Source organism: Pseudomonas soli, assembly GCF_900110655.1.
GTDB classification, from domain to species: Bacteria; Pseudomonadota; Gammaproteobacteria; order Pseudomonadales; family Pseudomonadaceae; genus Aquipseudomonas; species Aquipseudomonas soli.
In genome coordinates this window covers 143893-201332 of record NZ_FOEQ01000008.1, presented here as the reverse complement: position 1 = coordinate 201332, position 57440 = coordinate 143893, and the positions used below count along the sequence as shown (strand labels likewise).

Annotated in this window: 50 protein-coding genes (1 of these 50 running past the window's edge); 22 read left to right on the top strand and 28 right to left on the bottom strand. The window is 64.3% G+C overall.

What is annotated here, in order from left to right; translation table 11 throughout:
- The 13 genes from astE to acs all read right to left on the bottom strand — a co-directional run.
- Positions 1-555: the 5' portion of a succinylglutamate desuccinylase gene (astE, locus tag BMY03_RS18420; RefSeq protein WP_094011870.1), read on the bottom strand. 453 nt of this gene lie to the left of the window's left edge; only the first 555 of its 1008 coding nucleotides appear in the window; its start codon is at positions 553-555; its stop codon lies off the left edge, out of view.
- A gap of 10 nt (positions 556-565) precedes the next feature.
- A complete protein-coding gene (locus BMY03_RS18415) occupies positions 566-856 on the bottom strand; it encodes a hypothetical protein (RefSeq protein WP_011534960.1) in 291 nt (96 codons plus the stop codon).
- Between the two features lie 14 nt (positions 857-870).
- Positions 871-2220, bottom strand: coding sequence for an N-succinylarginine dihydrolase (gene astB / locus BMY03_RS18410; RefSeq protein WP_094011869.1), 1350 nt, complete (start codon positions 2218-2220; stop codon positions 871-873).
- Between the two features lie 23 nt (positions 2221-2243).
- The gene (astD, locus tag BMY03_RS18405; RefSeq protein ID WP_094011868.1) at positions 2244-3707 is read right to left on the bottom strand and encodes a succinylglutamate-semialdehyde dehydrogenase; all 1464 of its coding nucleotides are present in this window, start codon (positions 3705-3707) and stop codon (positions 2244-2246) included.
- Positions 3708-4736: an arginine N-succinyltransferase gene (gene astA, locus BMY03_RS18400; protein WP_094011867.1), complete on the bottom strand. Its 1029-nt coding sequence runs from the start codon at positions 4734-4736 to the stop codon at positions 3708-3710. It abuts the gene before it with no gap.
- A gap of 55 nt (positions 4737-4791) precedes the next feature.
- Positions 4792-5811 (bottom strand): arginine/ornithine succinyltransferase subunit alpha, encoded by a 1020-nt coding sequence (gene aruF, locus BMY03_RS18395; RefSeq protein ID WP_038706573.1) that lies wholly within the window; start codon positions 5809-5811, stop codon positions 4792-4794.
- A 140-nt stretch (positions 5812-5951) separates the two neighbouring features.
- Positions 5952-7172: an aspartate aminotransferase family protein gene (locus BMY03_RS18390; RefSeq protein WP_038706574.1), complete on the bottom strand. Its 1221-nt coding sequence runs from the start codon at positions 7170-7172 to the stop codon at positions 5952-5954.
- A 328-nt stretch (positions 7173-7500) separates the two neighbouring features.
- The gene (gene argR, locus BMY03_RS18380) at positions 7501-8481 is read right to left on the bottom strand and encodes a transcriptional regulator ArgR (RefSeq protein ID WP_094011866.1); all 981 of its coding nucleotides are present in this window, start codon (positions 8479-8481) and stop codon (positions 7501-7503) included.
- A 102-nt stretch (positions 8482-8583) separates the two neighbouring features.
- The gene (locus BMY03_RS18375) at positions 8584-9348 is read right to left on the bottom strand and encodes an ABC transporter ATP-binding protein (protein WP_023630946.1); all 765 of its coding nucleotides are present in this window, start codon (positions 9346-9348) and stop codon (positions 8584-8586) included.
- A 22-nt stretch (positions 9349-9370) separates the two neighbouring features.
- Positions 9371-10069 (bottom strand): ABC transporter permease, encoded by a 699-nt coding sequence (locus BMY03_RS18370; protein WP_094011865.1) that lies wholly within the window; start codon positions 10067-10069, stop codon positions 9371-9373.
- Positions 10066-10755: an ABC transporter permease gene (locus tag BMY03_RS18365; protein ID WP_023630944.1), complete on the bottom strand. Its 690-nt coding sequence runs from the start codon at positions 10753-10755 to the stop codon at positions 10066-10068. Before BMY03_RS18365 ends, BMY03_RS18370 begins: the two co-directional genes overlap by 4 nt.
- Before the next feature lie 90 nt (positions 10756-10845).
- Positions 10846-11631 (bottom strand): ABC transporter substrate-binding protein, encoded by a 786-nt coding sequence (locus tag BMY03_RS18360; RefSeq protein WP_023630943.1) that lies wholly within the window; start codon positions 11629-11631, stop codon positions 10846-10848.
- Positions 11632-12179: 548 nt separating this feature from the next.
- A complete protein-coding gene (acs, locus tag BMY03_RS18355) occupies positions 12180-14141 on the bottom strand; it encodes an acetate--CoA ligase (protein WP_038706576.1) in 1962 nt (653 codons plus the stop codon).
- Positions 14142-14548: 407 nt separating this feature from the next.
- Here acs and BMY03_RS18350 point away from each other — a divergent pair, with 407 nt between their 5' ends.
- On the top strand, positions 14549-14803 hold the full coding sequence (locus BMY03_RS18350) for a DUF2790 domain-containing protein (protein WP_023630669.1): 255 nt from the start codon (positions 14549-14551) through the stop codon (positions 14801-14803).
- Positions 14804-14897: 94 nt separating this feature from the next.
- On the opposite strand, the gene BMY03_RS18345 is transcribed toward BMY03_RS18350, so the two are convergent.
- Positions 14898-16457 (bottom strand): sigma-54-dependent transcriptional regulator, encoded by a 1560-nt coding sequence (locus BMY03_RS18345; RefSeq protein ID WP_094011864.1) that lies wholly within the window; start codon positions 16455-16457, stop codon positions 14898-14900.
- Between the two features lie 255 nt (positions 16458-16712).
- On the opposite strand from BMY03_RS18345, the gene phhA reads away from it, so the two are divergent.
- The 6 genes from phhA (at position 16713) to BMY03_RS18320 (ending at position 25198) form a co-directional block, all read left to right on the top strand.
- Positions 16713-17501, top strand: a complete 789-nt coding sequence (gene phhA / locus BMY03_RS18340) for a phenylalanine 4-monooxygenase (protein WP_094011863.1) — start codon at positions 16713-16715, stop codon at positions 17499-17501.
- A 38-nt stretch (positions 17502-17539) separates the two neighbouring features.
- On the top strand, positions 17540-17896 hold the full coding sequence (locus BMY03_RS18335) for a 4a-hydroxytetrahydrobiopterin dehydratase (protein WP_023628481.1): 357 nt from the start codon (positions 17540-17542) through the stop codon (positions 17894-17896).
- Entirely contained in the window at positions 17893-19089 is a 1197-nt protein-coding gene (locus BMY03_RS18330; protein ID WP_177182928.1) for an amino acid aminotransferase, read from the top strand. The genes BMY03_RS18335 and BMY03_RS18330 overlap by 4 nt, the downstream gene beginning before the upstream one ends.
- A gap of 223 nt (positions 19090-19312) precedes the next feature.
- On the top strand, positions 19313-19441 hold the full coding sequence (locus BMY03_RS26775; RefSeq protein ID WP_023628479.1) for a hypothetical protein: 129 nt from the start codon (positions 19313-19315) through the stop codon (positions 19439-19441).
- 160 nt (positions 19442-19601) lie between these two features.
- Positions 19602-23870 (top strand): deaminase domain-containing protein, encoded by a 4269-nt coding sequence (locus BMY03_RS18325; RefSeq protein WP_094011861.1) that lies wholly within the window; start codon positions 19602-19604, stop codon positions 23868-23870.
- 125 nt (positions 23871-23995) lie between these two features.
- A complete protein-coding gene (locus tag BMY03_RS18320) occupies positions 23996-25198 on the top strand; it encodes an MFS transporter (protein WP_038706578.1) in 1203 nt (400 codons plus the stop codon).
- Between the two features lie 134 nt (positions 25199-25332).
- Here BMY03_RS18320 and ydiJ read toward each other — a convergent pair whose 3' ends face one another.
- Positions 25333-28350: a D-2-hydroxyglutarate dehydrogenase YdiJ gene (gene ydiJ, locus BMY03_RS18315; protein ID WP_094011860.1), complete on the bottom strand. Its 3018-nt coding sequence runs from the start codon at positions 28348-28350 to the stop codon at positions 25333-25335.
- Positions 28351-28501: 151 nt separating this feature from the next.
- Between ydiJ and BMY03_RS18310 the strand changes: the two genes are divergently transcribed.
- Complete coding sequence (locus tag BMY03_RS18310; protein WP_038706580.1) at positions 28502-29383, top strand: LysR substrate-binding domain-containing protein; 882 nt, start codon at positions 28502-28504, stop codon at positions 29381-29383.
- Positions 29384-29455: 72 nt separating this feature from the next.
- On the opposite strand, the gene BMY03_RS18305 is transcribed toward BMY03_RS18310, so the two are convergent.
- From BMY03_RS18305 to BMY03_RS18280, 6 genes are all read right to left on the bottom strand, one after another.
- Positions 29456-30874, bottom strand: a complete 1419-nt coding sequence (locus tag BMY03_RS18305) for an amino acid permease (protein ID WP_023632492.1) — start codon at positions 30872-30874, stop codon at positions 29456-29458.
- Positions 30875-31596: 722 nt separating this feature from the next.
- Positions 31597-32661 carry a 23S rRNA pseudouridine(2605) synthase RluB gene (rluB, locus tag BMY03_RS18300; protein WP_038706581.1) on the bottom strand — a complete coding sequence of 355 codons (1065 nt, stop codon included), beginning with the start codon at positions 32659-32661 and terminating at the stop codon, positions 31597-31599.
- A gap of 145 nt (positions 32662-32806) precedes the next feature.
- On the bottom strand, positions 32807-33568 hold the full coding sequence (scpB, locus tag BMY03_RS18295; RefSeq protein ID WP_094011859.1) for an SMC-Scp complex subunit ScpB: 762 nt from the start codon (positions 33566-33568) through the stop codon (positions 32807-32809).
- Between the two features lie 14 nt (positions 33569-33582).
- Complete coding sequence (locus BMY03_RS18290) at positions 33583-34281, bottom strand: segregation and condensation protein A (protein ID WP_167335934.1); 699 nt, start codon at positions 34279-34281, stop codon at positions 33583-33585.
- 125 nt (positions 34282-34406) lie between these two features.
- Positions 34407-35036 carry an L-threonylcarbamoyladenylate synthase gene (locus BMY03_RS18285; RefSeq protein ID WP_094011886.1) on the bottom strand — a complete coding sequence of 210 codons (630 nt, stop codon included), beginning with the start codon at positions 35034-35036 and terminating at the stop codon, positions 34407-34409.
- 13 nt (positions 35037-35049) lie between these two features.
- Positions 35050-35910, bottom strand: coding sequence for a PHP domain-containing protein (locus tag BMY03_RS18280; protein WP_038706583.1), 861 nt, complete (start codon positions 35908-35910; stop codon positions 35050-35052).
- Between the two features lie 67 nt (positions 35911-35977).
- Here BMY03_RS18280 and BMY03_RS18275 point away from each other — a divergent pair, with 67 nt between their 5' ends.
- From BMY03_RS18275 to BMY03_RS18250, 6 genes are all read left to right on the top strand, one after another.
- Entirely contained in the window at positions 35978-36574 is a 597-nt protein-coding gene (locus BMY03_RS18275; RefSeq protein ID WP_094011857.1) for a septation protein A, read from the top strand.
- A gap of 1 nt (position 36575) precedes the next feature.
- Entirely contained in the window at positions 36576-36875 is a 300-nt protein-coding gene (locus tag BMY03_RS18270; protein ID WP_038706584.1) for a YciI family protein, read from the top strand.
- Positions 36876-37013: 138 nt separating this feature from the next.
- Entirely contained in the window at positions 37014-37406 is a 393-nt protein-coding gene (locus BMY03_RS18265; protein WP_023632893.1) for an SH3 domain-containing protein, read from the top strand.
- 7 nt (positions 37407-37413) lie between these two features.
- Positions 37414-38091 (top strand): response regulator transcription factor, encoded by a 678-nt coding sequence (locus BMY03_RS18260; RefSeq protein WP_038706585.1) that lies wholly within the window; start codon positions 37414-37416, stop codon positions 38089-38091.
- Between the two features lie 128 nt (positions 38092-38219).
- On the top strand, positions 38220-38636 hold the full coding sequence (locus tag BMY03_RS18255) for a Spy/CpxP family protein refolding chaperone (RefSeq protein WP_094011856.1): 417 nt from the start codon (positions 38220-38222) through the stop codon (positions 38634-38636).
- Positions 38637-38648: 12 nt separating this feature from the next.
- Positions 38649-40037, top strand: coding sequence for a sensor histidine kinase (locus tag BMY03_RS18250; protein WP_094011855.1), 1389 nt, complete (start codon positions 38649-38651; stop codon positions 40035-40037).
- Positions 40038-40073: 36 nt separating this feature from the next.
- On the opposite strand, the gene BMY03_RS18245 is transcribed toward BMY03_RS18250, so the two are convergent.
- Entirely contained in the window at positions 40074-40631 is a 558-nt protein-coding gene (locus BMY03_RS18245) for a nitroreductase family protein (protein ID WP_094011854.1), read from the bottom strand.
- A 189-nt stretch (positions 40632-40820) separates the two neighbouring features.
- Here BMY03_RS18245 and BMY03_RS18240 point away from each other — a divergent pair, with 189 nt between their 5' ends.
- Positions 40821-42275: a TrkH family potassium uptake protein gene (locus BMY03_RS18240; RefSeq protein ID WP_038706587.1), complete on the top strand. Its 1455-nt coding sequence runs from the start codon at positions 40821-40823 to the stop codon at positions 42273-42275.
- Here BMY03_RS18240 and BMY03_RS18235 read toward each other — a convergent pair.
- Positions 42232-43278, bottom strand: a complete 1047-nt coding sequence (locus BMY03_RS18235; RefSeq protein ID WP_094011853.1) for an AraC family transcriptional regulator — start codon at positions 43276-43278, stop codon at positions 42232-42234. The genes BMY03_RS18240 and BMY03_RS18235 overlap by 44 nt on opposite strands.
- A 154-nt stretch (positions 43279-43432) precedes the next feature.
- Between BMY03_RS18235 and BMY03_RS18230 the strand changes: the two genes are divergently transcribed.
- Together BMY03_RS18230 and BMY03_RS18225 are read left to right on the top strand one after the other, a co-directional pair.
- Positions 43433-43744 (top strand): Mpo1-like protein, encoded by a 312-nt coding sequence (locus tag BMY03_RS18230; RefSeq protein WP_023631733.1) that lies wholly within the window; start codon positions 43433-43435, stop codon positions 43742-43744.
- 101 nt (positions 43745-43845) lie between these two features.
- Positions 43846-44430 carry an HD domain-containing protein gene (locus tag BMY03_RS18225; protein ID WP_094011852.1) on the top strand — a complete coding sequence of 195 codons (585 nt, stop codon included), beginning with the start codon at positions 43846-43848 and terminating at the stop codon, positions 44428-44430.
- Positions 44431-44486: 56 nt separating this feature from the next.
- Here BMY03_RS18225 and BMY03_RS18220 read toward each other — a convergent pair whose 3' ends face one another.
- On the bottom strand, positions 44487-45302 hold the full coding sequence (locus BMY03_RS18220) for a UDP-2,3-diacylglucosamine diphosphatase (protein WP_031315776.1): 816 nt from the start codon (positions 45300-45302) through the stop codon (positions 44487-44489).
- Between the two features lie 124 nt (positions 45303-45426).
- Here BMY03_RS18220 and BMY03_RS18215 point away from each other — a divergent pair, with 124 nt between their 5' ends.
- Both BMY03_RS18215 and BMY03_RS18210 read left to right on the top strand, forming a co-directional pair.
- Entirely contained in the window at positions 45427-46221 is a 795-nt protein-coding gene (locus BMY03_RS18215; RefSeq protein ID WP_094011851.1) for a helix-turn-helix transcriptional regulator, read from the top strand.
- 94 nt (positions 46222-46315) lie between these two features.
- Positions 46316-47203, top strand: coding sequence for a DMT family transporter (locus tag BMY03_RS18210; protein WP_038706590.1), 888 nt, complete (start codon positions 46316-46318; stop codon positions 47201-47203).
- On the opposite strand, the gene BMY03_RS18205 is transcribed toward BMY03_RS18210, so the two are convergent.
- Positions 47204-47485, bottom strand: a complete 282-nt coding sequence (locus BMY03_RS18205) for an Rdx family protein (protein WP_094011850.1) — start codon at positions 47483-47485, stop codon at positions 47204-47206.
- 66 nt (positions 47486-47551) lie between these two features.
- On the opposite strand from BMY03_RS18205, the gene BMY03_RS18200 reads away from it, so the two are divergent.
- Positions 47552-49738, top strand: coding sequence for a patatin-like phospholipase family protein (locus tag BMY03_RS18200; RefSeq protein WP_094011849.1), 2187 nt, complete (start codon positions 47552-47554; stop codon positions 49736-49738).
- An 80-nt stretch (positions 49739-49818) separates the two neighbouring features.
- On the opposite strand, the gene BMY03_RS18195 is transcribed toward BMY03_RS18200, so the two are convergent.
- Positions 49819-50256, bottom strand: a complete 438-nt coding sequence (locus BMY03_RS18195) for a MarR family transcriptional regulator (protein WP_038706592.1) — start codon at positions 50254-50256, stop codon at positions 49819-49821.
- A gap of 138 nt (positions 50257-50394) precedes the next feature.
- Complete coding sequence (gene recQ, locus BMY03_RS18190) at positions 50395-52542, bottom strand: DNA helicase RecQ (RefSeq protein ID WP_094011848.1); 2148 nt, start codon at positions 52540-52542, stop codon at positions 50395-50397.
- Between the two features lie 244 nt (positions 52543-52786).
- On the opposite strand from recQ, the gene BMY03_RS18180 reads away from it, so the two are divergent.
- The gene (locus BMY03_RS18180) at positions 52787-53374 is read left to right on the top strand and encodes a YecA/YgfB family protein (RefSeq protein ID WP_023630694.1); all 588 of its coding nucleotides are present in this window, start codon (positions 52787-52789) and stop codon (positions 53372-53374) included.
- Between the two features lie 8 nt (positions 53375-53382).
- The gene (locus BMY03_RS18175) at positions 53383-53748 is read left to right on the top strand and encodes a YbaN family protein (protein WP_023630695.1); all 366 of its coding nucleotides are present in this window, start codon (positions 53383-53385) and stop codon (positions 53746-53748) included.
- 41 nt (positions 53749-53789) lie between these two features.
- Here BMY03_RS18175 and BMY03_RS18170 read toward each other — a convergent pair.
- Positions 53790-57440: Ig-like domain-containing protein (locus BMY03_RS18170; RefSeq protein ID WP_143067562.1), on the bottom strand; the 3651-nt coding region annotated here is incomplete at its 5' end.

The following is a 57440-nucleotide window of genomic DNA, read 5'->3' as shown; positions in this document are numbered from 1 at the left end:
ACCGGCCGCCGCCAGACGCGCCAGCTCTCGGCGGGAGTGCTGGCGGCCTTCCTTGTAGGGATACAGCGCGAACTGCTCGATCTTCGACCCACGAATGGCGGTATGCAGGTCGTAATGCAGGCGGGTGCGCTCGGGTTTGCTGAAAAATACCCGGGCAAACTGCTCGAGCTCTGCGGCACGCAATGCCTCGAAGCCACTGGACAGTTCATGCCGGCCATTGAACAGCCGGTTGATGTCCTGCTCGATGAAACGCTCACCCTTGCGGATCGCCGCCGGGTTGCCAAACAGGAACAACACCCGCGCACGTGGCTTGATCTTGCCGTTGGCCACGCCGTGCAGCAGCCTTTCGAGCAACTCGATCGGCGCTGTCTCGTTGCCATGGATACCAGCCGACAGCAGCAGGTCGAGCCCGCAATCCTCACCTTCGGGCGGGCGCACTTCCAACGCACCCTCCCCCAGCCAGCGCAAACGCACGCCCCGGGTGGTCACTTGGGTCTTCTCGGCCGGTTCGTGATCGGTCAGGGTCAGCTCAAGCAGTTTGCCAAGGGCGAGCATAGGCGCTTCCTTAGTGGTGGTGGCCGCAGTCCGGGCCGTGGACGTGGTCGTCGTCACCGGCGACATCGGCCGGCTCCATTTCCAGTTGCAGGCTGACCAGGTTGGTGGCCATCGGGCGCAGCAGCAGGTTGGCGTACTCGGTGTCGTCTTCCTCGACATCGACGCCGATCAGCAGCTGGCCGCGACCGTCCTGCTGGATCCACACCTCCTTGCCTTGCCAGACCACCGCAAAACGGGTGCACGAGGTTTCCAGCTGGGTGCCGTCTTCATCTTCCAGGATCAGGCGCAGGGCGTCGGACATTGCAATTTCTCTCTTCAAGGTTGGCGTTGGAACGGATAGACCGAACCCAGCTTGAGGATCTGGGTCAGTTCATCCAGTGCCGTGCGGCATTCCACCAGCAACTGCGGGTCGGCCAGGTCCGCCTCGCCGAGGCGATCGCGGTAGTGCTTGTCGACCCATTGCACCAGGGTGTCGTACAGCGGGGCGGTCATGATAACGCCTTGGTTCACCGCCGCCAGTTCGTTTTCCTTCAACGCCACGCGCAGCCGCAGGCAAGCCGGGCCACCGCCGTTCTGCATGCTCTGCTTGAGGTCGAACACCTTGACCTCCTTCACCGGACCGCCCTGGCTGGTCAGTTGCCCCAGGTACGCCCAGACCCGCTCGTTGTTGCGGCACTCTTCCGGCACCACCAGCAGCATCGAGCCGTCTTCGCGACTGAGCAGCTGGCTGTTGAACAGGTAGGAACGCACCGCGTCCTCCACCGTCACCGCCGCACGCGGCACGCAGATGCCCTGGAAGCGGCCACCCTTGCTGGCCAGTTTAGCCTGCAGCTGGCCAAGCACCGCATCGGTCTCGAGGAAGGCGTCCTCGTGGTAGAACAGCACTTCGCCATTGCCTACCGAGATCACGTCGTTGTGGAACACGCCCTGATCGATCACTGCCGGATTCTGTTGAGCGTAGACCACGCCATCATCGCTCAGCCCATGCAGGCGGGCGACGGCCTGGGAAGCCTCCAGAGTCTGGCGCGCCGGATACTTCTGCGGCGCGGGGTAGCGGCTGTCGAAGGCGCTGCGGCCATAGACGAAGAACTCCACCCCCGCTTCGCCATAGGCACGGCAGAACCGCGTATGGTTGGCCGCGCCTTCGTCACCGAACTGCGCCACGGCCGGCAAGGCCTGGTGATGAGCGAAGTGCTTGTCATCACTGAACATGGCGCCCAGCACCCGACTGGTGGTCGGGTACTCGATGCTACGGTGGTACTTGCAGTTGAGATTGGCGGCGGTGAAATGCACACGACCATCAGCGGTATCGGCGCTGGGGCTGACGGTGGCGGCGTTGGCCACCCACATGCTCGACGCCGAGCAGCTGGCGACCAGCAGCGGCATGGCTTCCTTGGCGGCACGCTGGATCACTTCGGCATCATTGCCGGTGAAACCCAGGCGGCGCAATGCGGCCACATCCGGGCGCTCCTGCGGGGCCAGCACGCCCTGCTTGAAGCCCATTTCCATCAGCGCCTTCATCTTCGCCAGGCCCTGGCGCGCCGCCTCGCGCGGGTTGGAACCCTGCTGGCTGTTGCTCTGCGAGGCCACGTTGCCGTAGGACAGGCCGCCGTAGTTGTGGGTCGGCCCCACCAGGCCATCAAAATTCACTTCAAAGGATTTCATCGGCAAGGCTCCGAGACCTGTTGTTATAGGGTGACGCCCGGCGTCAGGGTCGCCGGCAGTACGAGGTTCGCGGTCTCCAGCGAAGCCACGGGGTAGGCGCAGTAGTCCGCCGCGTAGTAGGCGCTGGCGCGGTGGTTGCCGCTGGCACCGACACCACCGAACGGCGCGCTGCTGGCAGCACCGGTGAGCTGCTTGTTCCAGTTGACGATGCCGGCGCGGCTGCGCAGCCAGAAGTGCTGGTAACGGGCATTGGAGTCCGACAGCAGGCCGGCGGCCAGGCCGTACTGGGTGTTGTTGGCTTCCTCGATTGCCGCATCGAAATCGGCGTATCGGATCACCTGCAGCAATGGGCCGAAGAATTCCTCGTCCGGGCGCCCGGTCACAGCAGTGACGTCGATGATGCCGGGGGTAAGCAAGGCGGCGTCAGCCTGCGGCTGGGTCATCTCCAGCAGCGCCACGGCGCCCTTGCCGAGCAGTTCGGCCTGGGCCGCCAGCAATGCGCGGGCCGCCTGCAGCGAAATCACCGACCCCATGAACGGCGCGGGCTGCTGATCGAAGGCGCCGACACTGATGCTGCGGCTCACCTCGACCAGGCGTTGGATCAGCGCGTCACCCCAGGCGCCCTGCGGTACCAGCAGGCGGCGGGCACAGGTGCAACGCTGGCCGGCGGAGATGAAGGCCGATTGGATGATGGTGTACACCGCGGCATCCAGGTCCTTGACCTCGTCAACCACCAGCGGGTTGTTGCCGCCCATCTCCAGGGCCAGGATCTTGTCCGGGCGGCCGGCGAACTGCTGGTGCAGCAGGTTGCCGGTACGGCTGGAACCGGTGAAGAACAGGCCGTCGATACCTGGGTTGGCGGCCAGCGCCACGCCTGTCTCACGAGCGCCCTGGACCAGGTTGAGCACACCAGCCGGCAACCCGGCCTCGATCCAGCACTGGACCGTCAGCTCGGCAACCTTGGGAGTCAGCTCGCTGGGTTTGAACACCACGCAGTTGCCCGCCAGCAGCGCCGGAACGATATGGCCGTTGGGCAAGTGGCCGGGGAAGTTGTATGGGCCGAATACCGCCACCACGCCATGGGGCTTGTGGCGCAGTACGGCAGTGGCGTCGGCCAGCGGACCGCTCTTCTCGCCGGTACGCTCGCGGTAGCTCTGCACCGAGATGGCAACCTTGTTGACCATGCTGGTCACTTCGGTGGCCGATTCCCACAGCGGCTTGCCGGTTTCTTCGCCAATGCAGCGCGACAACGCCTCGGCATTGGCCTTGAGCTTCTCGGCGAAGGCCTCCAGAACGTTAATACGCGCATCCAGGCTCAGCGATGCCCAGGCGGGGAACGCCTGGCGGGCAGCCTGCACGGCATTCTCGACCTGCGCGGCATCGGCGCCCTGCCCTTGCCAGATCACCGCCTGGGTGACGGGGTTGAGCGACTGCAGGGCTTCGCCCTGGCCAGCCAGCCACTGGCCGGCAATGTAATGCGTATTCATTTACTGGGCCTCCCGACCGGCGGACAGTGGCACGGCACGCACGTTGTCGCCGGCGCCCAGGCGCAGGCGCTTGGCGGTCTGCGGATCGACCACCAGGGTGCCTGCGGCCAGGCGCGCCGGCGCGGCCGTGATGCGGCAGTCTTCGCGCTTGCGGTTGTGGATGATGAAAGGGGTGGCGTCGTCGCCTGGTGTACCAACGGCCAGCACCAGGGTCTGGCTATCACGCACGGCGCGGATCTTCGAGGTCTCGCATTCGATTGCGGGGCCTGCGTCGAAGATGTCGACGTAGCCCTGGTAGTTGAAACCTTCACGCTTGAGCATGGCCAACGCCGGCTCCGTATCGGCATGCACGCGACCAATGACGTTGCGCGCCGCTTCCGAGAGGAAGCAGGTGTACAGCGGAAACTTGGGCATCAGCTCGGCGATGAACGACTTGTTGCCCACGCCGGTGAGGTAGTCGGCCTGGCTGAACTCCATCTTGAAGAAGTGCCGGCCCAGGCTTTCCCAGAATGGCGAACGACCTGCCTCGTCGGACATGCCGCGCATCTCGGCGATGATCTTGTTGCCAAACAGTTGCGGGAACTCGGCGATGAACAGCATTCGCGCCTTGGACAGCAGACGCCCGTTGAGCCCGCTGCGGTAATCGCTGCGCAGGAACAGCGAACACAGCTCGGAGTTGCCGGTCAGGTCGTTGGCCAGGAACAGCGTGGGAATCTCGCGGTAGATGTTCAGCTCCTGGGAAGCGCTGACGGTCAGGCCGACCCGATAGTTGTACCAGGGCTCGCGCAGGCCGACAGCGCCAGCGATGGCGCTGATGCCGACCACCAGGCCCTCGTCGTTCTCCAGCACGAACAAGTAGTCGGTATCGCCGCGCTCGGCTTCGCCGCGGAAAGTCTTTTCCGCCCAGCCAACCCGCTGGCCGAGGCGCTCCTCATTGGCAGGCAGCGTCGTCAGCCCGGTGGTACCGGTGCTGCGGGCCAACTCGATCAGCGCGGGTAAATCGCTGCTGCGTACAGGACGAACGATCATGCTATCTCCTTGTGCGGCGGTCTGTGCCTGCCGCAAAACTCTCTGTTGCGGCGGTTCAGACCGCGACCAGGCGCACACTGGCGCCCTCGCCGACACCCAGGGCCTCGGCAGCTTCGCCGCTGAGGCTGACCGGCTTGCCCGGCACCCAGTCCAGTTCCAGCAGCACCGCGCGGTAGTCCTGCAACTGGCCATTGCACACCAGGTACGGACGGCCGCCCTTGACCGACGCGCCGTCTAGCTTGACCGGCACCACCCGGCTCTGGGCGATGGAGCGGATGCCCGAGGTACGGGCATGCAAGGTAGGTCCGCCGTCGAAGATGTCGATATAGTGCTCGGTCTCGAAGCCTTCGCGCATGAGAATGTCGAAGGTGATCTGCGCCCGCGGATGCACCTGGCCCATGGCTTCCTGGGCGGCGTCCGGCAACAGCGGCACATAGATCGGGTAATGCGGCATCAGTTCAGCCAGGAAAGTGCGGCTCTTCAGGCCGCACAGGCGCTCGGCGTCGGCATAGTTGAGGTCGAAGAAGTTGCGGCCGATAGCGTCCCAGAACGGTGATTCGCCCTGCTCGTCGCTGTAGCCGACGATCTCGGTGACCACCGACTCGGCGAAGCGCTCCGGGTGCGAGGCCATGAACAGCAGGCGGCCACGCGAGTTGAGTTCGGCAAAGGCGCTGGTCACCAGCTCCGGCACCACGTAGAAGCTGGTCAGCAGGCTGTTACCGGTTAGGTCGTGGCACAACGACAGGACGTGGATCTTGTTGTGGATCTTCAGCTCGCGGGAGGCGTGCACGAAGGTCTCGTTGCGGAAGCTGTAGAACGGCTCGGAGTAGCCGGCCGAGGCGACGATGGCCGAGCAACCGACCAGCTCGCCGGTGGCGCTGTCCTCGAGCACGAAGAAGTAGCTCTCCTCGCCGTTGAAGCTGACCTCGGCGGCGAAAGAGGTTTCCGACGCGGCGATCTTGTCGCCCAGGCGGCCAGCATCGTCCGGCAGCGAGGTGACACCAATGGGGCTGTCGGCAGCCATGCGCTGCACTTCGTTCAGATCAGCCATTTGCGCGGGGCGCATCACCAGCATGGTGTCACTCCTTTCGGGAAAGCGCACCGATCAACTCGGCACGAAAAAACGGCGGGCACGCGCCACTACCTGCAAGCAGGTGCCCGCACTGGAATCAGGTATCGCCGGCCTCGCTAGAGGCCGGCGACAGAACCGCAGGATCAGCCCTGGGTCAGTTTGCGCACAGCGCGCTCGAAGCGCTCCAGGCCTTCATCGATATCGCTGTCCTCGACCACCAGGCTCGGGGCGAAGCGCACGACATCGGGGCCTGCCTGCAGAACCATCACACCTTCCTTCTCGGCGGCGTTGAGGATGTCCTTGGCCTTGCCCTTCCAGGCGTCACTGAGCACGCAGCCGATCAGCAGGCCGACACCGCGCACCAGGGTGAACAGGCCGGTATCCTGGCCGATCTTCTCCAGGCGGGTCTTGAAGCGCTCATGTTTGGCCTTGATGCCCGCCAGGGTTTCCGGGGTGTTGACCACATCGAGCACGGCGCAGGCGACGGCACAGGCCAGCGGGTTGCCGCCGTAGGTGGTGCCGTGGGTGCCGACGGCCAGGTGCTTGGCCAGGTCGCTGGTGGTCAGCATCGCGCCAATCGGGAAGCCGCCGCCCAGGCTCTTGGCGCTGGTCAGGATGTCCGGGGTGACGCCGTAGTGCTGGTAGGCATACAGCGAGCCGGTACGGCCGACGCCGGTCTGCACTTCATCGAAGATCAGCAGCGCATTGTGCTCGTCGCACAGCTTGCGCGCGCCTTCCAGGTAGGCCTTGTCGGCCGGCACCACGCCGCTCTCGCCCTGGATCGGTTCGATGACCACGGCGCAGGTCTTGTCGGAGATCTGCGCCTTCAACGCTTCCAGGTCGTTGTACGGCACGTGGCTGATGCCGGTGATCTTCGGCCCGAAGCCGTCGGAGTACTTGGGCTGGCCACCGACGCTGACGGTGAACAGGGTGCGACCGTGGAAGCTGTTAACGGTGGCGATGATCTCGTGCTTCTCGGGGCCGAAACGGTCATGGGCGACACGGCGGGCCAGCTTGAAGGCGGCCTCGTTGGCCTCGGCGCCGGAGTTGCAGAAGAAGGCGCGCTCGGCAAAGGTCGCGTCCACCAGCTTGTGCGCCAGGCGCAGGGCCGGCTCGTTGGTGAACACGTTGGAGACATGCCAGAGGGTATTGGCTTGCTCGGTCAGCGCCTTGACCAGCGCCGGATGGCAGTGGCCGAGTGCGTTGACCGCGATGCCGCCGGCGAAGTCGATCAGCTCGCGCCCGGACTGGTCCCATACTCGGGAGCCCTCGCCTCGCACAGGAATGAAGGCCGCCGGGGAGTAGTTGGGAACCATGACCTGGTCGAAATCGGCACGTTGCACCGGGGCTTGCTCAACGGACATCTGAGTCTCCTGAAGAGGAACGCTGGCCTGGAAGTGGCGAGCGATGAAGGGATTGTAAGGACTGATCGGCGCCTGTCCTTGCTGCCAGGCGACAACTTGTTACAGCGCCAAACCGAGTTTTCACGCGGTTTTCGGCAATGCGACAAACAGTGTCGCAATCGCGCAGTGTAACGGCAGCAGGGGGTGGCGGGGAGATGCTCGGTGAGAATTGGGTGAACGGGTGTTCACATATACAAATCGCATCGCGGGACAAGCCCGCCCCCACCAGCAATACACTGCGCGGGAGCCGGCTTGCCCCACGCTAGCGTCTTCGCTGGCAGGGAGGTCTTCAGCCGCGCTCGGCCGGCGCCGAACTCAGCTCGAACGGGCTGCTGTTACGTCGCTGGTTACGGTCTTCGCGCGGCGTGGCGCCGAAGAAATTGCGGTACGCGCTGGAGAAATGCGGCCCGGAGGAGAACCCGCAGGACAGGCCGATCTGGATGATCGACTTGCTGGTCTGCATCAGCATCTGCCGCGCCTTGTTCAGGCGCAGCTCCAGGTAGTACTGGCTGGGCACGCGATTGAGATACTGCTTGAAGATCCGCTCCAGCTGGCGGCGGGACACGCACACATGCTGGGCGATCTCGTCGGTGGTCAGCGGCTCTTCGATGTTGGCCTCCATCAGCAGCACCGCCTGGGTGAGCTTGGGGTGGCTGGAGCCCAGGCGGTTCTGCAGCGGGATGCGCTGGCGCTCGCCACCTTCGCGAATGCGCTCGACCACCAGCTCTTCCGACACCGCGCCGGCCAGCTCCGCCCCATGGTCCCGGGCCAGCACCGCCAGCAGCAGGTCAGTCACCGCCATGCCGCCGCAGGCAGTCAGGCGATCGCGATCCCAGTCGAACAGATGGCTGGTGGCGATCACCTTGGGGAAGCGCTCGGCAAAATCATCCTGCCAGCGCCAATGCACCGCGGCGCGGTAGCCGTCGAGCAGGCCCAGCGCCGCCAGCGGATAAACCCCGGCCGACAAGCCACCGATCATGCAACCGCTGCGCGCCAACTGCTTGAGCGCGGCGGACAATGCCGAACCGATCGCCGCCGGCGGCTCATCAGCCAGCAGGAACAGCTTGTGATAGCCCTCCAGGCGTCCGACCCACGCTTCGCCCGGCAGGCGCCAGGCGCCCTCCTGCCCAGCCTCGGCTTGCAGGAAGGACATTGTGTAGACCACATCCGGATGCACCCGCTGGGCCACCTGCAACACCTCTTCGGCCAACGCCAGGGTCAGCGGCTTGGTGCTGGGCCAGATGAGAAATCCGATTCGCTGGGTGGTCATAGGGCGTGGTCCGAAACCTGAAAAGGAGGGTCGCGCTTGTGGCGCCGGGGCATGCTGCGTGCGTTGCGCAGCATGCCCCATCATGGTGCAAAAGTGCAGCCTTTACTTCAGGCTGCCGGAAAGGAACTGCTTGAGGCGCTCCGACTGTGGATTAACCAGCACTTCACGCGGGCAGCCCCGCTCTTCCACCAGGCCCTTGTGCAGGAACACCAGCTGGTTGGAAACCTCGCGTGCAAAGCCCATCTCGTGGGTGACCACTACCATGGTGCGGCCTTCCTGGGCCAGAGATTGCATGACCTTGAGCACATCGCCCACCAGCTCCGGATCCAGCGCCGAAGTCGGCTCGTCGAACAGCATCACCTCCGGTTCCATGGCCAGGGCGCGGGCAATGGCCACACGCTGCTGCTCGCCACCGGACATGTGCCCGGGGAACGCGTCCTTGCGGTGGGATACGCCAACCTTGGCCAGGTAGTGCTCGGCCTTCTCCAGCGCTTCCTTCTTGTTCACGCCCAGCACGTGCACCGGCGCCTCGATGACATTTTCCAGCGCAGTCATGTGCGACCACAGGTTGAAGTGCTGGAACACCATCGACAAGCGCGAACGCATGCGCTGCAGCTGTTTCGGGTCGGCAGCCTTGAGCGCGCCATCCTTGCCGGCGACCAGCTTGAGCTCTTCGTTGTTGAGCAGGATCTTGCCCGCGTGCGGCTGCTCCAGCAGGTTGATGCAACGCAGGAAGGTCGATTTGCCCGAACCGCTGGAGCCGATGATGCTGATCACGTCGCCTGCCTTGGCTTCGAGGGAGACGCCCTTGAGCACCTCATGGCTGCCGTAGCGCTTGTGCAGGTCTTGGATTTGGAGTTTGTACATACTGTCGGATCTCACAGAGCGGTCAGTGCTTGCGCGGCGCCAGGTAACCGAGCCAGCGGCGTTCGGCCATCTTGAACAGGCGCACGAGGATGAAGGTCAGGCACAGGTAGAACACGCCCGCCGTGATGTAGGCCTCGAAAGGCAGGTAGTACTGGGCGTTGACCGTGCGCGCGGCACCGGTGATGTCGATCAGGGTGACGATCGACGCCAGGCTGGTGGTCTGCAGCATCATGATCACTTCGTTGCTGTACTGCGGCAGCGCCCGGCGCAGCGCTGAAGGCAGCAGGATGCGGCGGTACATCTTCATGCGCGACATGCCGATGGCCTTGGCCGCCTCGATCTCGCCATGGGGCGTGGCCTTGAGGCTGCCGGCGATGATCTCGGCGGTGTAGGCGCTGGTGTTGACGGCAAAAGCCAGGCAGGCGCAGAAGGTCGCGCTGGACAGCCACGGCCAGAAGATGCTCTCGCGCACCGCCTCGAACTGGGCCAGGCCGTAGTAGATCAGGAACAGCTGCACCAGCATCGGCGTGCCGCGAATGACGTAGGTGTACAGCCAGGCGCTGATGTTCACCAGCGGCTGTTTCGAGACGCGCATCAGGCCCAGCGGGATGGCCGCCAGCAGGCCGAACAGCAGCGACAGCGCCAGCAGCTTGAGGGTGGTCAGCAGACCGCCCAGGTACAGCGGCATGGCTTCCCAGATGACGTTGTAGTCGAAGATCATAGTTCAGCCGCCTTGACGCCCACCGAGTAGCGCTTCTCGAGATACTTCAGCGCCAGCAGCGAGACACTGGTCAGCACCAGGTACAACGCCGCCACCGCGAGGAAGAAGGTGAAGGGTTCGCGGGTGGCGTCCGCCGCCTGCTTGGCCTTGAACATCATGTCCTGCAGGCCGACCACCGAAATCAGCGCAGTCGCCTTGGTCAACACCAGCCAGTTGTTGGTGAAGCCCGGGATCGCCAGGCGGATCATTTGCGGCACCATGATGCGGAAGAACACCTGGACACCGCTCATGCCGTAGGCCGCGCCCGCCTCTGCCTGGCCCTTGGGGATGCCGAGGAAGGCACCGCGGAAGGTTTCCGACAGGTACGCGCCAAAGATGAAGCCCAGCGTGCCGATGCCAGCGACCAGGGGATTGAGGTCAATATAGTCGTCATAGCCGAGCAGCGGCGCCACCCGGTTGAGGATGTCCTGGCCGCCATAGAAAATCAGCAGGATCAGGACCAGGTCAGGGATGCCACGGATCACCGTGGAGTACAGGTCCCCCAGCCAGGCCAACCAGCGCACCGGCGACAAACGCAGCGCCACGCCGATCAGGCCGAGGACGATGGCCAGGGCCATCGACGACAGGGCGAGCTGCAGCGTCAGCCACGCCCCGTCGAGGATGACTGCCCCATAGCCTTTCAACATGATTCGAATTCCTCAGGGCTTGGGAATGAAAAATGGTGCAAACCTCAGAGATTCTGCTGTTTGCACCATTGCACAGGTGAAACTCGATGGTTACTTCGAGTCTGGACCGTAGATGTCGAAGTTGAAGTACTTCTTCTCGATCTCTTTGTATTTGCCGTTGGCGCGGATCGCGTCGATGGCGGCGTTGATGCGCTCGGCGTTGGCGGTGTCGCCCTTGCGCACGGCGATACCGACGCCATCACCGAAGTACTTGGTGTCGGTGAAGGCCGGACCGACGAAGGCAAAGCCCTTGCCAGCATCGGTCTTCAGGAAGCCGTCCTCGAGCAGGGTGGCATCGGCCACGGTGCCGTCCAGGCGGCCGGCGGCGACATCCAGGTAGATTTCGTTCTGGGTACCGTAGGGCACCACGGTGGCGCCTTGCGGGGCCAGGACTTCCTTGGCGAAACGGTCGTGGATCGAACCGCGCTGCACGCCGATCTTCTTGCCCTTGAGCTCAGCCAGGCTGTCGCTGACGGTGGTGCCTTCCTTCATCACCAGGCGCGCCGGGGTCAGGTAGTAGCGCTTGGTGAAGTCGACCGACTTCTTGCGGTCGTCGGTGATCGACATGGACGACAGGATGGCGTCGATCTTGCGCACTTTCAGTGCAGGGATCAGACCGTCGAACTCCTGCTCGACCCAGGTGCACTTGGCTTTCATCTGTTCGCACAGGGCGTTGCCGATGTCGTAGTCGAAGCCGGCGAGGCTGCCATCGGGCTGCTTGAAGGCGAAGGGTGGGTAGGCGGCCTCGATACCGATCTTCAACGGCTTCTCATCGGCCTGCGATACCAGGGAAAACACGGAAAGCGCCAAGGCGCCAAGCAGTGCGAGCTTCTTCATCAGGTAACTCCATCGGTACGGGGCAATACAAGGCAGTTGTAACAGCTGCCCGATATGCGAATGGGTACAGCGCGAGCCGCGCAGGTTTCGACCAAGGTCGCAGACCACGAGCGAGTGAGTGGCATTCTAGCGACAGCCCGGTGGTCGATATTTCTTCAAAGCGACAACTAATTACAGAAGCGCCAGGAACCGCGGCGGGCGATATTGACAGCTCCCGCGAGATATGCAAGAGCAAAAGAGAAATAACCTATACCCAAAGCAATAAGCGGGCCCATTATTGGCAAAGCCTTGTATTCCGGCAAGCGCAGCGTGCGAGCCTGCACGAAACGCTCGCAGAATGCACCCATTTGGCATACAGATGTTTCCACAAGCCCCGCATTTGGGCGCAATCGGTGACAGCGACGGTTACCGATGACTCTCGGAGTAACAGTTTGTATCAGTAAAGCAAAAACCCCGCCGGATATGGGCGGGGGTTTTTGTGACAGCCTCATCGCGAGGCAAGCCCGCTCCCACGACCGTCAGGAGCCGACTTGCCGCGATGGTTCGACTCAGGCCGAAGCCAGGCTCATCGCCTTGTGGGTATCGATCAGGTGCTGCACCACCCCTGGATCGGCCAGGGTGGAGATATCGCCCAGCGCATCGTACTCGCCAGTGGCAATCTTGCGCAGGATGCGGCGCATGATCTTGCCCGAGCGGGTCTTCGGCAGCCCCGGCGCCCACTGGATGACGTCCGGCGAAGCGATCGGGCCGATCTCCTTGCGCACCCAATTCTTCAACTCGAGGCGCAATTGCTCGTTCGATTCCTCGCCGGCGTTCAGGGTGACGTAGACATAGATACCCTGCCCCTTGATGTCGTGCGGCACGCCCACCACCGCCGCCTCGGCGACCTTCGGATGCGCCACCATCGCGCTCTCGATCTCGGCGGTGCCCATGCGGTGGCCAGAAACGTTGAGCACGTCATCCACGCGGCCGGTGATCCAGTAGTAGCCATCTTCGTCGCGACGGGCGCCGTCACCGGTGAAGTACATGCCACGGAAGGTCTTGAAATAGGTGTCGACGAAGCGGTCGTGGTCGCCGTACAGCGAACGCGACTGGCCCGGCCAGGAATCGAGGATCACCAGGTTGCCCTCGGCGGCGCCGTCGATCAGGTTGCCCAGGTTGTCCACCAGTGCCGGCACCACGCCGAAGAACGGACGGGTCGCCGAACCCGGCTTGAGCCCCGTGGCGCCCGGCAAGGGGCTGATGAGGATGCCGCCGGTCTCGGTTTGCCACCAGGTATCGACGATCGGGCAACGTTCCTTGCCGACTGTCTTGTAGTACCAGTTCCAGGCTTCAGGGTTGATCGGCTCGCCCACCGAACCCAGCAGGCGCAGGCTGGAGCCATCGGCGCCGGCGACCGCCGCCTCGCCCTCGGCCATCATGGCGCGGATGGCGGTCGGCGCGGTGTAGAGGATGTTGACCTTGTGCTTGTCGACGATCTTCGACACGCGGGTGATGTCCGGGTAGTTCGGCACACCTTCGAACAGCAGCGTGGTCGCACCATTGGCCAGCGGGCCATAGACGATGTAGCTGTGGCCGGTGACCCAACCCACGTCAGCGGTGCACCAGTACACTTCGCCCGGGCGATAGTCGAACACGCGCTCGTGGGTCAGCGCGGCATACACCAGGTAGCCACCGGTGGTGTGCAGCACGCCCTTGGGCTTGCCGGTGGAGCCGGAGGTATAGAGGATGAACAACGCCTCCTCGGCACCCATTTCTTTCGGCGCACAGTGGCTGGAGGCGACCTTCATCAGGTCTTCGTACCAGATATCGCGGTGCTGGTGCCAGGCGATGTCGCCACCAGTGCGCTTGCACACGATGATCTTTTGCACGCTGCTGGTTTCAGGGTTGGTCAAGGCCAGGTCGACATTGGCCTTGAGCGGGGTACGGCGGCCACCACGCAGGCCTTCGTCGGCGGTGATCACCACCTTGGACTTGCAGTCGATGATGCGGCCGGCCAGCGCCTCGGGCGAGAAGCCGCCGAACACCACCGAGTGGATCGCCCCGATGCGCGCGCAGGCCAGCATGGCGACCACGGCCTCGGGGATCATCGGCATATAGATGGTGACCACGTCACCCCGGTGCACGTCCTGGCCACGCAGGGCGTTGGCGAACTTGCAGACCTGCTCGTGGAGCTCACGGTAGGTGATGTTGCGATGCTCGGAAGGGTCGTCGCCTTCCCAGATGATCGCCAGCTGGTCGCCGCGCTCTTCGAGGTGGCGGTCCAGGCAGTTGTAGGAGACGTTCAGAGTGCCGTCGGCAAACCATTTGATATCGACATGGTGGTCGTCGAACGAGGTCTGCTTGACCTTGGTGAAGGGCTTGATCCAGTCCAGACGCTGGGCCTGCTCGCGCCAGAAGCCGTCCGGGTTGATCACCGATTGCTGGTACATGGCCTTGTAGGTGGCCTCGTCGGTCAGGGTACTGGCCGCAACCTCGGGACGAACGGGATACAGTGGAGCCGCACTCATCTGTGTTACCTCGGTGTAATAGTTGTTTTTGTATGGAAGCGTTTGTAACTGTACCAGAGCGACAAAGACCATTCGACGTTGGTAGTAACGCGACGAACCGTCAGCCCACGAATTTACAGCAACCGCTCTAGCGCATGGCATCCAGCCATCGCCGGCGGCAAAAGGCAGCGCTTTGCCAGTGATTGTTACAGATTCTGTCAAAAGACTTTATCAAAACCCGCTCTGTTTCAGCCCGGACCACCCTCCTAGAATTCACCTCGCCAGCAACGGCAACGCGATTAACTTGGAAACAGCCCCCACGAAGGCAACGTTAATCCGCACCTTATCCTGATAGTTGAAACTTAGTTGCACTCGCGGCGCCACAAGCGCCGCGCGCCCCCTCACGACCTTAGACAGGTAAATTGAAAATGAAAGCTTTACTGGTATTGGTACTTGGCGGTTTTTGCGGCGCGGCACTGGCCGGCGAAGCAAAAGATGTCGAGCAGATTCCGGTTGAACAGTACAGTTATTCGCAGCACCTGGATATCGCCCGCGTCATCTCCATGAGCGAAGTGCCGAACGTCTGCGAAGTGGTGCCTGCGCGCATGACCTATGAGGACTCCCAGGGCCAGAAGCACATTCTCGAATACCGCGTGATGGGCAACGGTTGCTCCAACGGCTGAGACCATAGGCTTATCGCGAGGCAAGCCCCTCCCACCACTGCATTCGTGTGTGGGCTTGCCCCGCGATCAATTCAAGCCTCGATAAACTTCCAGATTATTCCGCCGACTTGTTCAGCGAATAATCTCGCAACTTGTTGGCAATGGTCGTATGGGAAACGCCTAATCTTTTCCCCAGCGCCCGACTACTTGGAAATTCACTCATCAAACTTTCCAATACCGCCCTTTCAAACCGCCCGACAATTTGCGAAAGATCGCCATCCAGGGAAAACTCGCCCAACGGTTGACGCGCGCCATAATCCGGCAAGCGGATATGTTCGCTCTTCACCACCCCGCCTTCGCACAGTGACACTGCCTGGAACAACACGTTTTCCAACTGGCGCACATTGCCCGGCCAATGATACTGGCCGAGTTTTTCCATCGCCGGCGGCGCCAGGCGCGGCAGCGGGCAGCCGATCTGCCGACTGGCCTGGTCGAGGAAATGCTGCACCAGCCCTTCCAGGCCATCCATGCATTCGCGCAGCGGCGGGATGTGCAGCGACAGCACGTTGAGGCGGTGGTAGAGGTCCTGGCGGAACTCGCCACGGGCGCACAGTTCGGACAGGTCGACCTGGGTCGCGCAGATCACCCGCACATCCAGGTACACCTCTTCGTCGCTGCCGACCCGACGGAAACAGCCATCTTGCAGGAAGCGCAGCAACTTGACCTGCAAGCGCGGGCTCATCTCCCCCACCCCGTCGAGGAACAGCGTGCCGCCGGCCGTCAGCTCCAGCAGCCCCAGCTTGCCCTCGGCCCGCGCGCCCTCGAACGCCCCCGGCCCATAGCCGAACAGCTCGGTCTCGGCCATCGACTCGGGCAGGCCGGCGCAGTTGAGCGCCATCAACGGCGCCTGGCCACGCGGGCTGGCCAGGTGACAGGCCCGCGCCAGCAGCTCCTTGCCGGTGCCGGTCTCGCCCTCGATCAGCAGCGGTGCGTCCAACGGCGCCATGCGCCGCGCCTCGCGCACCACGGCGGCCATTACCCGTGAGCTCTGGAAGATGCTGTCGAACCCACGCAACTCCTGCTTGCGCACGTTGTAGATGCGCTCACCGATACGGTCCGCGCGGTGCAAGGTGATTACCGCGCCGGCCAGGGCTTCACTGTCGTCATGCTCGGACTGCAGCGGTGCGATATCGGCCAGGAACACATCGCCCTTGACCTTGATCCGCAGGCCGTTGATCCGCGATTTGTTGGCCCGTATCAGCTCCGGCAGGTCGAAGTCCTCGACATATCGCGACAGCGGAATGCCCGGCACTTCGTCCACCCGTACGCCGAGCAGCTGCGCCGCGCCACGGTTGGCGGCGACGATGCTGCCGCCCATGTCGATCGACAGCACCGGGAAGTCCAACGCCCCCAGCAGCGCATTGAGCTCCATGTGCCGGCGCTCGCTGGGCATCAGGCCGACGCGCTTGACCCCGAACACCCCGGCGATCGACTCGAACTTGGGCCGCAGGGCCTGGAACTGCAGGTTGATCAGGTTCGGGCAGTGCAGGTAGATGGCATTGCCATGGTCTCCCCCCACTTCGCCGCGCAACACGTTGATCCCGTACTCCACCAGCAGGTTGAGGATGTCCCGCAAAATGCCGATGCGGTTCTGGCAATGCACTTTGATGCGCATGAAGGCTCTCTAAGGGGCCGAGTTTTTGCTCGCGCCACGGAAAAGTCGTAAAGATAAGCTGACAAAAATAGCCGTCTGCCCAGCTCGATGTCCGTGATTTTCCGGGATGACGCTAATTTTGTAAAATTATCGTTACGCACAGAAGATAAACGGCGGCGCAGGACGGGCGCGCACCCCGGTGCAAAACCTCGTTTGTAGGGATATTCCTAAGGTATGTCCTGTACATAACAAGAACGCCCTCACCAGGAGAGCCACATGAAACAGACGCAGTACGTGGCACGCGAGCCCGATGCGCATGGCTTTATCGACTACCCGCAGCAAGAGCATGCGGTGTGGAACACCCTGATCACCCGTCAGTTGAAAGTGATCGAAGGCCGGGCATGCCAGGAGTACCTCGACGGCATCGACCAGCTCAAGCTGCCCCATGACCGCATCCCGCAGCTGGGCGAAGTCAACAAGGTGCTTGGCGCCACCACCGGCTGGCAGGTCGCCCGCGTCCCTGCGCTGATCCCCTTCCAGACCTTCTTCGAACTGCTGGCCAGCAAGCGCTTCCCGGTCGCCACCTTCATCCGCACCCCGGAAGAGCTGGACTACCTGCAGGAGCCGGACATCTTCCACGAGATCTTCGGCCACTGCCCGCTGCTGACTAACCCGTTCTTCGCCGAATTCACCCACACCTATGGCAAGCTCGGCCTGGCGGCGACCAAGGAACAGCGTGTCTACCTGGCGCGCCTGTACTGGATGACCATCGAGTTCGGCCTGATGGAGACCGCGCAAGGCCGCAAGATCTACGGCGGCGGCATCCTCTCCTCGCCGAAAGAGACGGTCTACAGCCTGTCCAGCGAACCAGAGCACCAGGCCTTCGACCCGATCGAAGCCATGCGCACGCCCTACCGCATCGATATCCTGCAGCCCTTGTACTTCGTCCTGCCGAACATGAAGCGTCTGTTCGACCTGGCCCACGAAGACATCATGACCATGGTCCACCAGGCCATGCAGCTGGGCCTGCACGCACCGAAGTTTCCACCCAAGGTCGCTGCCTGAGCGCCCCTGTCGATAACAACTCAAACCGGAAAACACCCATGAATGCCTTGAACCAAGCCCACTGCGAAGCCTGCCGCGCCGATGCGCCGAAAGTCACCGACGAGGAGCTGGCGGAACTGATCCGACTGATCCCGGACTGGAACATCGAAACCCGCGACGGCCACATGGAGCTCGAGCGCGTGTTCCTGTTCAAGAACTTCAAGCACGCCCTGGCCTTCACCAACGCCATCGGCGAGATCGCCGAAGCCGAAGGCCACCACCCTGGCCTGCTGACCGAGTGGGGCAAGGTCACCGTGACCTGGTGGAGCCACTCGATCAAAGGCCTGCACCGCAACGACTTCATCATGTGCGCGCGCACCGACGAGGTCGCCAAAACTGCTGAAGGGCGCAAGTGATGCACTTCGCCGCCATCGCTCGGGTCCCTGGCGACCCGATCCTGGGGCTGATGGAAGCCTACGCCCGCGACGGCAACCCGGCCAAGTTCGACCTGGGTGTCGGCGTGTTCAAGGACGCTCAGGGGCTGACGCCGATTCCGGCGGCGGTAAAGCAGGCTGAGCAACGCCTGGTCGAGCGGCAAGCCACCAAGAGCTATGTTGGCGGTCATGGCGATGCAGCTTTTGGACGCCTGGTCAGCGAGCTGGTGCTGGGCAGCGATTCCACGCTGCTCAAAAGCCAGCGCGCCGGCGCCACCCAGACCCCTGGCGGCACAGGTGCCCTGCGCCTGGCGGCGGAGTTTATCGCCCACTGCCTGCCGGGCCGCGGTATCTGGCTGAGCGACCCGACCTGGCCGATCCACGAGACGATCTTCGCCGGTGCCGGGCTCAAGGTGTCGCACTACCCCTACGTGGGCGCGGACAACCGCCTGAACGTCGACGCCATGCTCGCCGCACTGGAGCAAGCACCGGAAGGCGACGTGGTATTGCTGCACGCCTGCTGCCACAACCCCACCGGCTTCGATCTGGGCCGGGACGACTGGCGCGCGGTGCTCGACATCGTCAAGCGGCGCAACTTGCTGCCATTGATCGACTTTGCCTACCAGGGCTTCGGTGACGGCCTGGAGGAGGACGCCTGGGCAGTGCGCCTGTTCGCCGCCGAACTGCCGGAACTGCTGATCACCAGCTCCTGCTCGAAGAACTTCGGCCTGTACCGTGAGCGCACCGGCGCCCTGCTGGTGTGCAGCCACGACGCCGATAAACTGCAGGATGTGCGCAGCCAGCTGGCGTTCATTGCGCGCAACCTGTGGTCGACGCCGCCAGACCATGGCGCGGCGGTGGTCGCCGAGATTCTCGGTGACCCGGCACTCAAGGCGTTGTGGATCGAGGAAGTGAACGCCATGCGCCAGCGCATCGCCGAGCTTCGCGTCGGCCTGGTGAAAGCGCTGGAGCCCCATGGCCTGGCCGGGCGCTTCGCGCATATCGCCGCGCAACGCGGGATGTTCTCCTACACCGGGCTGAATCCCGAACAGGTGCGTCTGCTGCGCGAGCGACACAGCGTATACATGGTCGGTACCGGCCGGGCGAACATCGCCGGAGCGGACGCCAAGCGCCTGGAACAGCTGGCAGCGGCCGTCGCCGACGTCTGTCGCTGAACCTGGCCGATGGCCCGCGAGCAGCCCGCGATAACACTGTCGCGGGCTGCTCGCTCTCGCGCCCTTCCTGCTTCCCGATGTTCGATAGCCGCCCGCGAAAATCGACCAGCGCCCATGAAAAATCGCAAACTGTCATCCAGACTGCTGTATCCTGCCCCAGCTTTTCGAAGCCTCATATGCGCCAAGCGCTGCCTTTTCACTCACACTTGCGAGGAACGACGAGATGCATGAAATCCCGAATCTTCCCTTCCCAAGCCTGAACCCTGAAGAGCAATCCGTTGCTGTCCACGCTGAACCGACGCCCGGCGTCGAGCAGGACGGTGACGATCAATCCAGCGCCGACCAGGAATAGCCGCGCACCCCTGCGACAGTGTGAAAACGGCTGACCTGCGGGATATCCCCGTCATCACGTTTTCACACCGCCAGCTCCCCACCAGTGTGTGGTGCCCTGGCACCGCCCTGGCCGTACCCGGTTTCGACAGACTGACGCCTTTCACACAGCGGAGGCCGCCATGTCACGTCGCTCGACCCTCGATTCTGCCGAAAGGGCTAGGATTCGCGCACTTACCCCGGCACAGGTCGTTGTCATCAGTGAGCTTTCCGGCGCACAAGACGTCGCCACCTCACTGAGCGACCATTTTGATCGAGCATTCGATCTTGGCGCACTTTACCCGTCAACGCTGCTTGACCTGGAGCTTGAAGGCGCCCTGGATGCAGCTCTGGCCAAGGACAGCGCTAAACAGCACCTTAATCATTTTCTAGGGCGTGAAACGTCCCTGCAGGTGAACCTGGACGATTGCGCGCTGTTTTATGCAAGCTTGGCCAGACAGCTCATCAAAGACGCCGACACCCACAAGTTTCCCGAACTGCTTCCACGAGCGCATCTGGACGCCTCTTATGCAGTCTGCAGCTTTGGCCAAGCACTTTGGCACCATTACCCGAGTCTCAGACGGACGGACGCCTATCTCATAGCAACGCTGCTGCTTCGCGGCCAACTGACCGCAGCATCCAACCGCGGCTGGCACGCCCCCCTGGAAACCAGCAAGTACCTTGATCTCCCGCTCCTCGCCGGCCACCTGTTCGCACATGCTCCCGGCAGCAGCCTGTTCGAAAAGCTGCTCAACCAAGCGCAGGCGTCGTTCTACTACCAAGGATTGCGATACAGGCATCCCACCACTCGCGAGCGCGAGGCGGGCGGGCTGGCGAACCCTTCTGGGCGCATCGCAATGGACGGTTCGGCCCTGAATGCACCGCCTGGACAGGTCGTCGAAGCGCTGCTTGGCGCCAGAGCTTTCGAACGCCTGGGCCAGCGCCTGGCGACGGCAGCCCAAGGGGACTACACCCCGACAACCGCTGCACTGCATCGCGCCCTCGCTGAGCAGGCGCTGATCGATGCACTCTATCCAGCGGAGCAGCGCCGACCAGGCCACATTCTGGATTTCGAGCTGTTCAATGCCCATAACAAGTACGAACACTTCAGCGAGATTCGGCTCGACCTGGTCAACAGTCTCTACATGCATCTCGGCGGTGTACCCGCCATGGCGGAAATCGCCGCCGAACTGCTGATACGCCGTTTCGCGCCAGAATTGCTGATCGACGATGACTCCCCTGACTATCTGTATGAGCCCGACTTGCGCTGGGCCAACCTGCGCCAAGGCGCCTACCTGTTGCAGGCCCGGCGCAAACCGGTGACCTTCGACGCTGCGGAGGGCGCCACCAACCTGCCTGAGAAGGACACCGCGGTGTTCGAACGGGTTCTGGCCCAAACCCTCGCTGAGTGGGCGCAGTTGCAGGGTATCCTCACCGAGTCGCCGCCATGGTCGCAATCACACTGGCAACAGGCTTATGACCACTACCTCATTGCGTGGGATCGAGAAAGCTTGCGGGACCTGCCTGATCGTTTCGATCTTGCCAGCTGGCAACTACGCCAGGCGGGGATCGCGCCTGACAGCAGAAATGCGGACAAACAGTTGCACCTCAACGCTTATCTGGACCACGGCGCTGGCTACCAGCACAGCAAACTGCCTGACGCCACGGCACTCTACGACCATGAATTCAAGGCGTGGCAACGACGCGCCCAGGCAGTCTACGAAGACATGATGCACCGCTTGCTGCGCCATCTTCCGCAAACGGCTCAGCGCCAATTGCGTGACGGCAGGTGGCAGTGCCATGCGGTCACTTGGCCGACCTACATAGGTCCTGTCAAAGGCGGCATTCCCAGGCAGGAACACTCGCCGGCCTCTGACTGGAAGCCAGAAATCGGCACCCAAGGGATAGTCGTCTATCTTCCCGGGGAGGCGGCAGATACCCTTTATGAACTGTTTCCGGAAACATTGAAATGGCGCCGCCACGTCGTTACCGCACAGCGGCGCGCGGTATGGACCGCAACACTTCATTTCGACTACCGGGAGTACAACGAAGTCGATCTCCCCTGGCACACCAGCTCCATTGCAGAAACTGTCGCGCTGGCCAGTGCACCGAACGAAGACCGGTTGCAGGCACTGGCCCGCTGTTACGCCACTTCGGTGGCCCTGGGGAACCGCGATGAGCTTTACAGCAGCGGCAAGGGCGCAACGCCTCTCGAACTTTTTCTTGCCGAAAAGCGCAAGGACAGCACGGGGCGCTATCTGTTAAGACTGCTCTCCAACAGTGTGCCAGGACTCAGCTGCGCGGACGTTCGCAGTGGTACCGAAGCCCTGAGCTGCGGCTTGGACGCCCTTGGCGCCCTGGGCTCAACATTTGCCCTCGGTGGGCGCATCATAAGGCCCCTGGCGAGGCTATATGGTATGGCCGGCAAGAGCGCCAGCGCCATGCGCCTTGGAATGCTGCAAGCCGCCAGGTACTGGAAAGACCAGCCGATACCCGCCAAGCTGTATCGCCATGGCGCAGGCTCCGGAAGCTGGAGCGGCGCCCTCGATGAGAGTGCCCGCGCACAGCTCGGCGCAGTACTCCCTCAAGAAAAACTGCTACCCGGCCATAAACCCGATGTCATCACGCTGCTGCTCGGCGAAGGCGAGGATATCACCCGGGCCTGGGACAAGACGTCCAACCCGGTGGTCTACCCGATCTTTATCCTCCGCGACCCTGATCATGTAGACGCAATCATCAATGGTGTCGCCTACCGCCACCGGATCGGTCAATCCGCAGGCTTGGCCCAGCGTGTACCACAGACGCCATTGCTGTGGTCACAGCCCCCTGTGCGCCTGCCCCCCCCTTACCCCGACGCGCCACCACAGGGGATTGCGATACAGCTGGCGCCTGTTGCCAACCAAGCCGGCACGCCAGCGTACGGCCAGCAGGTCAGCCGGGCATTCGAGACCATTCGCATCGAACCAGTACCGATCACCTACCGGGCGAACGGCGCGAACAGCGATAGCGTTGCCCACGTCATGATCAGGGAGAACCGGCTGGTGCAGTACACCGAGGAAGTGATGCCCAACAGGGGCCGCCACACCCAACGCTTGATTCTCAAACCGTTGAGTGATGAAGACGCCGATTTGATGGGGTTACCCAACATTGCGCACTGTTACAACGAGGGAGTGCCTGGCTACCCCCTGAGCGAGCACTGGTTTGGCCTACCCGCCTCCATGACAGCCGACCAAGTCGCGCTGCTCACCGGCCATTGCCCACCCGTAAGGCTTGGCAGGCTGAGCCGAGTGCTCGCTGATCGGCGTACCTTGCGCGGTGCTCGCGTACACTATCGCGATCGGGACTGGTTGCTGGTCGAAGCCGATACCGGCGTATTCTATGGCACACCTTTCGATTTCGAGGCTTGGCAACGCAGTCAGGTAGCAGCCCTGCTAAATGGCACGCTGAGCCCTACCCGATATCCCGTGCCAGAGCAAAGCACACGCCTGACATTCACCCGGGTCACTAACCTCGACGCCATCACCCAGTATCTTGACGTCAGCGAAACCTATCGAATAGTGGCCTCTCGACCTGACCTGCAACAAGACATCGACAACCTCGCAGGCTTGTTGCGCGACTGGATGCGCCACCAGCGACGCACCGCGCCCCCCACCGGGCCGACCGCCCTGCATAGTGCGCTCGACCAAATGGAGGAATCGCAGTACCCACTCTTCGCACGTAATATTCTGACATCAGCCCATGCCCAGGATGGCCTGGCCGGTTTTTCACTCACCGACGTGATGGGGCTGAACAAATCAATCATCCCCCGCTTCCATAACCTGGCCAGGTTCACCACCGTGGAGCAATTGCATGTAAACGGCATCCTCAATCGGTTGCTGCCGGCCTCAGGCACACGTGCCGAGTACGCCCCGATGACCCTAGCCCAGATGCTCACTGATGACGGCATGGAACAATTGAAGCAACATCTGTCGGGCGCCAACCTGGCCTTCGCCACAGTCACCTTCGGCAACGGCAATCGCCGCGTGTACTTCGCACTTTCCGGCGGCCGGGCCAGAAGGGGAATCATTGTCACCACCCCTGCGCCCGGCCAGCATCCACCTATCGACTACATCGACGCCCGCGCACGCATGCAGGGGGTGGACCCGGACCCACGCTTCACTCATCTCCCGGTATTGCGACGCGCCAACTGGCTGACCATCAGGAACCACCGCCGCCACCTGGACTCCGAGCGCCTGATCGCCTCGACGATCAATCAGGACCTTCTCAACCGGCCCGACGACGTGGCCAGCATCAAGGTCTTCACCCTGATGGATACTTGCCGCTCCTGTGGCGGCTTTGTCCTCCCCCGCCTACGCCTTGACTACCCGAATGCCGAGTTCAGCGTCAGTTGGCTGCTGCCGTACAACAACTGACGCTTGCGAGAGAATCTGGCGGTGGTCAAGGCGGCCATCGCTTCCAACGAAATCCTTCATCTACAAACCTTGGCCTGCGCGGCTATGATGTCCCGGCATTCGCTTTATCGGTTCCGGAACCTCTCATGCCCGAGCATCGGCCTTCATCCCTCGCGACCACGCCCCAGGTGGTCGCCATTGTCCTGTTCACCTTCATCGGCTACCTGAGCATCGGCATTCCGCTGGCCGTGCTGCCCGGCTACGTACACAACGAACTGGGTTTCAGTACCGTGATTGCGGGCCTGGTGATCAGTGTGCAGTACCTGGCCACCCTGCTCAGCCGCCCCACCGCCAGCCGCGTCATCGATAACCTCGGTAGCAAGAAAGCGGTCATGTACGGCCTGTTCGGCTGCGGCCTGAGCGGCGTTTTGATGCTGGCCTGCAGCTTCCTTACCCACCTGCCCTGGATGAGCCTGGCTTGCCTGTTCGTCGGCCGCCTGGTGTTGGGCAGCGCCGAAAGCCTGGTGGGATCGGGTTCAATCGGCTGGGGGATCGGGCGGGTCGGCTCGCAGAACACTGCCAAGGTCATTTCGTGGAATGGCATCGCCAGTTATGGCGCACTGGCCATCGGCGCGCCACTGGGGGTGCTGATGGTCAAGCAACTGGGCCTGTGGAGCATGGGCGCGAGCATCATCCTGCTGGGCGCGCTCGGCTTGCTGCTGGCCTGGCCCAAACGCGCCGCGCCGGTGGTCGCCGGCGTTCGCCTGCCGTTCCTGCGGGTGCTGGGAAAAGTGTTCCCCCATGGAGCTGGCCTGGCCCTGGGCTCGATCGGCTTCGGCACCATCGCCACCTTCATCACGCTGTACTATGCCAGCCGCGATTGGCCAGACGCCGCACTGACCTTGAGCCTGTTCGGCGCCAGCTTCATCTGTGCACGACTGCTGTTTGGCCACCTGATCAACCGTATCGGCGGTTTTCGCGTCGCTGTCGCCTGCCTGTCGGTGGAAACCCTGGGATTGCTGATGCTATGGCTGGCGCCGACGCCCGGATTGGCCCTGGCGGGTGCAGCGTTGAGCGGTTTCGGGTTCTCGCTGGTGTTCCCGGCACTGGGGGTGGAGGCGGTCAACCAGGTATCGGCGGCCAACCGCGGCGCGGCGGTGGGGGCCTACTCGCTGTTCATCGACCTGTCGCTGGGCATCACCGGACCGTTGGTGGGCGCCGTTGCGGCTGGCTTCGGCTTTGCCTCGATGTTCCTGTTTGCGGCTGGGGCGGCGGCGTGCGGGCTGGTGCTGAGCCTGTACCTGTATCGCCAGGCGCGGCGGATGCGCCAAAGTGCACATCAATCCTGATTCGGCTGTAGCTTCACCGGCCTAATCGCCAGCAAGCCGGCTCCCACAGGGTTAGCGCATGTCTCGGGCTTATGCGATCAGAGTGGGAGCCGGCTTGCCGGCGATTGGGCCGCATAGCGGCCCCGACAATATCACTAGCGCTGCGCGAACTGCAGCACTACCTCCAGCGGGTGGCGCAGTTGCTTCTCGGTCATGCGCTTGACCTGGCTGCGGCATGAATACCCAGTCGCCAGGGCCTCCCCCGCCTTGTCCAGCTTGGTCGCCCAAGACTGCTCGAAGATGGTCTTCGAGACCTCCTGGTTACGCGCCTCGTGCCCATAGGTACCAGACATACCGCAGCAGCCGGTGGCCTCGGTGACCAGCTTCAACCCCAGGCGGGCGAATACCTGCTCCCACTGCCTGGTACTGGCCGGCACATTGGTCTTCTCGGTGCAGTGGGCCATCAGGCGGAAGCTGTCGGCCTTGAACGGCGCCTGCTCGGGCAGCACGTTCATCAGCCACTCCTGGGGCAGCAGTACCGACGGGCACTCCACGCCATCGACCTTCTGGTACTCCTGGCGATAGACCAGGGTCATCGCTGGGTCCAACCCCACCAGCGGCACGCCGCAGTCGGCCAAGGCCTTGAGCTGGGTGGCGTTGCGGACCGCCGCCTTGGCGAAGGCACCGAGAAAACCCTGCACATGCAGCGGCTTGCCGTTGGCGCTGTAGGGCGCGAGGAACACCTTGTGCCCCAGGCGATGGGCCAGCTCGATGAACGAGGCCAGCAGTGGCGTCTCGAAATAGCGCGTGAAGGCGTCCTGCACCAGCACGATGCTGCGCTCGCGCTGGGCCGGGGTCAGCTCACGCAGCGCGGGCACGCTGGCAACCTGAACCCGGCAACGGGTCAGGGTGGCCTGGAAGTTGAAACGACTGATCAGCGGGCTGTCGACCATGCCGACCTTGTCCGCCAGCAGCCTGCTCACCCACTTCGAGCCCATCACCGCGTTGTACAGGCCCGGCGCATGAGCCAGGTACGGGATGGTGAACTCCAGCGAGCCGATCAGGTAGTCGCGCAGCGGACGCTGGTAGCGGCCGTGATACAGCTCGAGGAAGCGTGAGCGGAAATCCGGCACGTTGACCTTGATCGGGCACTGCCCCGCGCAGGACTTGCACGCCAGGCAACCGGCCATGGCGTCGTACACCTCGTGGGAGAAGTCGTGCTGCCCCTGCCGTTGCGCACGGCTGTTGCGCAGCCGCGCCGGCAACCCCTTGAGCCAGGAGGCCTTGCGCTGGGCGGCGGCGAGCACATCGATGTTCGCCTCGCCCTGCAGGCGCAGCCACTCACGGATCAGCGAGGCACGGCCCTTGGGCGAGTGCTGGCGTTCGCGGGTGGCCTTCCACGACGGGCACATGGCGTCGTTGGGGTCGTAGTTGTAGCAGGCGCCGTTGCCGTTGCAGTGCACTGCGCTGCCGAAGCTCTGCCACACGCGCTCATCGATGCTGCGGTCCAGGTCGCCGCGCAGGGTCACGCCATCCACCGAGGTCAGGCCTTCGGCGCTGTCCGGTGGGGTGCAGATCTTGCCCGGGTTGAGCTGGTTGTGCGGGTCGAACGCGCCCTTGAGCCGCTGCAGCGCCGGGTACAGCTCGCCGAAGTACTCCGGCACGTACTCCGAGCGCAGGCCCTTGCCGTGCTCGCCCCACAGCAGGCCCCCATAGCTCTTGGTCAGCGCCGCCACGGCATCGGAGATCGGCTTGACCAGCGCGGCCTGGGCCGGGTCTTTCATGTCCAGCGCCGGGCGCACGTGCAGCACACCGGCATCGACATGGCCGAACATGCCGTAGGCCAGGCCATAGCCATCGAGCAATGCACGGAAGTCGGCAATGTAATCGGCCAGTTGCTCCGGCGGAACCGCGGTGTCCTCGACGAACGGCTGCGGGCGCACTTCACCCTCTACGTTGCCCAGCAGCCCTACTGAGCGCTTACGCATCACATAGACGCGGGTCACCGCTTCGGCGCCTTCGGCGAGGGTGTGGCCCAGGCGCTCGACACTCTTGTCCGCCTGCAGGTGCGCGACGAAGGCCTGGACCCTGGCGTTGACCTCGTCCGGTTCGTCACCGCAGAACTCCACCAGGTTGATGCCCAGGGTCGGGCGCTCGGGGTCGGCCGGGAAGTATTCGGCGACGCTGTGCCAGACGATGTCCTTCATCGCCAGCATCAGCACCTTGGAGTCTACGGTCTCGATCGACAGCGGCTTGTGCGCCATCAGCGCATTGGCGTCGCGTAGGGCGTCCATGAAGCTGGTGTAGCGTACGTTGACCAGCACCGCGTACTTGGGGATCGGCAACACATTGAGCTTGGCCTCGACCACATAGCCCAGCGAGCCCTCGGCCCCGCACAGCACGCTGTTGAGGTTGAAGCGGCCCTGATCGTCGCGTAGGTGCGCCAGGTCGTAGCCGGTCAGGCAGCGGTTGAGCTTGGGGAAGGTGCTCTCGATCAACTCGCCCTGGGTTTCCTGGATCTCGCGGGCCATGCGGTACACCTCGCCGACCCGGCCTGGGGCGGCGCAGGCCTGCTCCAGCGCCGCATCGTCGATCGGCAGGCTGTGCAGGCGCTCACCGCCGAGCAGCACGCTGTGCAATTCGAGCACGTGGTCGCGGGTCTTGCCGTAGGTGCAGCTGCCCTGGCCACTGGCGTCGGTGTTGATCATGCCGCCGACGGTGGCGCGGTTGGAGGTGGACAGCTCCGGGGCGAAGAACAGCCCGTGGGGCTTGAGCGCGGCATTCAGCTGGTCCTTGACCACACCCGCCTGCACCCGAACCCAGCGTTGCTCAACGTTGATTTCAAGGATGCTGTTCATATGCCGCGACAGGTCGACGACGATGCCGTCGGTCAGCGACTGGCCGTTGGTGCCGGTACCGCCGCCACGCGGGGTCAGCTTGATGTCACGAAAACGCGGCTCGGCCATCAGCGTGGCGACCCGCGCCACGTCGTCGACGTCCAGCGGGAACACCGCCGCCTGGGGCAGGCGCTGGTAGATCGAGTTGTCGGTGGCCAGCACGGTGCGGGTGCCGTAGTCGGCGCTGATCTGGCCACGGAAGCCGCTGTTCTTCAGGGCGTCGAGGAATTCGGGGTATTGGGCGGCGGGCGCGCGGGGCGGCAGCTGGGCGATCATCGAAGGATGCCTCTTTGATATCGGCTAATTCACGGAAATCTTGTCGCTCCGGCATGAATGGATCATGGGAGGATTTCGAATACGTCAATGTTCCTGTAGTTTCGCGCCAGGGGCAAACGGATATTCCTGCCGCTATCGATGAGCTTTATGAATGAATTACCGCCACCTCACCCCTTCGATGTCGCTCCTTCTGGCTTTCGAGGCCGCCGCGCGGCATGAAAGCTATACCCGCGCCGCCGCCGAGCTGTCGCTGACCCAGAGCGCGGTGAGCCGGCAGGTGCAGGCACTGGAGCAACAGCTGGGGCTCACCCTGTTTCGCCGCGAGGGGCGTCAGGTGCAACTGACCGACGTCGGCCGCCTCTACCAGCGCGAACTCAGCGAAGCCCTCGGGCGCATCCGCAGCGCCACCCTGCAGGCCTTGGCCTATCAGTCGGGCGTCGGAACCCTGCGCCTGGCAACGCTGCCGACCTTCGGCTCGAAATGGCTGCTACCGCGCCTGCATGCCTTCTACGGCGCTCACCCCGGCATGCTGGTACACATTCATTCACGTATCGAAGCCATCAACTTCGACACTAGCGAAATCGACGCGGCCATCGGCGTTGCCAGCCACGACCTGCCCGGACTGATCTGCCATCGCCTGCATGCCGAGGAATTGGTGGTGATCCTGCCGCCCGAAGCCAATGCGGATGGCCAATGGAGCCCGCAAAGGATCAGCGAGGAAGTACTGCTCAACGTCGCCAATAACCCCCATGCCTGGGGCGAGTGGTTTTCCCACCATGCCCTGCCCCACCGGGCGATGCGCCTTGGGCCAAGTTTCGAGCTGACCTCGCATTTGATACAGGCGGTTCGGGCAGGCATAGGCATTGGCCTGGTGCCCAGGATCCTGGTGCAGGAGGAACTGGCCAGCGGCGAACTGTTCAGCCCGGGCACACCGTTTGCCAGCCAGCGTAGCTACTACCTGATCTATCCACCCAGGAACGAGGCATTGCCATCGTTGCGAGCGTTTCGTGGCTGGTTGCTCGAACAGATCTGAGGCCTGCACAGGCAACAAAAAACCCGATGCCGGTTATTCGGCATCGGGTTTTTTGTTGGTGCGCCTCAGCGCTTACTTGGCGATGCTGCCGGCAGCGCCATTGGCCTGGGAGCCACGCTTGCTCTTGAGCTGGTAGGCCACATACATCACTACCAGCCACACCGGCATCGCGTACACCGACACCTGGATGCCCGGAATCTGCAGCATGATGCCCAGGATCAGCACCACGAACGCCAGCACCAGGTAGTTGCCGTACGGGTACCACAGGGCCTTGAACAGCGGCTTCTGGCCGGTGCGGTCAAGGTGTTGGCGGAACTTGAGGTGCGAGTAGCTGATCATCGCCCAGTTGATCACCAGGGTCGCCACCACCAGCGACATCAGCAGCTCCAGGGCATTCTGCGGCATCAGGTAGTTGAGCAGCACCGCGATCAGGGTCACGGCTGCCGAGACCAGGATCGAACGTACCGGCACGCCGCGGCGGTCGACCTTGGCCAGCGCCGCCGGCGCATCACCTTGCTCGGCCATGCCCAGCAGCATGCGGGCGTTGCAGTAGGTGCCGCTGTTGTACACCGACAGCGCCGCGGTCAGGACCACGAAGTTCAGCAGGTGGGCCGCCACGTCGCTGCCCAGCAACGAGAACACCTGGACGAACGGGCTGCTGCCGTAGCTGCCGCCGGAGGCGTCGATGCTCGCCACCAGGTTGTCCCATGGGGTCAGCGACAGCAGCACTACCAGGGCGCCGACATAGAAGATCAGGATGCGGTAGATGACCTGGTTGATCGCCTTGGGGATCACGGTCTTCGGCTTGTCGGCCTCGGCGGCGGTGAAGCCGAGCATCTCCAGGCCACCGAAGGAGAACATGATGAACGCCAGCGCCATCACCAGCCCGCTGACACCGTGCGGGAAGAAACCACCATGGGCCCACAGGTTGGTCACCGAGGCTTCAGGACCGCCGCTGCCGCTGGTCAGCAGGTAGGCACCCAGGCCGATCATGCTGACGATGGCCACCACCTTGATGATGGCGAACCAGAATTCGGCTTCGCCAAAGAACTTCACGTTCATCAGGTTGATCGCGTTGATCAGCAGGAAGAACGCCGCCGCGGTTACCCAGGTCGGGATTTCCGGCCACCAGTAGTGGACGTACTTGCCCACCGCCGACAGTTCCGACATGCCCACCAGGATATACAGCACCCAGCAGTTCCAGCCCGACAGGAAACCGGCGAAACCGCCCCAGTACTTGTGCGCGAAATGGCTGAAGGAGCCGGCCACCGGCTCTTCGACGATCATCTCGCCGAGCTGGCGCATGATCATGAAGGCGATGAAGCCGCAGATCGCATAGCCGAGGATCATCGACGGACCGGCGGACTTCATCACGCCGGCCGAGCCCAGGAACAACCCGGTGCCGATGGCGCCGCCCAAGGCGATCAATTGGATATGGCGGTTCTTCAAGCCACGCTTGAGTTCGCCGGACTGTGAGTTATGTCCACTCATGAACGAAGTCACCTGCTTGTTTTTATCTGTGACGGAATCGGACCCACCGCACTCGTGGCGCAGCGGAATGGGCAAGGTGGTTACCTTGGATACTTGTGACGGGCAGTCGCTCGTGGCCTTGGTGGCCAGGGGCGGATCAACCGGGTGTCAGCAAGCGTGCGCGGTACGCAAGGGAGTCACAGGTAAAACGCGGCGCATTGTATACCCCTGCAAACGCGCAGGCGTCAACGCGTTGCATCGTTTCCTGTGGAAAAAACGCAGCGTTCCTGGGGTGAAGGCCTGAAAAGGCGGAGTGATCGGCGTGCATGGCGCCTCCATTTTGTTGTTTTAAGTGCCTGGCGATCCTGCCTGGCTCTGCACACGGCAATGGCGCTATCTCAGCGCCTGGGCGGGGGTTTGGGAAGGGGGTGGAGAGGGCCGGGGAGGCTCTGGCGCGCAGGCTTTGGAAAGATTTTGTGACGAAGAATGGAAAAGCACAGCTAAGCCGGGCAAAACGCCCAAAAACGTATAACTTTCTTTACAAGGTGGTTTGAAAATTTGCCACTAGTCGGGAAATTTTCTGTCCGTTCAAGTACTTGGGGCCGCCTTGCGCCCCATTGCGGGGCAGGCCCGCTGCCTCGATGCGCACACTATTCGTGGGAGCGGCTTGCCCCGCGATGGGCCATTTACCGCAGGCACAAAAAAGCCAGCCCGAAGGCTGGCTCTCTCGCTACCGGGCCGAATCAGCCGCGCGGCTTGCCGCGACCACGACCTGCCGGCTTGTCGCCTTCAGGACGGGACGGACGCTTGCGCATCTCGCTCGGACGCTCGGCCACCGTGCTGCCGCGGTTGCCCTTGCGCGGCGCTGCGTCTTCACGCGGCGCACGTGCCGGACGCTCGGCTTGGCCTTCGGCGGCAGGACGCAGGGTGCGCACGCGCTCGCCACGCCCCAGCGGACGGGTCGACTTGCGCTGCAGGCGCTCGAGCTTGTCCTTGGCCTTGAGCTTCATTTCCGGCAGTGCCACCGGCTGCAGGCCGACTTCCGCGGCGAGAATGTCGATCTCGCCCTGGCTCATTTCGCGCCAGCGGCCCATCGGCAGGTCGGAGTTGAGGAACACCGGGCCGAAACGCACGCGCTTCAGGCGGCTGACCACCACACCCTGGGATTCCCACAGGCGACGCACCTCACGGTTGCGTCCTTCCATCACCACGCAGTGGTACCAGTGGTTGAAGCCTTCGCCACCTGGCGCCTTCTGGATATCGGTGAACTTGGCCGGGCCATCCTCGAGCACCACGCCGGCCTTGAGCCGGTCGACCATGTCGTCGTCGACTTCGCCGCGCACACGCACTGCGTACTCGCGGTCCATTTCATAAGACGGGTGCATCAGGCGGTTGGCCAGCTCACCGTCGGTGGTGAACAGCAGCAGGCCGGTGGTGTTGATGTCCAGGCGGCCGATGTTGATCCAGCGGCCCTCTTTCGGCCGCGGCAGGCGGTCGAACACGGTCGGGCGGCCTTCCGGGTCGTCACGGGTGCAGATCTCGCCGTCGGGCTTGTTGTACATGATTACGCGGCGGGTCGCCTCGGCGGCTTCGACGCGCTTGATCAGCTTGCCGTCGACGGTGATGGCGTCGTGCAGGTCGACGCGCAGGCCGAGGGTGGCCTCGACGCCGTTGACCTTGATCCGGCCCTGGCCGATCCAGGCCTCGACGTCACGGCGCGAGCCGACGCCGATGCGCGCCAGCACCTTCTGCAGCTTTTCGCCGGACGGCGGGGTAGGTTGTTGGTCTTGCAGGTCTTTGTCACTCATCTGGGCACCTCCCGGTGTAGTAGTGAAAGCGGGCGCGCATCATACGCGGTTCAGCAAGGGAACGCACTGGAGGGTAGAAGGTTTTTGCCGATCGTTCAGCAGATTCCGCCCAAAGGCGCAAGCCAGCTTCCACAGAGTTAGGTTGTCAGGCCTTTGGTTCGTCCTCGGGCTCGGTGGAAGCCTCATCGCGCAAATCATCGAAATCGATCTTGAGCCCTTCTTCCATTGCGTCGAGCTCCACCAGCAGCGAGCGGAAGCTGGTCTCCTCCTTCGGCTCCATTTCCTCGCCCTCCTCGCCCAGGCTGGCATCGGCCAGGGCTTGCAGGTGTGCGGGTACCGGCGCATCGTCCGGATCGACCTCGGGTTCCACCTCCAGCTCGCGCAGCTCGACCAACGCCGGCAGCTCATCGAGGCTCTTGAGGTTGAAATGATCGAGGAATGCCTTGGTGGTGGCGAACATCGCCGGTCGCCCGGGCACCTCGCGGTAGCCGACGATGCGGATCCACTCGCGTTCCATGAGCGTCTTGATGATGTTGCTGTTGACCGCCACACCCCGCACGTCCTCGATCTCGCCACGGGTGATGGGCTGGCGGTAGGCGATCAGCGCCATGGTTTCCAGCAGCGCGCGGGAATAGCGCTGCGGACGCTCCTCCCAGAGGCGGCCGACCCAGGGTGCGTAGTCCTCGCGGATCTGCAGGCGATAGCCGGTCGCTACTTCCTTGAGCTCGAAGGCGCGGCCAGCGCAGGACTTGCCCAGCACTTCCAGGGCCTTCTTGAAAACGGCGGGGGCCGGGCGCTCGGCCTCCTCGAACAGCTCGTACAGGCGCTCGAGGGATTGCGGCTTGCCCGAGGCAAGCAGGAAGGCCTCGATCAGCGACGCCAGTTCACGGGGTTCGTTCAGGTTCATCGATAGTTGTCAGGTCATTCTGCCCGGGCACGGACGTGAATCGGGGCGAAGGGCTCATTCTGCACCAGTTCGATCAAGGATTCCTTCACCAGCTCGAGAATCGCCATGAAGGTCACCACCACGCCGAGCTTGCCTTCCTCGCGGGTGAACAGCTCGACGAAGGGCACGAAGGCACCGCCCTTGAGGCGGTCGAGCACTTCGCTCATGCGTTCGCGGGTCGACAGCACCTCGCGGGTGATCTGGTGGCTCTCGAACAGGTCGTTGCGGCGCATGACCTCGGCCATGGACAGCAGGATCTCTTCCAGCGCCACCTCCGGCAACAACTTGCGCACCTTGGCTTGCGGAGCCTCCAGGCGCGGCACGACGACTTCGCGTCCGACCCTGGGCAACTCATCGATACCTTCGGCGGCGGCCTTGAACCGCTCGTACTCCTGCAGCCGGCGAATCAGTTCGGCGCGCGGGTCGCCCTCCTCCTCCTCGACCTCGCCGGAGCGCGGCAGCAGCATGCGCGACTTGATCTCGGCGAGCATGGCGGCCATCACCAGGTACTCGGCCGCCAGCTCCAGGCGCACGCTCTTCATCAGCTCGACATAGCTCATGTACTGGCGAGTGATCTCGGCCACGGGGATGTCGAGAATGTCCACGTTCTGCTTGCGGATCAGGTACAGCAACAGGTCCAGCGGGCCTTCGAAGGCTTCGAGGAAGACTTCCAGGGCATCCGGCGGGATGTACAGGTCGACCGGCATCTCGGTCAGGGCTTCGCCGTAGACCAGGGCCAGTTGCAGCTGGAACGGCGTCTGCGCCTCTGTGGCCGGCGCCTCGGGGGCTTGTACCTGGCTCACGCGTTGACCAGGAACGGCGTCGGATCCCCGCAGCCTTCACGGATTAGCTCGGGCTCGTCACCGGACAGGTCGATGACGGTCGAGGCCTTCAGGTCGCCGAAGCCGCCGTCGATGATCAGGTCGACGTGGTGCTCCAGGCGCTGGCGGATCTCGTAGGGGTCGGTCATCGGCTCCTCGTCGCCCGGCAGGATGAGGCTGACGCTCATCAGAGGTTCGCCCAGTTCCTCGAGCAGGGCCAGGACGATGGGGTTGGACGGCACGCGCAGGCCAATGGTGCGGCGCTTGTCGTGCATCAGCAGGCGCGGCACCTCGCGGGTGGCGTTGAGGATGAAGGTGTACGGGCCCGGAATGTGGGCCTTGAGCAGGCGGAACGTCGCCGTGTCGATCTTGGCGAAGGTGCCCATCTCGGACAGGTCGCAGCACAGCAGGGTGAAGTTGTGGTGCTTGTCCAGCTGGCGCAGGCGGCGCACGCGCTCGATGGCAGCCTTGTCACCGATCTGGCAGCCCATGGCATAGGCCGAGTCGGTCGGATAAACCACCACCCCACCCTTGCGGATGATCTCGACAGCCTGTTTGATCAGGCGCGGCTGCGGGTTCTCCGCATGAATCTGGAAAAATTGGCTCACGAAGTCGTCCTGTTCATACCGCCATAGGCTGTTCATGTCGGAATCGGCGCCACAGGGGTGGCAGGTCCTCAGGCAATGGCCGGTAGGCACCGATCTCGCCCCAGGTGCCAGGGCCGTGGAAGTCGCTGCCGGCGCTTGCCAGCAGGCCGAACTCACGGGTGAGGATCGACATCGTCCCCACCTGCTCGGGCGGCATCATCCCGTTGACCACTTCCAGTGCCTGCCCTCCAGCCTGAATATAGTCGGCAATCAGCCGTCTGCGCTTGCTGCGGGTCAGTTCGTAGTGCATGGGATGGGCCAGGCTCACCCACGCATTGGACTCACGCAGCGTCGCGACAGTTTCCTCAAGCGTCGGCCAGTGCAGCTTGACGTCGCCCAGCTTGCCGGCGCCCAGCCACTTGCGGAACGCCTCGCCGCGGTCCTTGACGAAGCCGGCGCGGACCATGAACTCGGCGAAGTGCGGGCGCGCCGGGGCGTTGCCGCTGTCGCCCAGTTCTTGCTGCACGGCCCGCGCGCCGTCCAGCGCGCCGGGCATGCCCTTGGCCGCCAGCTTGCGGTCGATTTCCTCGGCGCGCAGCCAACGACCGCGGTGCAGGTTGGCGATGGCATCGAGCAACGGCGGCGCGTCGAGGGGGAAGTCGTAGCCCAGCACATGAATGGTGGCGCCGCCCCAGGTGCACGACAGCTCCACGCCGCTGACCCACTGCATGCCGTTGTCCAGGCACGCCTGGCGCGCCTCCGGCAGGCCTTCGAGGGTGTCATGGTCGGTGAGCGAGAGCGTGCGCACCCCGTGCTCATGGGCCCGGGCGACCAGTGCCGTGGGCGACAGGGCGCCGTCGGAGGCCGTGCTGTGACAGTGCAGATCAACATTCATGGAGGAGCGCTTTCGCAGGAATCGATGTTTGTTATTATGCCGTCACATCCCGCTTCTGGCTGCCACTGTGAAACAATTCATCGATTTCATCCCGCTGCTGCTGTTCTTCATCGTCTACAAGCTTGACCCGCGCCCGGTCGATTTCGCCGGCCACGGCTTCGAGTTCGGCGGGATCTACAGCGCCACCGCCATGCTGATCGTCAGCTCCGTGGTGGTCTATGGCGCGCTGTTCCTGCGCCACGGCAAGCTGGAGAAGGGCCAGTTGCTGACCCTGGTCGCCTGCCTGGTGTTCGGTGGCCTGACCCTGGCCTTCCACAGCGAGACCTTCCTCAAGTGGAAGGCGCCCGTGGTCAACTGGCTGTTCGCCCTGGCGTTCGCCGGCAGCCACTTCATCGGTGACCGGGTACTGATCAAACGCATCATGGGCCATGCCCTGACACTTCCAGAAACAGTGTGGAACCGCCTGAACGTGGCGTGGATCGCCTTCTTCCTGGTGTGCGGCGCCGCCAACCTGTTCGTCGCCTTCACCTTCCAGGACATCTGGGTCGACTTCAAGGTATTCGGCAGCCTGGGCATGACCGTGCTGTTCCTGGTGGCCCAGGGGGTCTACCTGTCGCGCCACCTGCACGATGCCGACCCCTCCACCTCCAAACCCAAGGACTGACATGCTCTACGCCATCATCGCCAGCGACGTCGAAAACTCCCTGGAAAACCGCCTGGCCGCCCGCCCCGCGCATATCGAACGCCTGCAGCAGCTCAAGGCCGAGGGCCGTGTGGTGCTTGCCGGCCCGCACCCGGCCATCGACAGCAACGACCCGGGCGCCGCCGGCTTCAGCGGCAGCCTGATCGTCGCCGAGTTCGACTCCCTGGCCGCCGCCCAGGCCTGGGCCGACGCCGATCCGTACATTGCCGCGGGCGTGTACGCCAAGGTCGTGGTCAAGCCGTTCAAGCAAGTCCTGCCGTAACAGGCTTTACCGGGACGGGCTTCGCAGCGGCAAGCCCGCCCCCACGAAGCCGCTCCCTGCTACACCCCGCGCGGCACTACTCATAAAATCCGACGACTGGCCGACAACCTCCTGAATCGATACGAATCAGGAGTTCCAATGCGTCAAGGTCCGATGTCCCTGCTGCTTTGCCTGTTGCTGCTGTCCCCTTTCGCCACGGCCGAACAGCCGCTGTCGCTGGAAGCCGGGGCGCGGATCACCGACTTGCAGCAGCGCCTGGAAGAAAGCGAGAAACAGCGCACGGCGCTGACCCAGCAACTGCAGAACCAGGACAGCGAGCGTGAAAGCGCCCAGCTCGCCCGCCTGCGCCAGGACAACCAGCGCCTGAAGCTGACGATCAAGGAACTGCAGGCAGGCGCCAGCGCCCCGCGAAGCCCGCTGACCGACCAGCAGCAATGGTTCCTGATCGGCTCGGCCGTTGCACTGTTGTCCGCAGTCTGCGGTATCTTAGCCAGCGGCGGACACAGAAGACGCCGGCAATGGTTGAATTGAGTGAGAAATGAGCGAGCTGTTACTAATTGATGATGACCAGGAACTGTGCGAGCTGCTCGGCAGCTGGCTGACCCAGGAAGGGTTTGCGGTGCGCGCCTGCCACGATGGCCAGAGTGCGCGCCAGGCCTTGGCCACCCACGCCCCGGCGGCGGTGGTGCTGGATGTCATGCTGCCCGATGGCAGCGGCCTGGAACTGCTCAAACAGCTGCGCAGCGAACACACCGACCTGCCGGTGCTGATGCTTTCGGCCCGCGGCGAGCCGCTGGACCGCATCCTTGGCCTGGAGCTGGGCGCCGACGACTACCTGGCCAAGCCCTGCGACCCCCGCGAGCTCACCGCCCGCCTGCGCGCAGTGTTGCGCCGCAGCCACCCCAGCGCGCCCAGCAGCCAGGTGGAGATCGGCGACCTGATCTTCAGCCCGGTACGCGGCGTGGTCAGCATCGACCAGCGCGAGATGACCCTCACGCTGTCGGAAAGCCGCATCCTCGAAGCCTTGCTGCGCCAACCCGGCGAGCCGCTGGACAAGCAGGAACTGGCGCAGATCGGCCTGGGCCGCAAGCTCACGCTTTATGACCGCAGCCTGGACATGCATGTCAGCAACCTGCGCAAGAAGATCGGGCCGCACCCGGATGGCCGCCCGCGCATCGTCGCCCTGCGCAGCCGCGGCTATTACTACAGTCTGTAGTAAAACCGGGGCCGCTGCGCGGCCCTGTCATCTTTACCCAGCCTTTACCCTCGCCTGACCGCCCTTGACCTTGATCTCCCTAGACTGGGCTCATCCGGTAACCACCGGCCCCTGAAAGGAGAGACACCATGCGCAAGACCCTTATCGCCCTGATGTTCGCCGCCGCCCTGCCGACCGTGGCCACGGCCATGCCCGAAGGCGGCCCGCGCCACGACGGCCCGCATCATCGCGGTGACGCGCCTTTCGCCCAGCTGGACCTGAGCCGCGACCAGCGCCAGCAGATCGGCAAGCTGATGGGCGAGCAGATGAAGCAGCGCCGCGACATCAACGAACGCTACATCGCCAAGCTGCCCGCCGCCGAGCAGAAAGCCCTGAAGGACGAGCTCAAGGCCAGCCACGACAAGACCGAAGGCCAGATCCGCGCCTTGCTCAAGCCCGACCAGCAGAAGAAATTCGACGACCTGCGGAAGGAGCGCGCCGCGCGCAAGGCCGAGTGGCAGGAGTTCCAGGCCTGGAAGGCTGAAAAAACCGGCAAGGCCCAGTAAGCTGTCAGCCCGATGCCCGGCCCGCTTCCCAGCGCGCCGGGCTTTCGCCATTTCCTGGAGGTGCTTGTCTTGCGTTCACTGTTCTGGCGCATCCTGGCCAGCTTCTGGCTGGCCATCGCCCTAGTCGCCGGGCTGTCAATCCTGCTCGGGCACATGCTCAACCAGGACACCTGGATCCTCAGTCGCCACCCAGGCCTGAACAACCTGGCCAGCCACTGGGCCCAGCACTACGAACAGGAAGGCCTGGAGTCGTCGCAACGCTTCCTGGAACGGCGCAAGCAGCGCTACAAGATCGACGTGCAGGTGCTCGACGACAGCGGCGATGCCGTGGTCCCCGGCACCTTCCCGCGCCGCGCCGCGGCCTTCGAGGCACGCCAGCACAACGACGAACGTCGCCTGCCGTGGCGCCGCCTGACCGAGGAATACACCAGCCCCGGCAGCGGTGAGACCTACCTGCTGATCTACCGTATCCCCCACCCGGAGCTGGCCGCCTGGCACCGCGAAAGCCTTATCTGGCCGCTCAGCGCCCTGGGCATAGCCTTGGTGGTGCTGACCCTGTTCAGCCTGTTGGTAACCCTGTCGATCACCCGCCCGCTCAGCCGCCTGCGCGGCGCCGTGCACGACCTGGGGCAGACCAGCTACCAGCAGAACAGCCTGGCGCGGCTGGCCGTGCGCCGTGACGAGTTCGGCGTGCTGGCCAACGACTTCAACAAGATGGGCGCACGCCTGCAGAGCCTGATCGGCAGCCAGCGCCAGCTGCTGCGCGATGTGTCCCACGAACTGCGTTCACCCCTGGCCCGGCTGCGCATCGCCCTGGCCCTGGCCGAGCGCGCCGAGCCGGAACAGCGTCAGGCCCTGTGGCCACGCCTGACCCGCGAATGCGATCGTCTGGAAGACTTGATCAGCGAAATCCTCGTGCTTGCCCGGGTCGATGCCGAGCAGGCACATGCCGAGCCGGTGGACCTCAATGCCTTGCTGGGCGGCGTGCGCAAGGATGCCCAGCTGTCAGCGCCGGATCAGGAGGTGCGTCTGGAGATGCAGCCTGGCCTGACCCTGCAAGGCTGGCCGACGCTGGTCGAACGGGCGGTGGACAACCTGCTGCGCAATGCGCTGCGCTTCAATCCGGCCGGGCAGCCGATCGAGCTGCGCGCCAGCCGCGAACAGGACCGTATCGTGCTGAGCGTGCGCGACCATGGGCCGGGGGTGGCGGCCGAGCATCTCGCGCAGCTGGGCGAGCCATTCTTCCGGGCACCGGGGCAAGAGGCGCCGGGACATGGGCTGGGGCTGGCGATTGCACGCAAGGCGGCGGAGCGCCATGGTGGCAGCCTGAAGCTTGCGAACCATCCGCAGGGTGGGTTCGTGGCTACGCTGGAACTGCCCAGCGAAGTTAGCGCTGGCTGACTAATACAGGGGCCGCTGCGCAGCGGCCCCACTCAATCACTCGCCCCAGGCGCTGACGTACTCGGCAGTTTCCAGGATCGGCGCGGTGCGTGGCTCGGCCATTGGCGTGCCGACATACAGGTAACCGATCAGCTCTTCGTTCTCGGCAAGCCCCAGCCCCTTGTGCACATGGGCGTCGAAGGCCATGTCGCCGGTGCGCCATACCGCGCCGATACCTTGGGCATGGGCGGCGATCAGGATGCCATGGGCGGCGCAGCCGGCGGCCAGTCGCTGCTCGATCTTCGGCACTTTGAAGTGATCCTGCAGCCGGACGATCACCACGATCAGCAACGGCGCACGCAGCGGCATCGCCCGGGCCTTGTCGAGCGCCGCCTGGGTGGCTTCACCTTTGGCTTGCACGGCTTCGGCGAACAGCTCGCCGAGCTTTTCCCGGCCCTGCCCTTCGATGGTCAGGAAACGCCAGGGGCGCAGCTGGCCATGGTCAGGCGCACGCAATGCGGCCTGGAACAGCGCCTCGCGCTGGGCGGCATTGGGCGCCGGGTCAGTCAGGCGTGGCACGGAAACACGGTTGAGCAATGCGTCGAGAGCCTCCATGGGCTACCCTCCTGGCAGATTGAAAGTGCGGCCATTCTGCACCATCGAGGGGGATCGTGGGAGCGGGCTTGCCCCGCGATCCGGCCATCGCGGTGCAAACCCGCTCCGTGGAGGCCAGCAATCGGCGTTTACAAGACCCGGCCCACAGGTAGAATGGCGCCCTTTCCGTAGCGAGTCAGAGCAGATCACATGGCGTTGCCGACCTTAAGGATCATTGGTTTCATCATCGGCATCTTCCTGATCACCCTGGCGGTGAGCATGGTGGTGCCCATGGCGACCCTGGTGGTCTTCGAGCGCACCGGCGACATGCCGTCGTTCCTCTGGTCGAGCCTGATCACCTTCCTCGCGGGCCTGGGCCTGGTCATCCCCGGCCGCCCCGAGCACGTGCACCTGCGCCCCCGCGACATGTACCTGCTGACCGTCAGCAGCTGGCTGGTGGTCTGCGTGTTCGCCGCCCTGCCCTTCCTGCTGACCCAGCACATCAGCTACACCGACGCCTTCTTCGAAAGCATGTCCGGCATCACCGCCACCGGCGCCACCGTGCTCAGCGGCCTGGACAGCATGTCGCCGGGCATCCTGATGTGGCGCTCGATGCTGCATTGGCTGGGCGGCATCGGCTTCATCGGCATGGCGGTGGCGATCCTGCCGTTGCTGCGCATCGGTGGCATGCGCCTGTTCCAGACCGAGTCCTCCGACCGCTCGGAGAAGGTCATGCCGCGCTCGCACATGGTCGCCAAGTCGATCGTGGCGGTGTACGTCGGCATCACCGTGTTCGGCAGCCTGGCCTTCTGGTGGGCGGGGATGGGCCTGTTCGATGCGATCAACCACGCCATGTCGGCGATCTCCACCGGCGGGTTCTCCACCTCCGACCAGTCCCTGGCCAAATGGGATATCCCTGCGGTGCACTGGGTCGCGGTGGTGGTGATGATCATGGGCAGCGTGCCATTCACCCTGTACGTGGCGACCCTGCGCGGCCACCGCCGGGCGTTGATCAAGGACCAGCAGGTGCAGGGCCTGCTGGCCATGCTGGTGGCCACCTGGCTGGTCCTCGGCACCTGGTACTGGGCCACCACCGAGCTGCACTGGCTCGATGCCCTGCGCCACGTGGCGCTGAACGTCACCTCGGTGGTCACCACCACCGGCTTCGCCCTGGGCGACTACAGCCTGTGGGGCAACTTCTCGCTGATGCTGTTCTTCTACCTGGGCTTCGTCGGCGGCTGCTCCGGCTCGACGGCCGGCGGCATCAAGATCTTCCGCTTCCAGGTCGCCTACATCCTGCTCAAGGCCAACCTCAACCAGCTGATCCATCCGCGCGCGGTGATCAAGCAGAAATACAACGGCCACCGACTCGACGAAGAGATCGTGCGCTCGATCCTGACCTTCTCGTTCTTCTTCGCCATCACCATCTGCATCATCGCCCTGCTGCTGTCGCTGCTGGGCGTGGACTGGATGACCGCGCTCACCGGTGCCGCCGGGACCGTCTCGGGCGTCGGCCCCGGGCTGGGCGAAGTGATCGGCCCGGCCGGCAACTACGCGACGCTGCCGGATGCCGCCAAATGGATCCTTGCCGGCGGCATGCTGCTGGGCCGCCTGGAGATCATCACGGTGCTGGTGTTGTGCATGCCGGCGTTCTGGCGTCACTGACCGACAGACGCGTGCGGTACTCGCTCGGCGTGCTGTCGAACCAGCGGCGAAACGCCCGGTAGAAATTACTCGGATCAGCAAACCCCAGCAGGTAGGCGGTTTCCAGCAGCGTGGTGCCTGGCTGCGCCAGGTACTGCTCGGCCAGTTCGCGGCGGGTGTCGTCGAGCAGGGTCTGGAAGCTGGTGCCCTCGTCCTGCAGGCGCCGCTGCAAGGTGCGCTGCGAAAGGTGCAGGGCCTGGGCCACGGTTTCGCGCTTGGGCTCGCCCTGGGGCAGTATGCGGCAGAGCACCTGGCGCACGCGGTGGGTCACCCGACTTTCCGAGAAACGCGCCAGGTACTCGCCGGCGAAACGGTCGTGCAGCACCGCCATCGCCTCGTTGGCGGTAGGCAACGGCGCCTCCATGTCGGCGCGTGCGAACACCAGCGCGTCATGGGCCGCGCCAAACTGCAGCGGCGCGTGGAAAGCCACCTTGTATGGCTCGACATTTTTCGGCAGGGCGCCCTGGATCAGTACACGCCGCGGCTGGATCGGCCGCCCGCTGAGCCAGTTGCACAACGCCAGGGCACAGGCCAGCGAGGCTTCGGCGCTGTGCCGGGTCGGCGGCAGGTGATCGCCGTGCACGGTCAGTACCAAGGCATAGCCGTCGGGTTCGAGGCGAAAGCTCAAGTCCGAACTCTCTGCGATGATGCGCTGGTAGCGCACCAGTCGCTCGAAGCCCTCGGCCAGGGTACGACTGGACATCAACGCATAGCCCACCACATGGAACGAAGCGGGGCGTACCACCCTGGCCATGTTCAGGCCGATCGCCTCGTTGCCGGAAAGCTCGACCGCCAGCTGCCACAGCCGGGTCATCGAATCCTGGGTGAATCGCGCGTCGGGGTCGTCCAAGGCGGCGAAGTCGAGCCCGAGCTGCTTGAACATGGCCGGGCAATCGAGCCCTTCCAGCTCGAGTGCCTTGACGATCCCTGATGCCCAGCTGGCTGACGTGGTTCTCTCACTCATGACAGGCTCTTGTGCTGACCGCTCCTGCGGTGAACCGAAAGGATACTCAATTGGCGCCTATTGTCACTGGCCATCGCACCCAGTGACTCTAGACTCGATTCAGGCTCCACGCCGTGTATCCTGTCAGCAAGACCCGCAGATCCGGAAGCCCGCCATGACCCGCACCGCGCAGTTCCGCAGTTTTGCCGAGTTCTACCCCTATTACCTGGGCGAGCACAGCAACCCCACCTGCCGCCGCCTGCATTTCGTCGGCACCAGCCTGGTGATCGCCCTGCTCGCCTACAGCATCGGCAGCGGCAAGTGGCTGTTGCTGCTGGCCGTGCCGCTGGCCGGCTATGGCTTTGCCTGGGCCGGGCATTTCTTCTTCGAGAAGAACCGCCCCGCCACCTTCAGCCACCCCTGGTACAGCCTGGTCGGCGACTTCGCCATGTTCCGCGACATCCTGCTGGGCCGCCTGAGCCTCTGAATCGGCCCGCAAGGCCAGGTTCGCGTCCCGGCCGGCCACTGCCAAAGCCCGGATCCTGGCCAACACTGCGGTATGTTCCCCGACACGAGCGGCACGCGGTGATGAGCAAGCAAGCCAGTTTCAGCCACATGCGCGATGGCACCGCCCAGGACTGGGCGATCATCGCCGACGACTTTCGTGCCTACGCCCAGCAGTTGCCCCAGCGCATCCTCGCCCACCTGCGCCTGCTCGACGGCGACTTCGGCGGCTTCCCCATCGACCGCCTGAGCCATCCCTTGCAGACCGCCAGCCGTGCCCACCGCGACGGCCGCGATGAAGAGTACGTGGTCTGCGCCCTGCTGCATGACATCGGCGACACCCTGGGCAGCTACAACCACCCCGATATCGCCGCGGCGATCCTCAAGCCGTTCGTCAGCGACGAGAACCTGTGGATGATCGAGAAACACGGGATCTTCCAGGGCTACTTCTTCTTCCACCACCTGGGCATGAATCGCAACCTGCGCGAGCAATTCCGCGATCACCCGCATTACCAGCGGACCCTCGAGTTCTGCGCCCGCTACGACGCGGCGGCGTTCGATCCGGACTATGAAAGCCTGTCGCTTGCGTTCTTCGAGCCCATGCTGGAGCGCTTGTTCGCCCAGCCCAGGCAGTCCATCTACAAGGCAGCCCTGCAAGCCACCGCCTGATCTGCCACTACCGATAGCGGGCTTGCCCCGCGATCACAGGCTCAGCCGACGAGACACTAGGCCGGCTCGCCCAGTTCTGCCAAGCGCAGTGCTGCTTCCAGCGCCTGCGCCTCGGCAAACCGGTACAGCTCGATCCGCCCGTCCCAGTGTTCGATCAGCGCGGTGCACGACTCCACCCAGTCGCCGCAGTTGAGGTACTCCACCTCGCCCACCTGGCGGATCTCGGCATGGTGGATATGCCCGCACACCACACCATGGAAGCCACGCCGGGTGCACTCGTGGGCGATGGCGTCCTCGAAGTCGCTGATGAAGTTAACCGCGCCCTTGACCTTGTGCTTGAGGTACGCCGACAACGACCAGTAGCCGTAGCCATAGCGGGCGCGCCAGTGGTTGAGCCAACGGTTGAGCACCAGGGTGAACTCGTAGGCCCGGTCGCCAAGAAAAGCCAGCCAGCGGTGGTAGCGGGTGATCACGTCGAACTGGTCGCCATGGATCACCAGCAGGCGCCGGCCGTCGACTGTGAGGTGTTCGGCCTCGTCCACCAGCTGGATGTTGCCCAGGATGAGTTTCGAGTAGCGCCGCAGGAATTCGTCATGGTTGCCGGTAACGTAGATCACCTCGGTGCCGCGCTTGCTCAGGGTCAGCAGGCGGCGGATGACATTGGTGTGGGCCTGAGGCCAGTAGATGCCGCTGCGCAGTTTCCAGCCATCGATGATATCGCCGACCAGGTAGATACGCTCGGCCTGGTAGCCCTTGAGGAAATGCGCCAGGTGTTCGGCCTGGCAGTCGCGGGTGCCCAGGTGTACATCGGAAATCCACAGGGTGCGGACACGCTGCTTGCGTGACGGGCGAAGAGGTTCGGCGTGGCTCATGGGCAGGCTCCGGCGCTGTTTGCTGGAGACTGGCAGGCGCAGGTGACAGATTGGTGGCAGGTACATGACCATCCTGCCCTCGCCTGCAGGTGTACAATCTTCGCCTGCCCCGTGAGGACTCACCATGACCGCCGGCCCCTTGCTCTCGTTGCGCCACTACCGCCACGACCTGATCGCCCACAGCCACGACCATCCACAGTTGGTGTTCGGCCTCGGCGGGCGCCTGGATTTCGAGGTGGATGGACGCGGCGGCCGGGTCGCTCGCCAGGACCTGATGGTGGTTCCCGCCGGTGCCCACCACACTTGTGGGAGCCGAGAGGGCAGCGATTGCCTGGTACTGGACGTACCGGGCGGACAATGGCTCGGCGATCATCTGGGCGAGCACGCCCACGACAGCCGGCGCCTGCTCGACAGCCCCGGCCCACTGAGCCTGGACAGCCGCCAGCAGCAGTTGGTGGACTGGCTGGCAAGCAGCCCCGTGGACGACCCGCTGATTGCCCGCCAGGGCGCGGTGTTGCTGTTGGCCAGCCTCAATCCACAGGCCTGCGCCCCGGTGCTGTCCAGCAGGCGCTTGCCCTATGCTGCCTTCGACCGCCATATCGAGCAGCACGCCGCCTACCCGCTGCAGGTCGCCGACCTGGCGCGACTGGCCGGACTGTCCAGTGCGCGGCTGCATGCGCGGTTTGCCAGCGAGTGCGGCCTGACGCCGATGGACTACATCCGCCAACGGCGGCTGACGATGGCGCGCCGGCTGTTGCGTGAGACGGTGTTGCCGGTGGGCGAGATTGCCGCGCGCGTGGGGTATGGCTCGCAGAGCGCATTCAGCGCGGCGGTGCTGCGGGCGTTCGGCTGCACGCCGCTGGCGTTGCGGCGCGAGTCTGGCAACAACGGGCGCGAGGTGGGCGACAGATCTGCCTGAGGATCGAACATACACTGCTGCCTGTATCGACCTCATCGCGACTTGTCCCGTGATGGAGCCAGCACGCAACGCTCACTGTACTCAAAGGACCACCATGAACCACCGCACCGCCCTTGGCGCCCTGCATATCGGCGCGCTGTTCTTCGGCCTGACTGGCGTCTTCGGCAAACTGGCCGCCAGTGCCAGCCCCTCGATCATCGTCTTTGGTCGTGCCGCGTTCGCCGTGCTGGCGCTGGGCCTGTTTGCCGGCCTGGCGCGCCAGGCCTGGCAACCGCTGCGCGGCCAGGACTTGCGCCGCCTGTTGCTGGGGGGTGTGCTGCTGGCCGGGCATTGGGTGAGCTTCTTCATCGCGGTCAAGGTCGGCGGCGTGGCCATCGCCACCCTCGGCTTCGCCAGCTTTCCGGCATTCACGGTGATCCTTGAAGGCTTGTTGTTCCGTGAACGCATTCGCCGCAACGAGGCTGTCCTGGTGCTGCTGGTGAGCATCGGCCTGGTGCTGGTCACCCCCGCCTTCGACCTCGCCAGCGAGGCCACCGGCGGGCTGCTCTGGGCGTTGCTCTCGGGCCTGCTGTTCTCGCTGCTGTCGCTGACCAACCGCGCCGGTTCCGGGCGCCTGCCCGCCGTACAGGCGGCGCTGTGGCAGAACCTGGTGGTAAGCCTGTGCCTGCTGCCGTTCGCCGCGCCGGGCCTGGCTGCCGTGGCACCCATGGACTGGCTGTGGATCGCCCTGCTCGGCATCTTCTGCACCGGCGTCGCCCACAGCCTGTTCGTCGCCAGCCTCGCGGTGATCAAGGCGCGTACCGCCGCGGTGGTGTTCGGCATGGAGCCGGTCTACGGCATCGCCGTGGCCTGGGTGGTGTTCGCCGAACAGCCGACCCTGCGCATGCTCGCCGGTGGTGCCTTGATCATCTTCGCCATCATCCTGTCCAGCCGCCTGGCCGCCGAGCAACCCTCCCGGCAGACCGTGGCCGAAAGCGCCTGATCAGCGATCGTTGTGACCCAGGTCGCGCTGCGGATCGATCTGGTCACGCACCCGCTGCTTGAGCGCCTTGGCCTCGGGGAAGCCGCCGTCGGCCTTGCGCTCCCAGATCTGCACGCCGTCGCAGGTGATGCGGAACACCCCGCCGGTAGCAGGTTCCAGGGCGACCTGACCGAGGTCGTCAGCGAAGGTGCTGAGCAACTCCTGCGCCAGCCAGGCGGCGCGCAGCAGCCATTGGCACTGGGTGCAATAAGTGATGACAATTTGTGGCTTGCTGTCTGCCATGTCGGGGAACTCCGTAGGAAGGGCCGCTTATACTAGCGGTCTTTACCCTCTGGTTTGAGACTCACGATGCGCCGCCTGCTGTTCTGCCTACTGCTGATGCTCACTTCCATCACCTTGCATGCCGCCGAAACGGCGCGACCGAAAATCGGCCTGGTGCTGTCAGGCGGCGCCGCCCGCGGCCTGGCCCATATCGGCGTACTCAAGGCCCTGGAAGAACAGGGCGTGCGCATCGACGCCATCGCCGGCACCAGCATGGGCGCGGTGGTCGGCGGGCTGTACGCCTCGGGCTACAGCATCGCCGAACTGGAAAAACTGGCCACCACCCTCGACTGGCAACAGGCATTGTCCGACGCCCCACCGCGCAAGGACGTGCCGTTCCGACGCAAGCAGGACGACCGCGACTTCCTGGTCAAGCAGAAGCTGAGCTTTCGCGACGACGGCAGCCTGGGCCTGCCGCTGGGCGTGATCCAGGGCCAGAACCTCGCCCTGCTGCTGGAAAGCAAGCTGGCCCATGCCGCCGACGTGCGCGACTTCGACAAGCTGCCGATCCCGTTTCGCGCCGTGGCCACCGACATTACCAGTGGCGAGAAGGTGATCTTCCGCCGCGGCCACCTGCCCCAGGTGATACGCGCCAGCATGTCGATTCCGGCAGTGTTCGCCCCGGTGGAACTGGACGGCCGGCTGCTGGTGGATGGCGGCATGACCGACAACATCCCGGTGGACGTGGTGCGCGAGATGGGCGTGGACCTGGCCATCGTAGTCGACATCGGCACCCCGCTGCGCAACCGCAAGCAACTGGCCACGGTGGTGGATGTACTCAACCAGTCGATCACCCTGATGACCCGGCGTAACTCCGAGGAACAGCTGGCCAGCCTGCGCCGCGAGGACATCCTCGTCCAGCCGCCGCTGTCCGCGTTCGGCGTCACCGACTTCGGCCGCGCCCAGGATATGATCGATGCCGGCTACCGCGCCACCCGCGCCCTCGATCCGCGCCTGGCGTCGCTGCGCCGGCGCGAGGGTGACAGCAACCTGGCAATGGCGCGTTCGCCGAAGCAGCGCACGCCGATCATCACCGCCATCAAGGTGGAGAACGACTCCAAGGTCAGCGACGACGTGATCCGCTACTACATCCGCCAACCCATCGGCGAACCGCTGGACCTCGGCCGCCTGCAGACCGACATGGGCACCCTCTATGGGCTGGACTACTTCGACCAGGTGCAATACCGCGTCGCGCACAAGGGCGATGAACATACCCTGGTGATCAACGCCCGCGGGCGGCGTGGCGGTACCGATTACCTGCGCCTGGGCCTGAACCTGTCGGACGACCTGCGCGGCGACAGCGCCTTCAACCTTGGCGCCAGCTACCGGGTCAACGGCATCAACCGGCTCGGCGGCGAATGGCTGACCCGGGCCCAGATCGGCGACGAACAGGAGCTGTACAGCGAGTTCTACCAGCCGCTGGACGTGGGCTCGCGCTACTTCATCGCCCCCTACCTGGCCCTGGGTTCGCAGAATGTCGAGGCCACCCTGGACAACGACCCGGTGGCCGAATACCGCCTCGAACGCTACGGCTTCGGGCTCAATGTCGGGCGGCAGATCGGCACCTACGGCGAGGTGCGCCTGGGCGTGGGCAAGGCCTGGGGCAACGCCGAGGTGCGTATCGGCGACCAGGACCTGCCCAAGGTCAGCTTCAATGAGGGCTTCTACGAACTCAAGTACTCCTTCGACACCTTCGACAACGTCTACTTCCCGCACAGCGGCGAAGACATAGGCCTGACCGTGCGCAAGTACGACAAGTCACTGGATTCGGACCAAAACTACCGGCAGTGGCTGTTCAACCTCGACAAGGCCATCAGCAGCGGGCCGAACACCCTGGTGCTGGGCGGGCGCTACGGACGCACCCTGGACGATGCCGAAGTGGTGACCTCAAGCTTCGTCTTCGGCGGCGCACGGCAGCTATCGGGGTTCCGCCAAGACTCGATCTCCGGGCAGAACATGAGCCTGCTGCGCATGGTCTACTACCGCCGCCTGACGCCACGCGCCTACCTGCCGCTGGACTTCCCGCTGTACCTGGGCGGCTCGCTGGAGCGCGGCCGTGCGTGGAACAACGACAACGAGTTCGACAGCGGCTACATCAATGCGGCGAGCATCTTCCTGGGGCTGGAAACGCCGCTGGGGCCGTTGAACTTGAGCTATGGCGCCAACGATGCGCATGAGAAGGCGGTGTACCTGAACCTGGGGCATACCTTCTAGAAATGATCGCGGGGCAAGCCGCCCCCACAAGCCAAGCAAAATCTTGTGGGAGCGGGCTTGCCCCGCGATCCGGGTAAAGCTCAGGACTTTTCGAGATTATCGAGAATCTTCGCATGCACGCGCATGCACACTTCCAGGTCGGCCTCATCGACCCCGGTGAACAACTCGAGCCGCAACGCATTGGCGATGGTCTCGATCTGGTCGATCAGCGGCTTGGCCGGCGGGCACAGGAGGATCTTCTTGGCCCGACGGTCTTCCATCACGGCTTGGCGGCGCACCAGCCCCTGGCTTTCCAGGCTGTCGAGCAGGCGCGCCAGGGTCGGGCCCTCGACGCCCACGCTCTGGGCCAGCTCACGCTGGGTCGGCGCCTCGTCGAACCGGGCCAGGTGCAGCAGCACCAGCCAGCGGGCTTGCGACAGGTTGAGCCCGGCCAGGCGGCGGTCCAGCTCGGCGCGCCAGCCTCGGGACATCTGGGCCAGCTGCATGCCGAAGCGGTGTTGGTTGTCGGTCAGGGGCATAAGTAACTCAATGAATAGAACTAATTATTAGCCAGCTAACCATGGCCCGACCGATCAGGCAAGGTTCGACGCCATGGAAATGACTGATAATCATGTAAGGGTATGACAAAGGTCAGCAAATGGCACAAATGCCGGCAATCACACGCCGAACTCCACCGCCAGCGCCGCCCGCACGCAGTGCAGCACACCTTCGGGCACCCGCTGGCCGAACAGCGGTGCCACAGCTGACACCGGCGGCAGCTCGCCCTCGCCGTCGAGGAAGGCATCCTGTACTTCCATCATCAGCTCTTCGGGCAAGTCCAGCGCCTGCTCCAGGCTCAGCTCCTGGCGGCCGATGGCCTCGGCCAGCAAGCTGTAGACGTTCTTCTCGGTGCAGTTGAGCTGCCCGGCGATCTGCGCCGGCGTCATGCCGGCGCGGGCCAGGCTGACCAGTTCGTGACGCAGGTCGAGCACCACCTTCGGCGCTTCCTCGGTGCCACAGGAGCCATTGAGCACCTCGAGGAAGGCCTGGCCGTAGCGCTCCAGCTTGCGCGCGCCGACGCCACTGACCTGGGCCATGTCGCTGAGGCTGGTGGGCATGCTGCGCAACATCTCCAGCAAAGTGGAGTCGGGGAAGATGACATAAGGCGGCACGCTGTGCTCTTCGGCCAGCTTGCGCCGCAAGGTGCGCAACGCCTCCCACAGTTCGCGCTCCTCGGCGCGCACCAGCTGGCTGGCCGGGCTGCCGCCACTACCGCCGGACGCCTTGGCCACGGTCTGCGGCTTGAGGTCGCGGCGCAGTTGCAGGTTCACCTCACCGCGCAGCAGCGGCCGGCAGCTATCGGACAGGCGCAGGCCGCCGTAGCCTTCCAGGTCGATGTCCACCAGCCCGCGCGCCACCAACTGGCGGAACAGCGAGCGCCACTCGGCCTCGGCCAGCGTCTTGCCGACGCCGAACACCGACAGCTTCTCGTGGCCGAAATTGCGTACCTTCTCGGTGTCCTTGCCCAATAGCACATCGACCAGATGGCCGACACCATAGCGCTGGCCGGTGCGAAACACCGCCGACAAGGCCTGGCGCGCGGGCTCGGTGGCGTCCCAGGTCTGCACGTTGTCGACACAGTTGTCGCAGTGCCCGCAGGGCTGCTCGAGCACCTCGTCGAAATAGGCCAGCAACGACTGGCGGCGGCAACGGGTTTCCTCGCAGAGGGCCAGCATGGCGTCGAGCTTGTGCTGCTCGATGCGCTTGTGGCGCTCGTCGCCCTCGGAGTTCTGCAGCATCTGCTTGAGCATCACCATGTCCTGCAGGCCGTAGGCCATCCAGGCGTCCGACGGCAGGCCGTCACGGCCGGCACGGCCGGTCTCCTGGTAATAGGCCTCGAGCGACTTGGGCAGGTCGAGGTGGGCAACGAAGCGCACGTTGGGCTTGTCGATGCCCATGCCGAAGGCAATCGTGGCGACCATGATCAGCCCTTCCTCGTTGAGGAAGCGGTGCTGGTTGGCGGCGCGGGTCTCGGCAGCCAGGCCGGCGTGGTACGGCAGCGCCGGGAAGCCCTGGTCGCAAAGGAAGGCCGCGGTCTCGTCGACCTTCTTGCGCGACAGGCAATAGACGATGCCGGCGTTGCCGCGCCGCTCGCCGAGGAACGCCATCAACTGCTTGCGCGGCGCCTCCTTGGGCACGATGCGGTAGAAGATGTTCGGCCTGTCGAAGCTCGACAGGAAACGCTCGGCGCCCTGCAGGTGCAGGCGCTGGACGATCTCCTCGCGGGTGCGCATGTCGGCGGTGGCGGTCAGGGCGATACGCGGCACATGGGGGAACAGCTCGGCGAGCTGGCCCAGTTGCAGGTACTCGGGGCGGAAGTCGTGGCCCCATTGCGAGACGCAGTGGGCCTCGTCGATGGCGAACAGGGAAATGTCCAGGCCGCGCAGGAAGTCCAGCATGCGCGGCTGCACCAGGCGCTCAGGAGCCAGGTACAGCATCTTCACCTCGCCGCGGCGCAGGCGCCCGGCCAGGTCGCGCTGCTGCTCGGCGCTGAGCGTGGAGTTCAGCGCAGCGGCGGCCACGCCCAGCTCGTCGAGGGTGGCGACCTGGTCGTCCATCAGCGCGATCAGCGGCGACACCACCACAGTCAAGCCGGGGCGCAGCAAGCCGGGCACCTGGAAGCACAGGGACTTGCCGCCACCAGTGGGCATCAGTACCAGCGCGTCGCCACCGCCCGCCACACATTCGATGATCGCTGCCTGGCGCCCGCGGAAACTATCGTAACCGAAGACATCCTTGAGGACGCGCTGAGCCTGTTCGAGCATTTGCCACTCCAAAATCGCCGTACCATCCTGGACTCAGGCTGGACGATAAATCCGCCGCGCACACACCGAATGCGTAAGCGGTTTTTGCCGGATGGCCGCAAAACGCCACCTGGCACGAAAAACAGCGGAGTATACCCGACTGCCGCGTACCCCGGCATGCCCCGGTGACAGACGTTCGCTTTGCCCCGCGAGCGCCGCAAGGTGCTAGAATTCAGCATCGTTTATTCCCCAAGGTAGCCCTGTAATGTCCTTCGCCGAGCAACTGACCCGCCTGCAAGCCTTCCTCGACGCCGATGAGCTGCACGAAGAAGCGCTGGACTACGTCGCCGCCCACGGCTACCTGACCGCGCTGTCGATCTGCTCCGAGGAAGTTCCAGAACGCGAATGGATCGACGCGCTGTTCGCCGAAGAACCCCATTACGCCAGCGATGCCCAGCGCACCGAGATCGAGGCCACCCTGGTCGCGCTCAAGGGCCACATCGCCCGCCAGTTGGCCAGCGACGAGGAATTCGACCTGCCTTGTGAACTAGACCTGACCGAAGAGCCGGACGATTCCGACCTGCGCGGCTGGTGCATCGGCTTCATGGAGGGCGTGTTCCTGCGTGAAGAGGCCTGGTTCGAGAACGCCGAGGAAGAAGTCAGCGAAATGCTCCTGCCGATCATGGTCGGTTCCGGTCTGTTCGACGAACAACCCGAGTTCGCCGACATTGCCGGCAACGCCAACCTGCAGGACGACATGATCGTGCAGATCCCCGAGGCACTGAGCGCACTGTTCCTGCTGCTGCACGCCCCCGAAGAGAAGCCTGCCCTGCTCAAGCCACGCCACCACTGATCGAGGTGGTGCGCTACCTGCTGCTGGCCGCCGGCTGGCTCAGCGTCGCGCTGGGGGTGGCGGGGATCTTCCTGCCGGTATTGCCCACCACCCCGTTCCTGCTGCTGGCGGCGGCCTGCTTCGCCCGCAGCTCGCCACGTTTTCACCACTGGCTGGTGAACCACCCGAAACTCGGGCCGTGGATCCGCGACTACCTCAGCGGTGAGGGGATTCCGCTCAAGGGCAAGGTCTATGCGATCGGGTTGATGTGGGCCAGCATCGGGCTGTCCTGCTACCTGGTGCCGTTGTTCTGGGCGCGGGCGTTCATGCTGACCAGCGCGGTGCTGGTCAGCGCCTGGATCCTCAAGCAGAAGACCCTGCACCGGCCACAGTGACGCCATCGCGGGGCGGGCTTGCCCCGCGATGGGCTGCTGGCTTACACCGTATCCACCTTCAACGAATGGTCATTGAGCATGCCGTTGATGATGGTCGCGGTGTCATGCCCGGCCGCGATCAGCCCGCCCGCCCCGGCGGACACCCCGTAGTGCTGCGCCAGGTCCACTCCGGCCAGGTCGATGGTCTGGGTCGGCGCCGCGCCAGCGACGCTGCTTACCTCGATGGTCGACACCACGCTGACGCCGCTGCCGCTGACCTTGAAGTGCAGGTAGTCGTCCAGCGAGGCGCTGGTGGCGTTCTCACCCTGTAGCAGTTGCGACAGATCCAGGTGATCGCTGCCGGGGGTGAAGTCGGTCACGGTGTCATGCCCGGTATCGCCCTTCTGCCAGACAAAGCTGTCGTTGCCACTGCCGCCGGTCAGGGTGTCGTTGCCCGGCCCGCCAATCAGGATGTCGTTGCCGGCACCGCCCTTGAGCACATCGTTGCCCGCGCCGCCGTTGAGCAGGTTGTCACCGTCATTGCCGGTCAAGGTGTCGTTGTAGTCCGAGCCGATCAGATTCTCGATACCGCTCAGGGTGTCCAGCCCGGCGCCGACGGTGTTCTGCTGCCCGACATGGCCAAGGTCCACGGTCACGCCGGCGGTGGCCTTGGCGTAGCTGGCAGTGTCATTGCCGGCTCCGCCGTCGAGCAGGTCATTGCCAGGCCCACCGATCAGCAGGTCGTCGCCATCACCACCGTGCAGGCTGTTGTTGCCCGCCCCCGCCACCAGCACATCGTTACCGGCGCCACCGTTGAGGGTGGTATCGCCGGCCCCGGCCAGCAGGACATCATCACCGCCGGTGCCGGTAAGGGTGTTGCCGGCCTGGTAAGTGATATCCACCGCTCCGGTGCCGTAGCCGCCGTGGTTATCGCTGACGGTGTAGCTGCCGTGATAGTCCTCGTTGCTGGCATTGCTGTAGTCCACCACCAGGCTCAGCTTGTAGTTCTCGGCAGCCTTGCTGTTGCCGGCGGCGTTCTCGGTATTGATCACATGGATGCTGTACACCCCGTCATGGGTGGCCGTGAAGCTGCCGCCATCGGCGATGGTCTGGTAGCTGCCGCTGGCATCCTTCCATTCCATCAGCAGGTTGCCCGCAGGCCGGTCATGGTCGAGGGTCAGGGTCTCGCCCTTGCGCAGGGTCACCGTCAGGGTGTCCTCGTCGTTGGCATTGGCGGTGCTGATCGAGCCCAGGTAACCCGCCACCACCAGGGCAGCGGTCATGCTGCCGTTGAGGCTGGTGAACTCGCTGCGGGCCAGGTCGCGCAACTGGTTCTCGGCCTTGCTGGCGGTGGCATCGAACTTGATGGTCTGCGCCTGGGTGCCCGTCGTGAAGCCCGCGCCCTTGTCGGCGAAGTTGGTATTGAAGGTGGTCGGCGCGGCACTCAGCGTGTCGTGGTCCGGGTCGCGGTCATTGGCCAGCAGCGCCTCTGCCGGCACCGTCAGGGTAGCGCCCTTGATATTGGTGATGATGTGGTCGGCACCCGCGACCGGCGCGCCATTGCTGTTGATGTTGACCGTCAGGCTGGCATTGCGGGTATCGCCGTCGTTGTCGCTGGCGGTGAAGCCGAACTTCTCCACCTGGCCGCTGCCGTTGTCCTTCGGTGGCGTGTAGGTGAACTCGCCGTTGTCCATGTTCACCACCAGGGTGCCGCCCAGGCCGGTCTTGATGCTCAGGCTGTTGCTCACGGTGTCGAAGGTGGCTTTGTCCGCGCCGCCACTGGCCGCGTATCCGCCCTGCCCGGCATTGGCCTTCGGATCGTAGGTGTAGGTGGTGCCATCGACCAGCAGCGCCTTGATGAAACCACCGTCGGCCCCAAAGTCGCCGCCGCTCATCAGGCTTCCGGTAATTGGCGCACCCTGCACCGTACCGGAGAGCACCGCACTCAGCTGGCTGAGGTCGGTGACCACCACCGAATTGGTATCGGTATGACTGCTGCCGTCGTAGGCCAGCGGATTGAGGTTGCCCTCGTTGACCCCGCTGCCCATGCCGATGGCGTAGGACTTGATGCCGTTGCTGTCGAGGAAGGATTCCCAGGCGGCTTCCCGTGGCGCGGTCATGGCATGGCCATTGGTGGGCTCACCGTCGGAGAAGAAGTAGCTGATGTTCTGCGCGCCTACCAGCTTGCCGGTGGTGGCGAAGGCTTCCTGGGCCTTGGTCGCCGCCGAATCGTAGTAGGTCGAGCCACCTGGGCTGAGCCCGGCGATAAGGTTCTTGGCCTCGCCGATCGTGACCCATACCGGGGTCTGCACCTGCGCACCGGTGCCGAAGGTGACGATCTGCACCTTGATGTCGCCCATCTCGTCGTACTTGTCGAGCAAGGCATTGATCGCCTGCTTGGCCAGTTCCAGACGGGTCAGCCCCGGCACGCCGGAGCTTGCCGCCATGCTGCTGGACACATCCACCACCAGCAGGATGTTCGAGTCCACCTGGCCGGGCGTGATGCTGCGTACCGCGCACTGGACCGTCGGCATATCGTCGACGATGTTGATGGCGATGGTGCTGGTGACACTGTTGCCCAAGGCGTCGGTAGCCTTGTAGGTGAAGTACTCGTTGACCGTGTTGGCGCCGTCGTTGGCCCCCCCCGGGGTCTTCGGCGCCGAGGTCAGGGTGTAGGTGTAGGAACCGTCGGCATTGAGCTGGATCTGCCCGTACTGGCCCACGGCATTGCCGACCAGGCTGTAGGTCAGCGCACCGACGCCGCCCTGGACCGACCCGACCAGGCTGCCGGAGGCCGTCTCGCCAGTGGAGCCTGGATCGCTGCCGGTGACGGTGCCGGCGGCCAGGTCATTGCCGTCCTTGTGCAGGTCCAGGGCTTTTTCGTACACGGTGACGTCGTTATCCTCACACGCCACCAGCTTGCTGTCCTGCACATTGATGCGAATGGTCGTGGTGCTCTCGTCGCCATCGGCGTCACGGATGGTGTAGACGAAGCTGTCGGTCGCGCCGGCGGCCGGCACGCTGTCGGGGTTGGCGTGGTAGGTGGCGTTGCCCTGGCTGTCCAGGGTCAGGTAGCCGTACTGGCCAACGATGGTGTCGCCGACATGGCCGATGGCCGAGGTAGAGGTGTCGGAGCCGGCGCGCACACCGACCACGTACTGCCCGTCGGCACGCACATCGGCGCCGACCACATCGTTGTCCAGCACGTTACCGCTGACGCTGGCGCCCTCCTTGACCGAGGCCACGTCGCAATGGGCCTTGGGCACGTCGTCGACGATGCTGACCACAATGGTGCTGGTGGTGGTGTTGCCGAGCGAATCCTTGACCTGGTAGGTGAAGCTCTCGGTGACCACGTTCGGGCCATCGTTGACGTGGTTGGGCGAGTTTGGCGCCGAGGTCAGGGTGTAGGTGTAGCTACCATCGCTGTTCAACTGGATCTGGCCATACTGGCCGGTGGCATTGCCAACCAGGGTGAAGGTCAAGGCACCGATACCGCCGCTGACCGAACCTGCCAGCGAACCACTGGTGGTTTCCGTGGTGGAGTGCGGGTCGCTGCCGGTGACATTGCCCGCTGCCAGGTCGTTGCCGTCCTTGGTCAGGTCCAGGGCTTTCTCGTAGACCTTGGCCGTGTCATCCGGGCAGGCGACCAGGGAGTTGTCGTGCACGTTGATGGTGATGGTGGTGGTGCTTTCGTCGCCATCGGCATCGCGGAT

Bases quoted from the DNA above. Each gene is read 5' to 3' on its own strand.
- BMY03_RS18415 (WP_011534960.1), bottom strand. From the start codon at position 856: ATGTCCGACGCCCTGCGCCTGATCCTGGAAGATGAAGACGGCACCCAG.
- astB (WP_094011869.1), bottom strand. From the start codon at position 2,220: ATGAAATCCTTTGAAGTGAATTTTGATGGCCTGGTGGGGCCGACCCAC.
- astD (WP_094011868.1), bottom strand. From the start codon at position 3,707: ATGAATACGCATTACATTGCCGGCCAGTGGCTGGCTGGCCAGGGCGAA.
- astA (WP_094011867.1), bottom strand. From the start codon at position 4,736: ATGATCGTTCGTCCTGTACGCAGCAGCGATTTACCCGCGCTGATCGAG.
- aruF (WP_038706573.1), bottom strand. From the start codon at position 5,811: ATGCTGGTGATGCGCCCCGCGCAAATGGCTGATCTGAACGAAGTGCAG.
- BMY03_RS18390 (WP_038706574.1), bottom strand. From the start codon at position 7,172: ATGTCCGTTGAGCAAGCCCCGGTGCAACGTGCCGATTTCGACCAGGTC.
- argR (WP_094011866.1), bottom strand. From the start codon at position 8,481: ATGACCACCCAGCGAATCGGATTTCTCATCTGGCCCAGCACCAAGCCG.
- BMY03_RS18375 (WP_023630946.1), bottom strand. From the start codon at position 9,348: ATGTACAAACTCCAAATCCAAGACCTGCACAAGCGCTACGGCAGCCAT.
- BMY03_RS18370 (WP_094011865.1), bottom strand. From the start codon at position 10,069: ATGATCTTCGACTACAACGTCATCTGGGAAGCCATGCCGCTGTACCTG.
- BMY03_RS18365 (WP_023630944.1), bottom strand. From the start codon at position 10,755: ATGTTGAAAGGCTATGGGGCAGTCATCCTCGACGGGGCGTGGCTGACG.
- BMY03_RS18360 (WP_023630943.1), bottom strand. From the start codon at position 11,631: ATGAAGAAGCTCGCACTGCTTGGCGCCTTGGCGCTTTCCGTGTTTTCC.
- acs (WP_038706576.1), bottom strand. From the start codon at position 14,141: ATGAGTGCGGCTCCACTGTATCCCGTTCGTCCCGAGGTTGCGGCCAGT.
- BMY03_RS18350 (WP_023630669.1), top strand. From the start codon at position 14,549: ATGAAAGCTTTACTGGTATTGGTACTTGGCGGTTTTTGCGGCGCGGCA.
- BMY03_RS18345 (WP_094011864.1), bottom strand. From the start codon at position 16,457: ATGCGCATCAAAGTGCATTGCCAGAACCGCATCGGCATTTTGCGGGAC.
- phhA (WP_094011863.1), top strand. From the start codon at position 16,713: ATGAAACAGACGCAGTACGTGGCACGCGAGCCCGATGCGCATGGCTTT.
- BMY03_RS18335 (WP_023628481.1), top strand. From the start codon at position 17,540: ATGAATGCCTTGAACCAAGCCCACTGCGAAGCCTGCCGCGCCGATGCG.
- BMY03_RS26775 (WP_023628479.1), top strand. From the start codon at position 19,313: ATGCATGAAATCCCGAATCTTCCCTTCCCAAGCCTGAACCCTGAAGAG.
- BMY03_RS18325 (WP_094011861.1), top strand. From the start codon at position 19,602: ATGTCACGTCGCTCGACCCTCGATTCTGCCGAAAGGGCTAGGATTCGC.
- BMY03_RS18320 (WP_038706578.1), top strand. From the start codon at position 23,996: ATGCCCGAGCATCGGCCTTCATCCCTCGCGACCACGCCCCAGGTGGTC.
- ydiJ (WP_094011860.1), bottom strand. From the start codon at position 28,350: ATGATCGCCCAGCTGCCGCCCCGCGCGCCCGCCGCCCAATACCCCGAA.
- BMY03_RS18310 (WP_038706580.1), top strand. From the start codon at position 28,502: ATGAATTACCGCCACCTCACCCCTTCGATGTCGCTCCTTCTGGCTTTC.
- BMY03_RS18305 (WP_023632492.1), bottom strand. From the start codon at position 30,874: ATGAGTGGACATAACTCACAGTCCGGCGAACTCAAGCGTGGCTTGAAG.
- rluB (WP_038706581.1), bottom strand. From the start codon at position 32,661: ATGAGTGACAAAGACCTGCAAGACCAACAACCTACCCCGCCGTCCGGC.
- scpB (WP_094011859.1), bottom strand. From the start codon at position 33,568: ATGAACCTGAACGAACCCCGTGAACTGGCGTCGCTGATCGAGGCCTTC.
- BMY03_RS18280 (WP_038706583.1), bottom strand. From the start codon at position 35,910: ATGAATGTTGATCTGCACTGTCACAGCACGGCCTCCGACGGCGCCCTG.
- BMY03_RS18270 (WP_038706584.1), top strand. From the start codon at position 36,576: ATGCTCTACGCCATCATCGCCAGCGACGTCGAAAACTCCCTGGAAAAC.
- BMY03_RS18265 (WP_023632893.1), top strand. From the start codon at position 37,014: ATGCGTCAAGGTCCGATGTCCCTGCTGCTTTGCCTGTTGCTGCTGTCC.
- BMY03_RS18260 (WP_038706585.1), top strand. From the start codon at position 37,414: ATGAGCGAGCTGTTACTAATTGATGATGACCAGGAACTGTGCGAGCTG.
- BMY03_RS18255 (WP_094011856.1), top strand. From the start codon at position 38,220: ATGCGCAAGACCCTTATCGCCCTGATGTTCGCCGCCGCCCTGCCGACC.
- BMY03_RS18250 (WP_094011855.1), top strand. From the start codon at position 38,649: ATGCCCGGCCCGCTTCCCAGCGCGCCGGGCTTTCGCCATTTCCTGGAG.
- BMY03_RS18245 (WP_094011854.1), bottom strand. From the start codon at position 40,631: ATGGAGGCTCTCGACGCATTGCTCAACCGTGTTTCCGTGCCACGCCTG.
- BMY03_RS18240 (WP_038706587.1), top strand. From the start codon at position 40,821: ATGGCGTTGCCGACCTTAAGGATCATTGGTTTCATCATCGGCATCTTC.
- BMY03_RS18235 (WP_094011853.1), bottom strand. From the start codon at position 43,278: ATGAGTGAGAGAACCACGTCAGCCAGCTGGGCATCAGGGATCGTCAAG.
- BMY03_RS18230 (WP_023631733.1), top strand. From the start codon at position 43,433: ATGACCCGCACCGCGCAGTTCCGCAGTTTTGCCGAGTTCTACCCCTAT.
- BMY03_RS18225 (WP_094011852.1), top strand. From the start codon at position 43,846: ATGAGCAAGCAAGCCAGTTTCAGCCACATGCGCGATGGCACCGCCCAG.
- BMY03_RS18220 (WP_031315776.1), bottom strand. From the start codon at position 45,302: ATGAGCCACGCCGAACCTCTTCGCCCGTCACGCAAGCAGCGTGTCCGC.
- BMY03_RS18215 (WP_094011851.1), top strand. From the start codon at position 45,427: ATGACCGCCGGCCCCTTGCTCTCGTTGCGCCACTACCGCCACGACCTG.
- BMY03_RS18210 (WP_038706590.1), top strand. From the start codon at position 46,316: ATGAACCACCGCACCGCCCTTGGCGCCCTGCATATCGGCGCGCTGTTC.
- BMY03_RS18205 (WP_094011850.1), bottom strand. From the start codon at position 47,485: ATGGCAGACAGCAAGCCACAAATTGTCATCACTTATTGCACCCAGTGC.
- BMY03_RS18200 (WP_094011849.1), top strand. From the start codon at position 47,552: ATGCGCCGCCTGCTGTTCTGCCTACTGCTGATGCTCACTTCCATCACC.
- BMY03_RS18195 (WP_038706592.1), bottom strand. From the start codon at position 50,256: ATGCCCCTGACCGACAACCAACACCGCTTCGGCATGCAGCTGGCCCAG.
- recQ (WP_094011848.1), bottom strand. From the start codon at position 52,542: ATGCTCGAACAGGCTCAGCGCGTCCTCAAGGATGTCTTCGGTTACGAT.
- BMY03_RS18180 (WP_023630694.1), top strand. From the start codon at position 52,787: ATGTCCTTCGCCGAGCAACTGACCCGCCTGCAAGCCTTCCTCGACGCC.